This window comes from Helicobacter cetorum, assembly GCF_900198405.1.
In the GTDB taxonomy this organism is placed as follows: Bacteria; Campylobacterota; Campylobacteria; order Campylobacterales; family Helicobacteraceae; genus Helicobacter; species Helicobacter cetorum_C.
Genome location: NZ_FZMR01000003.1, coordinates 1 through 52,505 on the forward strand (window position 1 = coordinate 1; position 52,505 = coordinate 52,505).

Annotated in this window: 54 protein-coding genes and 1 pseudogene; 38 read left to right on the top strand and 17 right to left on the bottom strand. The window is 34.1% G+C overall.

Annotation, left to right across the window (positions count from 1 at the left end; genetic code table 11):
* Nucleotides 1–142: 142 nt before the first annotated feature.
* Together icd and C6H25_RS01365 are read left to right on the top strand one after the other, a co-directional pair.
* Nucleotides 143–1,420: an isocitrate dehydrogenase (NADP(+)) gene (gene icd / locus C6H25_RS01360; protein ID WP_104747701.1), complete on the top strand. Its 1,278-nt coding sequence runs from the start codon at nucleotides 143–145 to the stop codon at nucleotides 1,418–1,420.
* 311 nt (nucleotides 1,421–1,731) lie between these two features.
* Nucleotides 1,732–2,256 (top strand): DUF1523 family protein, encoded by a 525-nt coding sequence (locus C6H25_RS01365; protein WP_104747702.1) that lies wholly within the window; start codon nucleotides 1,732–1,734, stop codon nucleotides 2,254–2,256.
* Here the strand turns inward: C6H25_RS01365 and bioD are convergent.
* The gene (bioD, locus tag C6H25_RS01370) at nucleotides 2,221–2,889 is read right to left on the bottom strand and encodes a dethiobiotin synthase (protein WP_104747703.1); all 669 of its coding nucleotides are present in this window, start codon (nucleotides 2,887–2,889) and stop codon (nucleotides 2,221–2,223) included. The genes C6H25_RS01365 and bioD overlap by 36 nt on opposite strands.
* A gap of 105 nt (nucleotides 2,890–2,994) precedes the next feature.
* On the opposite strand from bioD, the gene C6H25_RS01375 reads away from it, so the two are divergent.
* From C6H25_RS01375 to C6H25_RS01440, 16 genes are all read left to right on the top strand, one after another.
* Nucleotides 2,995–3,408: a universal stress protein gene (locus C6H25_RS01375; protein ID WP_104747704.1), complete on the top strand. Its 414-nt coding sequence runs from the start codon at nucleotides 2,995–2,997 to the stop codon at nucleotides 3,406–3,408.
* Between the two features lie 116 nt (nucleotides 3,409–3,524).
* Entirely contained in the window at nucleotides 3,525–3,770 is a 246-nt protein-coding gene (locus C6H25_RS01380; protein WP_233707298.1) for an ATP-dependent Clp protease adaptor ClpS, read from the top strand.
* Nucleotides 3,770–5,977 carry an AAA family ATPase gene (locus C6H25_RS01385; RefSeq protein ID WP_104747706.1) on the top strand — a complete coding sequence of 736 codons (2,208 nt, stop codon included), beginning with the start codon at nucleotides 3,770–3,772 and terminating at the stop codon, nucleotides 5,975–5,977. Before C6H25_RS01380 ends, C6H25_RS01385 begins: the two co-directional genes overlap by 1 nt.
* Nucleotides 5,967–6,317 carry an aspartate 1-decarboxylase gene (panD, locus tag C6H25_RS01390; protein ID WP_104747707.1) on the top strand — a complete coding sequence of 117 codons (351 nt, stop codon included), beginning with the start codon at nucleotides 5,967–5,969 and terminating at the stop codon, nucleotides 6,315–6,317. Before C6H25_RS01385 ends, panD begins: the two co-directional genes overlap by 11 nt.
* Nucleotides 6,318–6,326: 9 nt before the next feature.
* Nucleotides 6,327–6,620 (top strand): YbaB/EbfC family nucleoid-associated protein, encoded by a 294-nt coding sequence (locus C6H25_RS01395; protein WP_104747708.1) that lies wholly within the window; start codon nucleotides 6,327–6,329, stop codon nucleotides 6,618–6,620.
* On the top strand, nucleotides 6,620–7,615 hold the full coding sequence (locus tag C6H25_RS01400) for a PDZ domain-containing protein (protein ID WP_104747750.1): 996 nt from the start codon (nucleotides 6,620–6,622) through the stop codon (nucleotides 7,613–7,615). The genes C6H25_RS01395 and C6H25_RS01400 overlap by 1 nt, the downstream gene beginning before the upstream one ends.
* A complete protein-coding gene (locus C6H25_RS01405) occupies nucleotides 7,615–8,661 on the top strand; it encodes a P-type conjugative transfer protein TrbL (RefSeq protein WP_104747709.1) in 1,047 nt (348 codons plus the stop codon). The genes C6H25_RS01400 and C6H25_RS01405 overlap by 1 nt, the downstream gene beginning before the upstream one ends.
* Before the next feature lie 15 nt (nucleotides 8,662–8,676).
* Entirely contained in the window at nucleotides 8,677–8,790 is a 114-nt protein-coding gene (locus tag C6H25_RS08700) for a comB7 lipoprotein (RefSeq protein WP_199768907.1), read from the top strand.
* Entirely contained in the window at nucleotides 8,787–9,530 is a 744-nt protein-coding gene (locus tag C6H25_RS01410) for a type IV secretion system protein (RefSeq protein ID WP_104747710.1), read from the top strand. The genes C6H25_RS08700 and C6H25_RS01410 overlap by 4 nt, the downstream gene beginning before the upstream one ends.
* The gene (locus C6H25_RS01415; RefSeq protein ID WP_104747711.1) at nucleotides 9,530–10,465 is read left to right on the top strand and encodes a TrbG/VirB9 family P-type conjugative transfer protein; all 936 of its coding nucleotides are present in this window, start codon (nucleotides 9,530–9,532) and stop codon (nucleotides 10,463–10,465) included. The genes C6H25_RS01410 and C6H25_RS01415 overlap by 1 nt, the downstream gene beginning before the upstream one ends.
* On the top strand, nucleotides 10,462–11,589 hold the full coding sequence (locus tag C6H25_RS01420) for a DNA type IV secretion system protein ComB10 (protein ID WP_104747712.1): 1,128 nt from the start codon (nucleotides 10,462–10,464) through the stop codon (nucleotides 11,587–11,589). Before C6H25_RS01415 ends, C6H25_RS01420 begins: the two co-directional genes overlap by 4 nt.
* 41 nt (nucleotides 11,590–11,630) lie before the next feature.
* A complete protein-coding gene (locus C6H25_RS01425) occupies nucleotides 11,631–13,040 on the top strand; it encodes a mannose-1-phosphate guanylyltransferase/mannose-6-phosphate isomerase (RefSeq protein ID WP_104747713.1) in 1,410 nt (469 codons plus the stop codon).
* Nucleotides 13,037–14,182, top strand: a complete 1,146-nt coding sequence (gmd, locus tag C6H25_RS01430) for a GDP-mannose 4,6-dehydratase (RefSeq protein WP_104747714.1) — start codon at nucleotides 13,037–13,039, stop codon at nucleotides 14,180–14,182. The genes C6H25_RS01425 and gmd overlap by 4 nt, the downstream gene beginning before the upstream one ends.
* Nucleotides 14,175–15,110, top strand: coding sequence for a GDP-L-fucose synthase family protein (locus C6H25_RS01435; protein WP_104747715.1), 936 nt, complete (start codon nucleotides 14,175–14,177; stop codon nucleotides 15,108–15,110). The genes gmd and C6H25_RS01435 overlap by 8 nt, the downstream gene beginning before the upstream one ends.
* Entirely contained in the window at nucleotides 15,107–15,241 is a 135-nt protein-coding gene (locus C6H25_RS08930; protein WP_267891805.1) for a hypothetical protein, read from the top strand. The genes C6H25_RS01435 and C6H25_RS08930 overlap by 4 nt, the downstream gene beginning before the upstream one ends.
* Nucleotides 15,234–15,971: an HNH endonuclease gene (locus C6H25_RS01440; protein ID WP_104747716.1), complete on the top strand. Its 738-nt coding sequence runs from the start codon at nucleotides 15,234–15,236 to the stop codon at nucleotides 15,969–15,971. The genes C6H25_RS08930 and C6H25_RS01440 overlap by 8 nt, the downstream gene beginning before the upstream one ends.
* Here C6H25_RS01440 and dcm read toward each other — a convergent pair.
* Nucleotides 15,955–16,974, bottom strand: coding sequence for a DNA (cytosine-5-)-methyltransferase (gene dcm, locus C6H25_RS01445; RefSeq protein ID WP_199768908.1), 1,020 nt, complete (start codon nucleotides 16,972–16,974; stop codon nucleotides 15,955–15,957). The genes C6H25_RS01440 and dcm overlap by 17 nt on opposite strands.
* 87 nt (nucleotides 16,975–17,061) lie before the next feature.
* On the opposite strand from dcm, the pseudogene C6H25_RS09055 reads away from it, so the two are divergent.
* A pseudogene (locus C6H25_RS09055) lies at nucleotides 17,062–18,677 on the top strand (hypothetical protein); the annotation flags it as partial.
* Nucleotides 18,678–18,823: 146 nt separating this feature from the next.
* On the opposite strand, the gene C6H25_RS01460 reads toward C6H25_RS09055, so the two are convergent.
* Complete coding sequence (locus C6H25_RS01460) at nucleotides 18,824–19,054, bottom strand: YdcH family protein (protein ID WP_104747719.1); 231 nt, start codon at nucleotides 19,052–19,054, stop codon at nucleotides 18,824–18,826.
* A gap of 127 nt (nucleotides 19,055–19,181) precedes the next feature.
* On the opposite strand from C6H25_RS01460, the gene alaS reads away from it, so the two are divergent.
* From alaS to C6H25_RS01490, 6 genes are all read left to right on the top strand, one after another.
* Entirely contained in the window at nucleotides 19,182–21,725 is a 2,544-nt protein-coding gene (gene alaS, locus C6H25_RS01465; RefSeq protein ID WP_104747720.1) for an alanine--tRNA ligase, read from the top strand.
* A gap of 1 nt (nucleotide 21,726) precedes the next feature.
* Nucleotides 21,727–22,287, top strand: a complete 561-nt coding sequence (gene maf, locus C6H25_RS01470; RefSeq protein ID WP_104747721.1) for a septum formation inhibitor Maf — start codon at nucleotides 21,727–21,729, stop codon at nucleotides 22,285–22,287.
* A 206-nt stretch (nucleotides 22,288–22,493) separates the two neighbouring features.
* Nucleotides 22,494–23,792 carry a hypothetical protein gene (locus C6H25_RS01475; RefSeq protein WP_104747722.1) on the top strand — a complete coding sequence of 433 codons (1,299 nt, stop codon included), beginning with the start codon at nucleotides 22,494–22,496 and terminating at the stop codon, nucleotides 23,790–23,792.
* 1 nt (nucleotide 23,793) lies between these two features.
* Nucleotides 23,794–24,012, top strand: a complete 219-nt coding sequence (locus tag C6H25_RS01480; protein WP_104747723.1) for a hypothetical protein — start codon at nucleotides 23,794–23,796, stop codon at nucleotides 24,010–24,012.
* Entirely contained in the window at nucleotides 23,999–24,580 is a 582-nt protein-coding gene (locus C6H25_RS01485; protein WP_158653846.1) for an SEL1-like repeat protein, read from the top strand. Before C6H25_RS01480 ends, C6H25_RS01485 begins: the two co-directional genes overlap by 14 nt.
* Nucleotides 24,540–25,151, top strand: coding sequence for a hypothetical protein (locus tag C6H25_RS01490; protein WP_158653847.1), 612 nt, complete (start codon nucleotides 24,540–24,542; stop codon nucleotides 25,149–25,151). Before C6H25_RS01485 ends, C6H25_RS01490 begins: the two co-directional genes overlap by 41 nt.
* 16 nt (nucleotides 25,152–25,167) lie before the next feature.
* Here the strand turns inward: C6H25_RS01490 and C6H25_RS01495 are convergent, their stop codons facing one another.
* Nucleotides 25,168–25,392, bottom strand: coding sequence for a hypothetical protein (locus tag C6H25_RS01495; RefSeq protein ID WP_104747752.1), 225 nt, complete (start codon nucleotides 25,390–25,392; stop codon nucleotides 25,168–25,170).
* Nucleotides 25,393–25,453: 61 nt separating this feature from the next.
* Nucleotides 25,454–25,822, bottom strand: a complete 369-nt coding sequence (locus C6H25_RS01500) for a hypothetical protein (protein WP_104747726.1) — start codon at nucleotides 25,820–25,822, stop codon at nucleotides 25,454–25,456.
* Nucleotides 25,823–26,061: 239 nt separating this feature from the next.
* Here C6H25_RS01500 and C6H25_RS08545 point away from each other — a divergent pair, with 239 nt between their 5' ends.
* A complete protein-coding gene (locus C6H25_RS08545; protein WP_158653848.1) occupies nucleotides 26,062–26,241 on the top strand; it encodes a hypothetical protein in 180 nt (59 codons plus the stop codon).
* 43 nt (nucleotides 26,242–26,284) lie between these two features.
* On the opposite strand, the gene C6H25_RS01510 is transcribed toward C6H25_RS08545, so the two are convergent.
* The 6 genes from C6H25_RS01510 to C6H25_RS01535 all read right to left on the bottom strand — a co-directional run bounded on the left by C6H25_RS01510 (nucleotide 26,285) and on the right by C6H25_RS01535 (nucleotide 32,641).
* Entirely contained in the window at nucleotides 26,285–27,580 is a 1,296-nt protein-coding gene (locus tag C6H25_RS01510; protein ID WP_104747728.1) for a hypothetical protein, read from the bottom strand.
* Nucleotides 27,581–27,595: 15 nt separating this feature from the next.
* Nucleotides 27,596–28,723: a glutamine-hydrolyzing carbamoyl-phosphate synthase small subunit gene (gene carA / locus C6H25_RS01515; protein ID WP_104747729.1), complete on the bottom strand. Its 1,128-nt coding sequence runs from the start codon at nucleotides 28,721–28,723 to the stop codon at nucleotides 27,596–27,598.
* Nucleotides 28,723–29,274, bottom strand: a complete 552-nt coding sequence (locus tag C6H25_RS01520) for a DUF507 family protein (protein ID WP_104747730.1) — start codon at nucleotides 29,272–29,274, stop codon at nucleotides 28,723–28,725. The genes carA and C6H25_RS01520 overlap by 1 nt, the downstream gene beginning before the upstream one ends.
* 67 nt (nucleotides 29,275–29,341) lie before the next feature.
* A complete protein-coding gene (locus tag C6H25_RS01525) occupies nucleotides 29,342–30,496 on the bottom strand; it encodes a capsular biosynthesis protein (RefSeq protein WP_104747731.1) in 1,155 nt (384 codons plus the stop codon).
* Entirely contained in the window at nucleotides 30,497–31,732 is a 1,236-nt protein-coding gene (locus C6H25_RS01530) for a glycosyltransferase family 39 protein (RefSeq protein WP_104747732.1), read from the bottom strand.
* Nucleotides 31,733–32,641: a DMT family transporter gene (locus C6H25_RS01535; protein ID WP_104747733.1), complete on the bottom strand. Its 909-nt coding sequence runs from the start codon at nucleotides 32,639–32,641 to the stop codon at nucleotides 31,733–31,735. It lies immediately after the preceding gene.
* Nucleotides 32,642–33,071: 430 nt separating this feature from the next.
* On the opposite strand from C6H25_RS01535, the gene C6H25_RS01540 reads away from it, so the two are divergent.
* The 3 genes from C6H25_RS01540 (at nucleotide 33,072) to C6H25_RS08550 (ending at nucleotide 36,245) form a co-directional block, all read left to right on the top strand.
* Nucleotides 33,072–34,424 (top strand): ATP-dependent nuclease, encoded by a 1,353-nt coding sequence (locus tag C6H25_RS01540; protein ID WP_104747734.1) that lies wholly within the window; start codon nucleotides 33,072–33,074, stop codon nucleotides 34,422–34,424.
* Nucleotides 34,425–34,499: 75 nt separating this feature from the next.
* Nucleotides 34,500–35,489 (top strand): hypothetical protein, encoded by a 990-nt coding sequence (locus C6H25_RS01545; RefSeq protein WP_104747735.1) that lies wholly within the window; start codon nucleotides 34,500–34,502, stop codon nucleotides 35,487–35,489.
* A 9-nt stretch (nucleotides 35,490–35,498) separates the two neighbouring features.
* Nucleotides 35,499–36,245, top strand: coding sequence for a hypothetical protein (locus C6H25_RS08550; RefSeq protein WP_158653849.1), 747 nt, complete (start codon nucleotides 35,499–35,501; stop codon nucleotides 36,243–36,245).
* Nucleotides 36,246–36,742: 497 nt separating this feature from the next.
* Here C6H25_RS08550 and C6H25_RS01550 read toward each other — a convergent pair whose 3' ends face one another.
* The 4 genes from C6H25_RS01550 to C6H25_RS01565 are packed head-to-tail and all read right to left on the bottom strand — an operon-like array spanning nucleotide 36,743 to nucleotide 40,030.
* On the bottom strand, nucleotides 36,743–37,201 hold the full coding sequence (locus C6H25_RS01550) for a peroxiredoxin (RefSeq protein WP_104747736.1): 459 nt from the start codon (nucleotides 37,199–37,201) through the stop codon (nucleotides 36,743–36,745).
* Nucleotides 37,202–37,212: 11 nt separating this feature from the next.
* On the bottom strand, nucleotides 37,213–37,848 hold the full coding sequence (locus C6H25_RS01555; protein WP_104747737.1) for a LutC/YkgG family protein: 636 nt from the start codon (nucleotides 37,846–37,848) through the stop codon (nucleotides 37,213–37,215).
* Entirely contained in the window at nucleotides 37,841–39,286 is a 1,446-nt protein-coding gene (locus tag C6H25_RS01560) for a LutB/LldF family L-lactate oxidation iron-sulfur protein (protein WP_104747738.1), read from the bottom strand. Before C6H25_RS01560 ends, C6H25_RS01555 begins: the two co-directional genes overlap by 8 nt.
* Nucleotides 39,287–39,298: 12 nt before the next feature.
* Nucleotides 39,299–40,030, bottom strand: coding sequence for a (Fe-S)-binding protein (locus C6H25_RS01565; protein ID WP_104747739.1), 732 nt, complete (start codon nucleotides 40,028–40,030; stop codon nucleotides 39,299–39,301).
* 468 nt (nucleotides 40,031–40,498) lie between these two features.
* On the opposite strand from C6H25_RS01565, the gene C6H25_RS01575 reads away from it, so the two are divergent.
* Entirely contained in the window at nucleotides 40,499–42,160 is a 1,662-nt protein-coding gene (locus C6H25_RS01575; RefSeq protein ID WP_104747753.1) for an L-lactate permease, read from the top strand.
* A 96-nt stretch (nucleotides 42,161–42,256) separates the two neighbouring features.
* Here C6H25_RS01575 and C6H25_RS01580 read toward each other — a convergent pair whose 3' ends face one another.
* Together C6H25_RS01580 and C6H25_RS01585 are read right to left on the bottom strand one after the other, a co-directional pair.
* A complete protein-coding gene (locus C6H25_RS01580; RefSeq protein WP_104747741.1) occupies nucleotides 42,257–43,243 on the bottom strand; it encodes an adenine-specific DNA glycosylase in 987 nt (328 codons plus the stop codon).
* Complete coding sequence (locus C6H25_RS01585) at nucleotides 43,244–44,689, bottom strand: DASS family sodium-coupled anion symporter (RefSeq protein WP_104747742.1); 1,446 nt, start codon at nucleotides 44,687–44,689, stop codon at nucleotides 43,244–43,246. It abuts the gene before it with no gap.
* 161 nt (nucleotides 44,690–44,850) lie between these two features.
* On the opposite strand from C6H25_RS01585, the gene ccoN reads away from it, so the two are divergent.
* From ccoN to C6H25_RS01625, 8 genes are all read left to right on the top strand, one after another.
* Nucleotides 44,851–46,317: a cytochrome-c oxidase, cbb3-type subunit I gene (gene ccoN, locus C6H25_RS01590; protein WP_104747743.1), complete on the top strand. Its 1,467-nt coding sequence runs from the start codon at nucleotides 44,851–44,853 to the stop codon at nucleotides 46,315–46,317.
* Between the two features lie 14 nt (nucleotides 46,318–46,331).
* Nucleotides 46,332–47,021 carry a cytochrome-c oxidase, cbb3-type subunit II gene (gene ccoO, locus C6H25_RS01595; protein WP_104747744.1) on the top strand — a complete coding sequence of 230 codons (690 nt, stop codon included), beginning with the start codon at nucleotides 46,332–46,334 and terminating at the stop codon, nucleotides 47,019–47,021.
* Between the two features lie 12 nt (nucleotides 47,022–47,033).
* Entirely contained in the window at nucleotides 47,034–47,252 is a 219-nt protein-coding gene (locus C6H25_RS01600) for a cytochrome c oxidase, cbb3-type, CcoQ subunit (RefSeq protein WP_104747745.1), read from the top strand.
* 1 nt (nucleotide 47,253) lies between these two features.
* Nucleotides 47,254–48,132 carry a cytochrome-c oxidase, cbb3-type subunit III gene (ccoP, locus tag C6H25_RS01605; RefSeq protein ID WP_104747746.1) on the top strand — a complete coding sequence of 293 codons (879 nt, stop codon included), beginning with the start codon at nucleotides 47,254–47,256 and terminating at the stop codon, nucleotides 48,130–48,132.
* A 15-nt stretch (nucleotides 48,133–48,147) separates the two neighbouring features.
* A complete protein-coding gene (locus C6H25_RS01610) occupies nucleotides 48,148–48,339 on the top strand; it encodes a DUF4006 family protein (RefSeq protein WP_104747747.1) in 192 nt (63 codons plus the stop codon).
* Nucleotides 48,340–48,497: 158 nt separating this feature from the next.
* Nucleotides 48,498–49,079: a hypothetical protein gene (locus C6H25_RS01615; protein ID WP_104747754.1), complete on the top strand. Its 582-nt coding sequence runs from the start codon at nucleotides 48,498–48,500 to the stop codon at nucleotides 49,077–49,079.
* Nucleotides 49,080–49,093: 14 nt separating this feature from the next.
* A complete protein-coding gene (locus C6H25_RS01620; RefSeq protein WP_104747748.1) occupies nucleotides 49,094–49,687 on the top strand; it encodes a hypothetical protein in 594 nt (197 codons plus the stop codon).
* 12 nt (nucleotides 49,688–49,699) lie between these two features.
* Nucleotides 49,700–52,505: DUF7149 domain-containing protein (locus C6H25_RS01625; RefSeq protein ID WP_104747749.1), on the top strand; the 2,806-nt coding region annotated here is incomplete at its 3' end.

Below are 52,505 nucleotides of genomic sequence, written 5' to 3' on the forward strand. Positions count from 1 at the left end.
ACTATGTGGTGAATTTTTAGGTGAGGGCTTAAAAGAATGGGGTATTTTGTAAAAATTTAGTTTGAATGGACTAAATTATTAAATATTGGGTTGAAATTTTGTGATACTATCATGGGGTTACTACACTTTTAAAGGATTTCTAATGGCTTATAACCCTAGATTTTTATCTAAACCCACAGAGGGCGAAGAAATTACGATTGAAAATGGCAAGTTGCATGTGCCAAACCATCCTATTATCCCTTTTATTGAGGGCGATGGCATTGGTTCTGATATTACCCCAGCGATGATTAAGGTGGTTGATAAGGCGGTAGAGAAAGCTTATAAGGGCGAGAAAAAAATCGCATGGTATGAAGTGTTTGTAGGCGAGAAATGTTATAACAAATTCAAAGACCATAAAGAATTAAGCCCCGAAGAGCAATGGCTACTCCCTGATACTATTGATGCGATTAATCATTACAAAGTGTCTATTAAAGGGCCTTTGACTACGCCTATTGGTGAAGGGTTTAGGTCACTAAATGTGGCGTTGCGTCAAAAAATGGATTTGTATGTGTGCTTACGCCCTGTGAGATGGTATGGAAGTCCAAGCCCCGTAAAAGAGCCACAAAAAGTGGATATGGTGATTTTTAGAGAAAATGCTGAAGATATTTATGCGGGTATTGAATGGGCGCAAGGTAGTGCTGAAGCTAAAAAACTCATTCATTTCTTACAAGATGAATTGAAGGTTAAAAAAATTCGTTTTCCAGAGAGTAGTGGTGTAGGTATTAAACCTATTAGTAAAGAAGGCACAGAAAGATTGGTAAGAAAAGCGATTGAATATGCCATTGATAATGACAAGCCAAGCGTAACTTTCGTGCATAAGGGTAATATTATGAAGTTTACTGAGGGGGCGTTTAGAAATTGGGGTTATGCTCTAGCTCAAAAAGAATTTGGTGCTAAAGAAATTGATGGCGGTCCATGGTGTTCATTGAAAAACCCAAAAACCGGTAAAGAAATCGTCATAAAAGATATGATTGCTGATGCGTTCTTGCAACAAATCTTATTACGCCCGGCTGAATATAGCGTGATTGCTACCATGAATTTGAATGGGGATTATATTTCTGATGCCTTAGCAGCAATGGTTGGGGGTATTGGTATTGCTCCGGGAGCTAATCTCAATGATACAGTGGGCATGTTTGAAGCAACGCATGGCACTGCTCTTAAATACACCGGACTTGATAAGGTTAATCCGGGGTCTATTATTTTAAGTGCAGAAATGATGTTAAGGCATATGGGTTGGGTAGAAGCGGCTGATTTAATCGTATCTTCTATGGAAAAAGCGATTAAGAGTAAGAAAGTAACTTATGATTTTGCTCGCTTAATGGATGGAGCTACTGAAGTTAAATGCTCTGAATTTGCTGATGTGATGATTGAATGCATGTAATTTTCTAAAAAGACACTTGCTCTTTAAGTGTCTTTTTGCATTCTATCTTTTCTTTTTATACCTTTTTAATCTTTTTGTTTCGTATTAAAATTTTATAAAACATATAAAAAATGAAAAGATTAACAATAAGTGTTGTTTGGCTCTTTTTATTTATTCTGCAGATAGGGTAGTTAATCAAAAGGTTATAACCTAGCATTCTTATAAAGACTTGAGTTGTATATTATTTTTTGATTTTTATAATTGTCATGATTTTGGCATTAGATTTAAGAGTTTTGCTACAATATCTAACACTTCAAAAATAAGGAATAGTAATGAAAATTGTGCGTAATTTAGTCTTATCAATCCTAGCAACCATTTTTTTAGTGCTTATAGTATGCGTGAGTTATTTTATGCCTCATTATAAGGCGGTTGTAATAAGTGGGGTGGAAGTAAAAAGAATGGATAAAAATGGCTTGGTTAATAAGTCTCATGTGCCTAAAGGCCCTACTAGAGATGTGTATTTTGTGCAGACTTACGCCTCTAATGATAAAAAACATGTGAGGGTTTTTCGCAACGAGGACACTCGCTTTGGCTTTCCTTTTTATTTCAAATTTAATTCCGCTGATATTTCAGCCCTAGCTCAAAGTTTAGTTAATCAGCGTGTGGAAGTGAAATATTATGGGTGGCGAATCAATTTGCTTGATGAATTTCCTAATGTGGTTAGTATCAAGCCATTGAGTGATGAAAATGAGATTTCTAAACCTATTTTTAGCTGGATTTTATATGTGTTGTTATTGGGAGGGTTATTCATTGGCGTGCGTTCAGTGCGTAAGTGGTTTGATAGCAAAATCCATTAATTCTTTTAGGCTTTTTTGAAAAATCATGATGGGGTTATTAGAATGCTTGTTAAAAAGCTTAATGTAGGGCAAACTCACGCTTTCAAAAATAGGGGTATTACTCTCTCTTAGATTGATAGCGATTCTATAATCTAATTTTTGAGATTTTAAAAGATAGTCATTCAATAAGCAATCATTGATTAAGCCTAAATTATCATGGCTAATTAAAAGTATTTTAGCCTTTAATTTTAGGGCTAAATCTAGCATGCTTTCTTTTAAGGTAGTAGGCACACATAATCCCCCAGCCCCTTCAACTACCACTAAATCATAATCTTTTTTGAAACTTTGAATGCGTTTAATAAGACTATCTGTATCAATGGGGGTGTTTTTATCCTCTTCTTGTTGGGCGATGAGTGGAGCACAAGCTTTAGTGTAACGATAAAAGGAAATATCTTGCAATTTCAAAGAGTTATCTAAAAGGCGGTTGTCTTGTAAGAATAAATGAGCATCACTTGATTTATCAAATGGTTTTATGCCTGTTTCAATAGGCTTTAATAAAATCGTTTTAATACCTATTGAATTGCCATATTTAGCGAGTAATCTCGCACAAGCGGTTTTACCCACATTCGTATTGGTCGCACTTATAAATAGCATTGTTGGAACTTCCTTTAATTGAATTTAGCTTGAATGTTAGCGTAAATTTTAGTTTGAGGATATTTTGCTATAATGGCAATCATTTAATATTTTGAGGGTGGTCTTATGAACATTTTGTTTGGTATTAGCGACACTCAAGAATGCCGTAACGCTGTGAAGTCTGCAATCAAGTTGGCTCATTCGCTCAAAAGCGTGCGTTTTACTCTATTGCATGTAAGCATGGAAGTGTTTATTTATGCGGATAATGGAATGATGGATTATGGCACAACCGAGGCCTTAGAGGAAGAAAAGGCAAGCACTCTATTGCAAGAGTTTAGCACTCTTTTTGAAAAAGAGGGCATTGCTTGTGAAAGCGTGCTAAAGAGTGGCGAGCCTATTGATGTGGTTTTAGGCATGGCTAAGGACTATGATTTATTGCTAATTGGGGCGAGCGAATCTAATTTATTGTATCGTCTGTTTGGATCGCATCAAAACCGCTTTATTGAGCAGTCTCCTATTCCTATTATGGTTGCCAAATAAAAATAAGAGAGTATTTTATGCGTTTGAAACAAGTTCATGAGTTTTTTGAATCCTTAATCCCAGAGCTTAAAACTCCTACAGATACTTCTGTGCTTTATAAAATTCCTACCCCTAAGATGTCTCAAGTGTTAATGCTTAATGACCATTATACAACCATGGATTTTGTGGTTTCTGTTTTAAGAGAGTTTTTTGATAAGCCCCTAGAAGAGGCTCAAAATATTATGCTAAGCATTCATCATGATGGCGAAGGGGTTTGTGGCATCTATCCTTATGATATTGCAGAATACAAGGCACAATGCGTGAGAGAAAAAGCTAAGGCTTTAAATTTTCCTTTGCAACTCATCGTAGAGGAGATAAAATAATGCCTTATAATTTAAGCCAAACTCTCAATGAAATCATTACTCATGCCTTAAACATAGCCCTAGATTTTAACCATGCCCTTTGCACTACGGAGCATTTATTGTTAGCGATTTTAGAGCATGAGAGTGGGGAAAAGATTTTCAATGCTTTAGAAGAAAATGATTATTATAAAATGGGGCAGATCCTTAAAGATTACTTGTTGCAATATGTGCCTTTAAAGAATGATTTGGCAAAAGTGCCAGATAGAAGTTTTGTTTTAATGGAAGTGTTCCATAAAATGCATGCAAAAGTGAGCCGCACAGAAGAGGTTTTAATAGAGGATTTACTCATCTTTATTTTAGAAGAAGAAGATTGCTATGCCTCAAAAGTTATGGCTAGTTTTGGAATCACTCGTTTGTATTTAAGCAAAAATGCTATACCCTTTATTTTTAAAGAAGAGCAAAGTAAGAAAGAGGCTTTGGAAAAATACACCAAGAATTTAAGTGCTCTAGCTAAGAATAATGCCCTAGACCCAGTGATTGGGCGTGAAAATGAGATTTTAAGGGTTATAGAGATTTTAGGGCGTAGAAAAAAGAATAATCCGCTTTTAATTGGCGAAGCAGGTGTAGGAAAAACCGCTATTGCTGAGGGTCTAGCCTTAGCTATTTTTAACAAGCAAGCACCTAGTTTTTTGCATGATTGTGAGATTTTTTCTTTAGATTTAGCTTTAATGGTGGCTGGGGCAAAATACAGGGGGGATTTTGAAAAACGCTTGAAAAAAGTGCTTAAAGAAATTAAAAAAAGCCCTAATGCTATTTTATTTATTGATGAAATCCATACGATTTTAGGAGCAGGTTCTAGCACTTCTGGGAGCTTAGATGCGGCTAATATTTTAAAGCCGGTTTTAACTGATGGGAGTTTGAAATGCATGGGGGCGACCACTTTTGAAGAATACCGCAACACTTTTGAGAAAGACAAAGCCTTTAGCAGGCGTTTTTCTATCGTGAATATTGAAGAGCCTTCCAAAGAAGTGTGCTACTCTATTTTAAAACAACTTGCCCCCCTTTATGAAGAGCATCATCAAGTGCGTTATGATGAAAATGCTATTAAAGCATGCGTAGATTTGACTAGCTACTATATGCATGATAAATTTTTGCCTGATAAGGCGATTGATTTACTAGATGAAGTGGGTGCAAAGAAAAAAATGGCACTCAAAAATAGCAAGAAAGTGAATGCTAATGATATTCAAGAAGTTTTAGCTAGTAAGCTTAAAATTCCTAAAGCTCGTTTAAGTAGCGACAAAAAAGCTCTTCTAAGAAATTTAGAAAAATCGCTTAAAAATAAGATTTTTTCTCAAAATAAAGCTGTTGAAGTGGTTAGCAATGCGATTAAAATTCAATATTGTGGTTTGTCTCAAGCTAATAAACCTATGGGAAGTTTTTTGTTTGTAGGGCCTAGTGGGGTAGGAAAAACAGAATTGGCTAAAGAACTAGCCCTAAATTTGAATTTGCATTTTGAACGCTTTGATATGAGCGAATATAAAGAGCCTCATAGCGTTTCTAAACTTATTGGCAGTCCTAGTGGTTATGTGGGTTTTGAACAAGGGGGGCTTTTAGTGAACGCCCTTAAGAAACACCCCCATTGTGTGTTGCTTTTAGATGAAATAGAAAAAGCCCACGCTGATGTGTATGATTTGTTGTTGCAAGTTATGGATAATGCCACTTTGAGCGATAATTTAGGCAATAAGGCGAGTTTTAAGCATGTTATTTTAATTATGACTTCAAATATTGGGAGTCAAGATAAGGACACGCTAGGATTTTTTGGCACTAAAAACACCAAGTATGATAGAGCTATAAAAGAGTTTCTAACCCCAGAATTACGCTCTAGAATTGATGCGATTGTGCCATTTAATCCGCTTAGTTTACAGGATTTTGAACAAATTGTTTTGGTGGAATTAGACAAATTAAAAGCCCTAGTGTTAGAGCAAAACATAGTCTTAAAGTTTCATAAAGAAGTTTTGAAATTTATCGCACAAAAGAGCTATCAAACGACTTTAGGAGCTAGAGAAATTAAAAAAATCATTCATGATGAAATCAAAACGAAGCTAAGCGATATATTACTCTTACAATCATTTAAAAAACCTTGTAAAATCACTTGCTTACTAGAAAAAAATCAATTGATTTTAAAAGAAATCAAACACACACAAAAGGTGAAAGAAAATGACTTTTGAAATGCTTTATAGCAAAATTCATAGGGCTAGAATTACAGATGCAAATCTCAATTATGTAGGCTCAATTACCATAGATGAGAGTTTGGCTAAGCTTGCAAAACTCAAAGAAGGTATGAAAGTAGAAATTGTGAATGTCAATAATGGCGAACGCTTTAGCACCTATGTGATTTTAGGAAAAAAAAGGGGAGAAATTTGTGTGAATGGTGCAGCGGCTAGAAAGGTCGCTATAGGCGATGTTATCATTATTATCGCTTATGCGAGCATGAGTGAAGATGAAATTAGAACGCACAAGCCACACATTGTGCTAGTGAATGAAAATAATGAAATTTTAGAAAAATAAGGAATAAGCATGGATTTTAGTCAATTGAGTGGGTTACTAGATGGAGTTAAAAAAGAGTTTTCTCAATTAGAAGAAAAAACTAAGGACACCATTTACACTTCAAAAAGCGGTGGGGGAATGGTGAGCGTGAGTTTTAATGGTGTGGGGGAATTAGTGGATTTGCAAATTGATGATAGCTTATTAGAAGATAAGGAAGCTATGCAAATTTATTTGATGAGTGCCTTAAATGAGGGGTATAAAAACATAGAAGAAAACAGAAAAAACTTAGCCTTTAACATGCTAGGCAATCTTGGAAAATTTTGATAATCAATAAGATTTTAATCGCTTTTATTGTTTTTTTTAATGGCTTATGGGCTTATGATTTTAAGCATTGTCAAGCCTTTTTTAAAGAATCTAGCCTTAAAAATGGGGGCGTGGCTTTAAAAGAATTGCCTAAGGGCGTGTATTTATACTATTCTACAACTTATCCTACGCATGCTAAAGTGATTAAAACCGACCCTTTTATAGGGTTATATTTATTACAAAGCACGCCAAGTAAGTATGCTTATGAATTAAGGGATTTAGATAAAAACGCCCTAATAAGACCTATGGCTAGTGTGGGGGCTACTCAAGTTTCGCAAGCACAATTACTTTTCAAACAAAAAGGCTATAGCCACTACGCTCACATCTCACAAAAAACACAAAAAAATGGTGTGATTAGCAATATTTGCTATCAAATGTTAGGTTTAGGTGTGGGGGGGAATGGCTTTATTGAAACGAAGTTTATCAAGCGGTTTTTGAATCAAAAAGAGCCGTATTATGGCGATATAGGGGTGCGTTTAGATGAAAAAAGCAAGCGTTTAATCGTGGAGCAATTTGACCCCTTTTTTCCTAAAAACCCTTTTTTAAAAAATGATGAGATTATAGCCATTAATGATAGAAAAATCCATTCGCATGCAGAGTTTGAATGGGTGGTGAGTAATCTTAAATACCAAAGCCTTGCGAAAGTAAAAATCAAGCGAAACCATAAAGTGAAAGAAGTCGTAGTCAAAGTCAATAAGCGTTATGGGGGCTTTTTACTCAAGGATACTTTTTTGGAGCGTTATGACATTGTTTTAGACAAGCACTTCACTATCACTCAAATCGGCAAGCATTTACCCAAAGGCTTGAATGTCTTAAGGCTTGGCGATAGGATTTTATGGGTGAATCGTAAGGACGTGGCGTTTAATCAAAAGGCTTTAAGAAGAGCGTTTAGCTCACCTAAAATTGAATTATTGATTATGCGTAAAGGCTTTGAGTTCTATATCAAAATTCGTTGATGAAAAACGACGCTTATGAGATTATCCTTTCTTGGTTTATCGCACCGCTTACGGCGATTTTAGGGCGTTTTGCTGAGTTTTTTCTCTACACTTTACATGCACAATTTGTCTTTAACAGCGTGGTGGCTTTGGCGTTCATGCTCTTTGCTTATAAAAGTTTAAAAGAACAGAATTTATTCAGCTCTAGCACACTTTTAGAAGCGTTGTTGTTTGTGGGATTTTTTGCACTCTTTAATTATGCTTTAAAAAATCCCATGCATTTTTATGAATTTTTTCAAAACGCTATTTTTATCTTACCTAATATGCTTACACAAGCCCTAACTCAAAGCTTGGCAACTTTTTCAGATTACACGCTTTCAATAGATTTTATTTTCAATCATGGTTTTTATGCTCTTAGTTTTATCAGTGATTTGAGCCACAAAGAAATGGGCGTTTGGCTCATTTTAAGCGTTTTGCAAGCTCTTTTTTTAAGCGTGCTGTTTGCAATCATTATCTTGGTTTATTTAGAAGTGCATGTGTGGTGTTCTTTAGGGGTATTACTTTTAGCTTTTGGGTTTTTCAAATCATGGCGAAGCGTTTTGAGTATGTGTCTTAAAAAATGCTTAGCCCTTGGATTTTACAAGCCTTTTATGTTAGTGGTAGGGTTTTTGAATGTGTCAGTTACTCAGGCTTTAATGAAAGCCCATATGCAAGAACAACAAGACTTAAGCCTTTTATTAGTGGTGGCGTTATTTTTGTGCTGTGCATTAATTATAGGCGTGCCTTTTTTCATCAACACTCTTTTTAGAGTGCAAAACAGCCTTAAAGAGACTTACAAGCTCGCCACCAATTTAGGCATAAATCTCAATCAAAACGCCCTTAATTCGTTGCGATACATAAGCACTCCATCAAATATTTCTCACTCAACAACCGGAAGTGTTTCCAAAGAAAAAGAAACGCATTCCCCCATTTTTAAGGTAGAAACCACTCCATTAGATGTAAAAATCCCCAATTTCAAGCAAAAAAAGGTTAAAAAGGATACAATAAAGCCACAAGATGAAATTTAAACAAACGAGAAGTTAATGAAAATTTTTTTTGTTATTCTTGGGCTTATTTTGTTAGGTTGCTCCAGCAAGGTGCATGAAATGAAAAAAAGCCCTTGTGCGTTCTATGAAAAACCACTGAGTCTTGCATGAAAGAAAAGCCTTTTAATAGCGAGCAATTAGCCTGTTTAGAAGAGCTTTTAAATTCTCAAGAAAAGCATTTAGAAAGCAAACTCTCTAGTTTTTGTGTGAATGATTTAGATATACAAAGCGTGTTTAGACTAGAGAGAAACCGCCTAAAAATTGCTTACAAACTCTTAGGTCTAATGAGTTTTATCGCTCTTATCTTAGCTATTGTTTTAATTAGCCTTTTACCCTTACAAAAAACCGAACATCATTTTGTAGATTTTTTAAATCAAGATAAGCATTATGCCATTATTCAAAGAGCGGATAAAAGCATTTCTAATAACGAAGCTTTAGTGCGTTCGCTCATTGGGGCGTATGTGCTAAATAGAGAGAGTATTAATCGCATTGATGATAAGTCTCGCTATGAATTAGTGCGATTACAAAGTGGTGCTAAAGTGTGGCAACGCTTTGAAGATTTGATTAAAACAAAAAACAGCATTTACGCACAGAGCCATTTAGAAAGAGAAGTCCATATTATAAACATTGCGATTTATCAGCAAGATAATAACCCTATCGCAAGCGTGTCTATTGTAGCAAAACTTATGAATGAAAATAAGCTCGTATATGAAAAGCGTTATAAAATCGTGCTAAGCTATATGTTTGACACCCCTGAGTTTGATTACACTTCTATGCCTAAAAACCCTACCGGTTTTAAAATCACTCGTTATAGCATTACAGAAATCACGCCTACAAATAGGAATGATTAATGCGGAATTTCTTATTAAGCTTAATGCTAGTTTTTAGCCTAATAAAAGCTGATGAGTTTATAGAAGAATCTAATATAAAAGCCCCAAATTTAAACCACCCCATGCAAGATTTAAACGCCATTCAAAACAGCTTTTTTGATAAAAACCGCTCAAAAATGTCTAACACTTTGAATATTGATTATCTTCAAGGGCAAACCTATAAAATCCGTTTGCGTTACGCAATGGCAACTTTATTGTTTTTCAAAAAGCCTATTAAAGATTTTGTATTAGGAGATAAGGTAGGCTTTAATGCCAAAATCTTAGAAAGTAATGAGCGAATTTTATTGATTAAGCCTTTACAAATCGGTGTGGATTCTAATATTAGTGTGATTGATAATGAAGGCAAGATTTTTTCTTTCTATGTGTTTTCTACCACCTTTACCAGTTCTAAACACCCTAATTTACAAGTCTATATAGAAGATAAGAACTACTACGCTAACGCTTTTTTAAAGAAAGAAAATATCCTTGAAAATGTTCCTAAAAATACCCCTAAAGAAAACCCCCTTAAAGAAACAAAAGCATTAGAAGAAGACACGCTGACTATCGGCGATAGCACTAATTCTATGAGAATCATTAAACAAGACATTAAAAAAGGCTATGTAGCCTTAAAAAGCTCTCAAAGAAAATGGTATTGCTTGTGGCTATGCTCTAAAAAATCTCATCTCTCATTAATGCCTAAAGAAATTTTTAATGACAAACACTTCACTTATTTTAAATTTGACAAAAAATTAGCGTCTTCTAAATTTCCGGTTCTTTATAAAGTCGTTGATGGCTATGATAACCCTGTGAATACTAGAATTGTAGGCGATTACATTATCGCTGAAGATGTTTCAAGTAAATGGACTTTAAGACAAGGCAAAGATTATCTGTGTATCCGTTTTAAGGCTCAACAATGAATAAATGGCTTAAAGGGGTGCTTATTTTTGTAGGGGGTTTTGTAGTGATTATGGCTACTTCTTTAATTTATCATCAAAAACCAAAAGCCCCATTAAAGCCAAATCTTTTAAGCGATGATGAAGTGAAATACCCCTTAGGCGACTATATTTTCACTCAAAATTCAAACCAAGCTAACAAAGATGGCTCCAAAGACGCTACTATAAAAGCCTTACAACAACAATTAGAAGTTGCTCTAAAAACTCTAAACTCTCAAAAAATCAGCCCCCCTAACAAAGAAATTCCAAAAGATTTCACAAAACCCCCTACAAAAACAAACCACTCTAAAAGAGACCTTTCTTTAGAGCAATTAGATTTATTAGCCTCTCGCATAACCCCCTTTGAAGAAAGCCCTAAAAACTATGAAGAAAACCTTATTTTTCCTATAGATACTTCTCAAGGCATAGATAGTTTTACTAATTTGAAAGAAAAAGACATCGCCACGAATGAAAACAAGCTTTTACGCACAATTACCGCAGATAAAATGATACCAGCCTTTTTAATCACGCCCATTTCTAGTCAAATCGCTGGTAAGGTCATCGCGCAAACGGAGAGCGATGTTTTTGCGAACATGGGAAGAGCGGTGCTTATTCCTAAAGGCTCTAAAGTCATAGGTTATTACAATAACAATAATAAAATGGGGGAATACCGCCTAGATATTGTATGGACTAGGATTATCACACCCCATGGCATAAATATCATGCTCGCTAACGCTAAGGGAGCGGATATTAAAGGCTATAATGGCTTAGTGGGGGAACTTATTGAAAGGAATTTCCAACGCTATGGCATGCCCTTACTTCTCTCTACGCTTACTAATGGCTTATTGATAGGCTTAACTTCTGCTTTAAACAACAAGGGCAATAAAGAAGACACAACGAATTTCTTTGGGGATTATCTCTTAATGCAAATGATGAGACAAAGTGGCACAGGGATTAATCAAGTTATCAATCAAATTTTAAGAGACAAGAGCAAAATCGCCCCCATTGTAGTCATTAGAGAAGGGAGTAGAGTATTCATCTCGCCTAATACGGACATCTTTTTTCCTATGCCTAGAAGTAATGAAATCCTAGCGGAGTTTTTGAAGTAGAAACGCTATAATTAAGTTTTTAAAAATCAAAAAGAGAATGCATGATTAAAAATATTTTATTGAGTGGGGGGAGTGGCAAACGCCTATGGCCCTTAAGCCGTAGCCTATACCCTAAGCAATTTTTAAAGCTATTTAATGACAAAAGCTTGTTTGAATTAAGTTTCAAAAGAAACACCCCCTTAGTTGATGAAACGCTTATCGTATGTAACGAGCAACATTATTTTTTAGCCCTAGAAGAAGTGGGGAGTGAGACAAAAGATAAAAAGGTGGGTTTTTTACTAGAGAGTTTGAGTAAAAACACCGCTAATGCCATTACTCTAAGTGCTTTAATGAGTGATAAAGAAGATTTGCTCATTGTTACGCCAAGCGACCACTTGATTAAGGATGCTCAAGCGTATGAAGACGCTATCAAAAAAGCCCTTGATTTAGCTAAACAAGGTTTTTTAGTTACCTTTGGTATTAGAATTGAAAAGCCAAATACGGAGTTTGGGTATATTGAAAGCTCTAATGCCCTAGATGTCAAGCGTTTTATTGAAAAGCCGAGTTTAGAAAAAGCGATAGAGTTTCAAAAGAGTGGGGATTTTTATTTCAATAGTGGCATGTTTATTTTTCAAGCAGGCACTTTCTTAGAAGAATTAAAAAAACATGCCCCTAGCATTTTAAAGGGGTGTGAGAAAGCGTTTGAAAATCTAACTAATTCGCATTTTTTTGAGAATAAAGTTGCACGCCTAAGCACTGAAAGCATGCAAAATTTAGAAGATGTGAGTATTGATATTGCTTTAATGCAACAAAGTCAAAAAATCAAAATGGTGGAATTAAACGCTAAATGGAGTGATTTAGGGAGTTTCAACGCTCTTTCTAAAGAAGTGGCTAATGACAAAGAAATTAACGCTAATTTAAGCCAAACGCCTATTTTTGCTAAAGAGAGTGCGAATAATTTAGTGTTTTCTAATAAAACGACGGCTCTTTTAGGCGTTGAGAATTTAGCCATAATTGACACTAAAGACGCTCTTTTAATCGCTCATAAAGACAAATCTAAGGATTTAAAAGCTTTGGTAGGCGAAATAGAACAACATAATAAAGAATTACTACAAGCCCACACTAAAGTCTATCGCCCTTGGGGGAGTTATGAAGTCTTAAATGATAGCCCTAATTATAAGGTTAAGATTTTAGAAGTTAAATCTAATGCTAGGCTTTCTTTACAAAAGCATTTTCACAGGAGCGAACACTGGGTAGTCATTAGCGGGATGGCAAGTGTGGAGTTAGATAATAAAACTTTTGAATTACAAGCTAATGAATCCACTTATATACCCAAAAATACTCTACACCGCCTAGCTAATTATGGCAAAATTCCTTTAGTTATTATAGAAGTTCAAGTGGGCGAGTATGTCGGCGAAGATGATATTATAAGGATTGATGATGATTTTAACAGACAAAAGGAGAATAAATGAAAGAAAAAATCGCCTTAATCACCGGAATTACCGGGCAAGATGGGAGCTATCTAGCCGAATATTTGCTAAATCTTGGCTATGAAGTGCATGGACTAAAAAGACGCTCTTCTAGCATTAATACTTCTAGGATTGACCACTTATATGAAGATTTGCATAGCGAACAAAAAAGGCGCTTTTTCTTACACTATGGAGATATGACTGATTCTTCTAATCTCATTCATTTAATCGCTACCACAAAGCCTACAGAAATTTACAATCTAGCCGCTCAAAGTCATGTCAAAGTTTCTTTTGAAACCCCCGAATACACCGCAAACGCTGATGGAATCGGAACGCTTAGGATTTTAGAAGCCATGCGGATTTTAGGCTTAGAGAAAAAGACTAGATTTTATCAAGCAAGCACGAGTGAATTATATGGCGAAGTCTTAGAAACCCCACAAAATGAAAACACCCCCTTTAACCCACGAAGCCCCTATGCGGTCGCTAAAATGTATGCCTTTTACATCACTAAAAATTACAGAGAGGCCTATAACTTATTCGCCGTTAATGGCATACTCTTTAACCATGAGAGTAAGGTAAGGGGCGAAACTTTTGTAACCCGTAAAATCACGCGAGCTGTAAGTGCTATGGCGTATAACTTAAATGATTGCTTGTATTTAGGGAATTTAGACGCCAAAAGAGACTGGGGGCATGCCAAAGATTATGTGAAAATGATGCATTTAATGCTCCAAGCAAAAGCCCCACAAGATTATGTGATTGCTACAGGGAAGACTACAAGCGTGCGTGATTTTGTGAAAATGAGTTTTGAATTTATCGGTATAGAACTAGAATTTCAAAATACAGGCATTAAAGAAATCGCTTTAATTAAAAGCATTGATGAAAAAAGAGCAAACGCTTTAAATTTAGATTTAAGCCATTTAAAAATAAATCAAATTGTGGTGCGTATAGATGAACGCTATTTTAGACCCACAGAAGTGGATTTACTCTTAGGCGACCCAACTAAGGCTGAGAGAGAGCTAGGCTGGGTGAGAGAATACGATTTAAAAGAATTAGTCAAGGACATGCTAGAGCATGATTTAAAAGAATGTCAAAAAAGCCTTTACTTACAAGAAGGGGGCTATACCTTAAGGAATTTTTATGAATGAAATCATTTTAATCACCGGTGCTTATGGGATGGTGGGGCAAAACACCGCTTTGTATTTTAAAAAAAATAAGCCTAATATTACTTTACTAACCCCTAAAAAAAGCGAATTAGATTTATTAGATAAAGACAATATCCAAGCCTATTTAGAAAAACACAAGCCCACAGGGATAATCCATTGTGCTGGAAGAGTGGGGGGCATTGTAGCAAACATGAACGCCCTTTCAACTTATATGCTAGAGAACATGTTTATGGGTTTAAATCTCTTTTCTAGTGCTATCAATTGTGGGGTTAAAAAGGCAATCAATTTAGCAAGCTCTTGTGCCTATCCAAAATACGCTCCTAACCCTTTAAAAGAGAGCGATTTACTCAATGGCTCTTTAGAGCCCACGAATGAAGGCTACGCTTTAGCTAAACTCTCTGTGATGAAGTATTGCGAATATGTGAGCCATGAATTAAGCGTGTTTTATAAAACCTTAGTGCCTTGCAATCTCTATGGCGAGTTTGACAAGTTTGAAGAAGGCGTAGCTCATATGATACCAGGTCTTATTGCTAGAATGCATAGAGCCAAACTAAAGGGCGAAAAAGAATTTACTATGTGGGGGGATGGCAGTGCTAGAAGAGAGTATCTAAACGCTAAAGATTTAGCCAAATTCATCGCCCTAGCTTATGAAAATATCGCTGAAATTCCTAGCGTAATGAATGTAGGCTCTGGCATAGATTACACTATTGAAGAGTATTACAAAATGGTCGCTCTTGTGTTAGATTATAAAGGCGAATTTGTTAAAGACTTATCCAAACCAGTGGGCATGCAACAAAAGCTTATGGATATCTCCAAACAAAAGGCTTTAAAATGGGAATTAGAAATCACTTTAGAACAGGGCATTAAAGAAGCTTATGAGTATTATTTGAAAACCCTTAAAAGCAAATGATTGAAAAACTGATAACCCTTAATGAAGAAACTCTAAAAGACCGAATAAAAACCGAGTTTTTTAAGGATAAGAAGTTTCTCTATAGTGGGGATAAGATAGATTTTATTTTAAGGATATTAAGGGTTGCTTGAGCTTGAAAATATTGCATCAATTCATAAAACCAAATTATACGATAAAGGTTATGATATTTTATTTAATGATGGCAGAATAATTTGGGTTATAAAAAGAAGAGCTATTGTTGGACTTTTGCTTTTAATAAAATATGAGATTTGTTCCGAAGAGGATTTGACAGGAACAAATGATCGTTTGCAAACTATCAAGCAGATATTAAAAAATAAAATTCCTAGTGATTGGATACAAGAAAGATATGGAGATGCTAATAAGCCATTTAGCGAATTATGGACTGAAGAGGGGTTTTCTTGCGTTAGAGCTGAAGGTCTTAGTGGGAATAGAAAATATGTGCTTTCAAAAAATGATCATGAATTACTATTTAATGTCAATGTCAAAAATACTCGTATATCCATTGGAAAGTTAGATAAAGAAATTATTTTAAAGCAACAAGGTTATCTTTGTAATATTTGTGGTGCTTTGTTGCGTGAGATTATTCTTCCCACAACATTTGCTAAAGATAGAGTTAAAATTGAAATTGACCATCGTATTCCTATTGATAGAGGTGGTCAAAATTCTATATCTAATTATCAAGCATTATGTCATTATTGCAATAAGTGTAAAAGACAAATATGTTTTATTTGCTTTGAAAAATGCGATGACACTTGTGCGTTAGTTTGTCCAGAGAAACAAAAAATAATCAAACCAACTAAAGAGAACATTTCAGACAGAATAACTAAGAATAATAAATAGAATCATATATATCATTTGCGATTGATTCAATTACTGGTGGGCATACAGCGTTGGATAGTTGTTTGATTTGATTTGTTCTAGAAACATTGATAGGAAAATCATAATCCTTTGGAAAACCCATAAGCAGTTTAATTTCGTTAACAGATAAATGGCGTCTTTGCTTTGACAAAACAGGTATCATTGCTCCACCACCACTTACACTTACCGCAAATGTTGGGTATTGTTCATCAAGCGAATATGCCCTTATACCACTTGAGCGTATTTGAAAAATACAATCCTTAAGATTTGCGTTTTTTGATTTTCGCTCAAGTTTTATTCTTGTTTTAGGTAATTCAAAATCAATATCATTTATATCTATCTTTCCAGTGTATAAATCTATGTATGTCTGCCATTTGTCCGATACATTTATGTCCATGTCGACATGATTATCTCTGATTAAAATATCTTTTAAAACAGCTCTTTTGCCGTTATCTTTTGTGAAATAAAAATGATTTACAGCGATATCTTTTCTTAAGGCAACAATAAATAATCTCGGTCTTTTTTGTGGTATGCCAAAATATGCACTATTTAAAATATCATAAAAAAAATTATATCCTATATTTTCAAGTGATTGTTTGATAATGGAAAAAGTTTTTCCTCTGTCATGTGTTTTTAAATTGGGGACATTTTCTAAGAATACAATTTTGGGCATTTTTTCTTTAATAATTGATTCTAATTTAAAAAAAACTGTTCCTCTACTATCATTAAACCCTTTTTGTTTTCCAGCTATACTAAAAGATTGACAAGGAAAACCAGCACATAGCATATCTATAGCTGGAATATTTTTTTCTGAAACATCAAAAATATCATGGCTATCAAAACTCTCTCTAAAATTATATTGGTATGTTTTTTCGCATTCTAGGTTCTTTTCATTTTTATAAACACATACAGCATTTAATTTAGATTTTTCTATACCTTTTCTAAAACCACCAATACCTGTACAAAATTCTGCATATCTTAACAAGTAGATTCTCCAATTTTAAATCTTTTGATCTATTCTAGCAAAAATCACTTTTTATTGCTGTGTGATTAGGATTTAATTTTTTGAGACTTTATAGTGCCAGCAGACTCGTTTGATAATGTTAAAGGGCAATTTCCCGGCTTTTTAGTGTGGGATACCTTAGAAAAATCAAATTTATCCTTTAGAAACCCTAAGCCTAAGCTTAGGGAAACTCATAAAGAGAGCTGTCGTTTCAGTGAAACAACCACTTTAAGCCCAAAAAAAAGCAAACTCAAAGTATAATTCTATCCAAGAGTTTTTACCATGTTTAGACATGATAAACTCCTATAAGGATAATATTTCTGCCCCTAAGCTGACTAATTCAAAGGGGCAGAGTGAAATTCTAACTCAAAACTTCTTAAAAGAGAATTTAAGATATACTACTAGCCAAGAGTTCTTGTCATGTTTAGACATAAACACTCCTTTGTGGCAAAATGTGTCTCCCAAGCCTAGCGAAAACTAAGGGGACACAAAGAAAATCTGCTAAAAATCTCCTTAAAGATTTTAAAATCATTCAATGGTATAGCTTAGAAAATTTGTTAAAAGAATTAGAAAAATCAACAACCGCCCCAAAAGTTACAGGCAAATCTACTTCAAGGAAACCCCTAAGCACAAGGCTTAGGGACGCTCTTAGAAATCAGCGTTTAATGCAAAACACCATTTTAAACCAAGAAAAAGAAATTTCAAGGTATAATTCTAAAGAAGAGCGTTTGTTATGTGAGTTAGACATAACTTGCTCCTTTACAATGGATTTGCCCCATAATGCAACTATGGGGCGTAGTGTAATTCTACAACAAAACCCCTTAAAACTTCAAAACTCCGTTAGCTTAGAAGTGTTTGATAGTTTCGGCGGATTTTTAGGGCTAAAGATTTTTAAGCCGATTTTAGATAAGGCGTTAAGCTTAAATCAGTGGTTGAGTTTATTTAGGGATAAAAAAAGCGAATGTTTAGCTTATTTTTCTATATACCCAACAGATTTTCAAAATAATAGTAAGTTTTCGCTTTTGTCAAAACCACAAGAGCGTTATTGTTATGAATTAACCTTGAATAATTTTTTGCTTTTCTCAGTTTATTTTTCAGTTAGGCGTGTGTTCGAACACACATGGATTAACCACAACGACCAATTTTACGCCCCTTATGATGACGCATTCCAAAGTGATAGCGAGTTTAAACATAACTCCCTAACTTTTATGCTTTTTCATGGAAAAAACCGCATTACTACCACTCAAGGAACAAACCACTTCATACCCTTTAGCGAACAAGAAGTCAATGCCAAAGAAAGATACACTAGCCATGTGTTATTAGATTTTTTAAAGGGCAAATTACAAGAACAAACACAGAATAACAATCTCTTTGAAACGCTAAACAAAGAAATTAAACCCCTAGAATTTAGCGAAACTGCCCTAAATGTGTTTAACGCAGGAAAAGAGATTTATAAATATTACCATTCACAAGATTTCACTAACCACGCCTATAACGCTAATGTAAGCTTGTATGATATTAAAGAATTTTTTCAAGGCAGAAACGCACAAGGCAAGTTAAACCCACCCCTAAAAGCTAAAGATGAATACTACAAACAGCTTTATTTTAATTTACAAGACGCTTTAAAAGACTTAGCCAAAGAATTACAGCCCAAAGTCTATGAATACGGATTTTTAAGAGAGTAAAACCTAGTTGTATAAAAAGTTAAAATATTAAAAAAAGAACCCACTGCATTTAATAAGCAAGTGGGTTTAGTTTAAGGCTATAAGCAAAAACGCTTTTAAAAAAGCGTTTGAATGTATTTCTAAAACCTTTAGAAGATTGCTTAGCCTCAAACATGTTTAGGTTTTTGCTTTTCTTTATGCTCCATAATCATACTATGGATTTCGTCTTTTAACTTTAATTTTTGTTTTTTCATTTGATTGATTTCTGCACTATCAGCATTTTGCTGTTCAGCGGTTTTGATGTCATCATCTAGCTGGTTGTGTTGTTCAAAAATCTTATCAAAATGCGGATTACTCGCTTTTAACACATTGATTTCTTCTCTAAATTCATGAAACATGGTTTTCTCCTTTAATTTGGATTGTGGTGTATAATAAACTATCTTTTTAAAAAAGTAACTTAAAAGGGCAAAAAGCAGTTAAAAACCCTTAAAAGGCGTTTTAAAAACACACACAAAAAGGAATTTTATGGATATTCGTAATGAATTTTTACAATTTTTTAAAAGTAAGGGGCATGAGATTTATCCTAGCATGCCCCTAGTGCCTAATGACGCCACCTTACTTTTCACTAATGCAGGAATGGTGCAATTTAAGGATATTTTTACAGGTATTGTGCCTCGCCCCTCAGTGCCTAGAGCGACTTCTTCACAATTATGCATGCGAGCAGGGGGTAAGCATAACGACTTAGAAAATGTGGGTTATACCGCAAGACACCACACCCTTTTTGAAATGTTAGGGAATTTCTCTTTTGGAGATTATTTCAAAGAAGAGGCAATTTGCAATGCATGGGAATTTGTAACCAAAAATTTAGGTTTTAAGCCTAAGGATTTATATATTAGCGTGCATGAAAAAGATGATGAGGCATTTAAATTATGGGAAAAATTTGTCTCTGTGGATAGAATCAAAAAAATGGGCGATAAAGACAATTTTTGGCAAATGGGCGATACAGGGCCTTGTGGGCCTTGTAGTGAAATCTATATAGACCAAGGCGAAAAACACTTTAAAAGTAGTGAAGATTATTTTGGGGGCGAAGGTGATAGGTTTTTAGAAATTTGGAACTTAGTGTTTATGCAGTACGAACGCTCTAGTGATGGCATTTTATCGCCCTTGCCAAAACCTAGCATTGATACAGGCATGGGTTTAGAAAGAGTGCAAGCTCTTTTAGAAAACAAGCTCAATAATTTTGATTCTTCATTATTTGCGCCTTTAATGAAAGAAATTAGCGAGCTTACAAGCTTAGAATATACTAGCGAGTTTCAACCAAGCTTTAGAGTGGTGGCTGATCATGCAAGAGCGGTGGCGTTTTTGCTCGCTCAAGGGGTGCATTTTAATAAAGAAGGTCGTGGTTATGTGCTAAGACGCATTCTAAGAAGAGCCTTAAGGCATGGGTATTTAATGGGCTTAAAAGAAGCGTTTTTATACAAAATCGTGGGCGTGGTGTGCGAGCAATTTGCTAGTATTCATGCGTATTTAAAAGAGTCTAAAGAAAATGTGATGAAAGAGTGCTTTGAAGAAGAAGAGCGTTTTTTAGAGACTTTAGAATCTGGCATGGAATTATTTAATTTGTCTTTAAAGCATTTAGATGAAAATAAAATCTTTGATGGAAAAATCGCTTTCAAACTCTATGATACCTTTGGATTTCCTTTAGATTTAACCAATGATATGCTAAGAAGTTGTGGGGCAAGCGTAGATATGAAGGGCTTTGAATGTTGCATGCAAGAGCAAGTGGAACGCTCTAAAGCATCATGGAAAGGCAAGCAAAACAACGCTGATTTTAGCACCATTTTAAGCACTTATAAGCCTAATGAATTTGTGGGGTATGAAGTAATGGAGTATTCTACTCAAGCACTAGGTTTTTTTGATAGCGAATTTAAAGAAATCACAGAGATTAGCCCTAAAGAAGAAGTCTGGGCATTGTTAGAAAAAACGCCTTTTTATGCAGAAGGTGGGGGAGCTATAGGAGATAAGGGCGTGCTTTTAAAAGAGAATGAAGAAGTGGCTCTTATATTAGATACGAAGAACTTTTTTGGGCTTAATTTTTCACTTCTCAAAGTTCAAAAACCCCTTAAAAAAGGCATAGATTTAATCGCAAAAGTGAGTGATGAACGCTTTGAAGTTGCCAAACACCATAGTGCGACGCATTTATTACAAAGCGCATTAAGAGAAGTTTTAGGCTCACATGTCAATCAAGCAGGGAGTTTGGTAGAATCCAAGCGGTTACGATTTGACTTTTCGCATTCCAAAGCATTAAGTGAAGAAGAGTTAGAAAAAGTAGAGAATTTAGTCAATGCTCAAATTTTTAAGCACTTAAAAAGCCAAGTGGAGCATATGCCTTTAAATCAGGCTAAAGATAAGGGGGCGTTGGCTCTATTTAGTGAAAAATACGCTGAGAATGTGCGGGTGGTGAGCTTTGAAAAAGCGTCCATTGAATTGTGTGGGGGTATTCATGTGGAAAATACCGCACTCATTGGTGGGTTTAGAATTATAAAAGAAAGTGGCGTGAGTAGTGGGGTAAGACGCATTGAAGCGGTGTGTGGGAAAGCCCTTTTTGAGTTAGCTAAGAGCGAAAATAAAGAGCTTAAAAACGCTAAGATTTTACTCAAAAACAATGATTTAATCGCTGGCATTAACAAGCTTAAAGAGAGTGTGAAGAATATTCAAAAAGCCCCCACTCATATTGACTTGCCCATTGAAAACATCAATGACACAAGTGTGGTTGTGGGTGCAATTGAAAATGGCGATGTGAAAGAAGTTATTGATAGATTAAAAAATCAGCATGAGAATTTGCTCGCTATGGTGTTTAAAAAAGATAATGAACGCATAAGCCTAGCATGCGGAGTGAAAAACGCCCCGCTAAAGGCGAATGTGTGGGCTATGGAAGTGGCACAAATTCTAGGGGGTAAAGGGGGCGGGAGAGATGATTTTGCTAGTGCTGGGGGTAAAGATACAGAGAAATTGCCAAAAGCGGTTGATTTAGCTAAAGATATCGCTTTAAAAGCCTTAGAGAAATAGCATGGAACTTATTTTAGGCTCTCAATCTAATTCTAGGGCTAATCTTTTAAAAGAGTGTAAGATTAAGTTCAAACAAAAAGCCTTAGACTTTGATGAAGAAAGCCTGAATGTAACAGACCCTAGAGAGTTTGTCTATCTAGCATGTAAGGGTAAATTAGAAAAAGCAAGAGAGCTAGTTAAAAATAATTGTGCTGTGGTTGTGGCTGATAGCGTGGTGAGCGTGAATAACAACATGCAAAGAAAAGCTAAAAACAAGCAAGAAGCCCTTGAATTTCTAAAACTTCAAAGTAATCATGAAATAGAGATTCTAACTTGCTCAGCTTTAATTACTCCCACACTAGAATGGCTAGACTTTTCTAGCTTTAGGGTGCGTTTAAAGGCGTTTAATCCTAGCGAGATAGAAAAATATTTAGAAAGTAACTTATGGCAAAATAGTGCTGGTTGTGTGCGATTAGAAGATTTTCATAAGCCCTATATTAAAAGTTCAAGCGGTAATTTAAGCGTAGGGCTAGGGTTGAATGTGGAGGGATTATTAGGGGTGTTAAAATTAGAGCGTTTTTAAAAAAGAAATAAATCGCTTTTATTATTATCTTTACAATATCGTTTGATGAAAAATCAAGCGGTGTTTGAGTGGCTAAATCTTTTAAGTTTGTAAAATCAGTAAAAAATATTCAATAAGTGGTTTTCTAGTTTGATTTTTAGATTAAAATATTGATAGTGTTATAATCTGAAACAAATGATAGTAAAAATAATTTAAGGAATGCCATAATGAATAATAATATAGCCGAAGTTTCTAGCAAGATTAGTGGTATGCAGAATTTTGAAATCTATAAGAAATTAGAGTCTGAAAGCTCTAAGATGGAAGAAAAAGCTAAGCGTTTGGTAATTTTGTTTTATGTGTCTATAATTGGTTATATATGGTTTGCTGTAAAATCTATTTATGTAGTGCTTGATAAAACAAAATTACTAAAACAATATGAAATCATTTTTGTAATGATTTTTGTAGTTGGTTTGGCTTTTTTAATTTTAAGCATTGCTTTTGAAATATTCAATAGGATTGGTTGTGATTATAGAGATGAGTATTTGGTAAAAAAGACACTTGCTAAGAATTTAAAAAGTATTGTTTTTCGCATATCATTTGAAAAACTTTCTTTATTTTATATTTGTAATAAAGAAAGCAAAATGTCAACTTACTTGAAAGACAAAAGAAATGAGGAATATAAAGATAGAAAATGCAAACAATATAGCCCAGAATTTAGAACTCTTTTATCTTTTTTATCGTTTAGATTTTTAGGGTATTTGATTTTAGGATTAATTATATTTGCGTATCTCTTTTATTCTTTTGTGATAATTACATATCTTTTAGAGCAAACAATAGATAATGGTGAGCATATAAACTATTTGACTGATTTTTTAAAACCAACTCCTATAGAACAAATAGCCAAAGATAAACCTTTGCTTATATATATGACTATTTTTTTACCTCCTATACTATTTTTTATAACTTTTATTTTTCCTAAAAAATTACAAAAATTAGACAATTGGATAAAAAACATATTAACACAAGCATTCAAACCCATTAAATCTTTATTGTTAAGAGCTTCTAATAATATTCTTTGGTTTCTATGTATCCTATGCTACGGATTTATTTCTTGTATATCTATCAATTACAAACACTTTTACTATCTGTATTGTTTAATACCCTATATTGGATTGTTTTTAGCTCTGACTCTAAGGTTAAGATACTCTTTTAATAATATCTTTGCAAAGATATTATTTCCTTTTTTACTCTTTTTTAGAGAGAAAAAATATTTTTTGGGGATTCTTAGTGCTTGTTTGTGGTGGGTTTGGTTGTATAGTGCGATTATTTTATCGCTCTTTCAAATTTCAATAGTAGATTTTATCCCATTGATTGAATTGTTTGGAGATGTTCTATATGCCAAAAATGACCCCATAAAAACGGTCAAATGGGTGTCTTTAGGTGTATTTATTCTTTGGACTTTTGCTGTTCTATATGGATTAAAAGAATTAGTGGCTGACAAACAACAAACAAATAGGAGAGATTGAAATGGTTTTAAGGTTTGTGTTATTTGTATTGGTAATTGTTGGTGTTGTGATTGTTTTGCCTAAAGCAGACAAGAAATGTCGTAAATATTATATTAGTGAGGTTACGCCCCAAACACCTATTGATGCTGATATTATTTTTAAAAATGCTGAACACAAAATAGCTGAAAATGACCCTGAAAAAAGAGCTGAAGGCTATCTTTACATGGGTGGTTTTTTATGAGTTTAATGAAGGTATTCCGAAACAAAAGATACTCACACTAGAATATAAAAAGAGAAATGGTAGAGATGTGGCGGTTTTACATGAACAAAAAGAGCTTATTAAATATAAAGGAATGTCTGAGTATTGTCAAGATGCACTTAATTGCTATGAAAGGGCAAAGGATTTAGGGGACATTAGAGCGTATAGGAGATTGGCGTATAAATATTATTATGGAGAAGGCGTTAAAAAGAGTGTAGAAAAAGCTAACTCTTATTTTAAAGAAATGTGTGCCCTTGATGATATCCTTTATAAAAACAATAATTTAGTCAATAGCTGTTCTGAGTGGGGTGATGTTACGGATTTTCATAACCCTGCTTCTTTTTTAAAAGAGAGATGCATGAGAAGTAATTCACATTTTAAGGGGGATTGTTATAGGCTTGGAGAATTACAAGAATATTATTTTTCAAAATACAATCTATATATTGGTTTAAAGCCACTCTCTAACGAGCATGCTTTATTTTATTTCAAAAAAGCATGCAATTTGGGGCATGTCCAAAGTTGCGAAAAAGCTTACAAAAATGAAAGATAATGATTCTTGTGAGGAAGAAAAGCTTTTGAGAGAATGGAATAAAGAAAGATATAAAACATATCAATTGGGCAATAAGATTTTGATTGATTTATCTAAACAAGCATGCGATTTGGGGAGCGTGGATGGTTGTTCTTATGTTTGTTCGTTGGGCGATAAGGGTTCCTGTGAAAAATATCAATCATTAAATGAGCAAGAAGAGAATAGTAGTAGACTATACAAGCTAGGTGAAGAAAATCATTCTTCTTATGAGTTTGCTTTGAATAGTTTTAAAGAATCCTGTAAATTAGGGAATCTCCAAGGTTGCGAAAAAGTGTGTGTTTTAGGAGAAAAAGATTTTTGTATAAAGGAAAAGGAATTAAAGGATAGGGGTAATGAAATCAAAAGATTATTCAGTCAGGAAAACACTTTCTATGGGCTTGCTCTTAGTTATTTTAAAGAGTCTTGTAAAGGAGGGTATTTGAAAAGTTGCAATGAATTATGCTCTTTTCTAAACGATAAAAAAGCTTGTGGAAGAAAAGAAAAATTGTTTAACAAAGAAAAAGAAAAAAGACTTAATTTTTTAAGGAATTAGCTCATTTTGTGTTTGTTTACTTTGATGAAGTGCCTTTAATACAAAATTGCAAATCCTTTTCTAAAGTCTCTGTATAGACAAGTAAGGCTTTCATGTTTTCGCTGATTTCTGTGCTAGAGAGTGCTGGGCGTGTAGGCATTTCAATTTCGCATTTGGTAGGGATATATACTGGCTTATACACTCTATAGCACCCCGAGAGAGCAAAAAGAGTTAAGAGAGAAAGAAAGGCGGTTTTAGACATGGTAGTTCCTTGATACTTGATATTGAAAAAAGTTTTAAAAAGGCTCTCATTTGAAAAAATGTTACTTTTTGTCTTCTTTTTTAAAAGTCTCAATGAGATTTTCAACTTTTTTGAGTTCCTTATCTGTAGGAGTAGCGTCTTTAGTCTCTTTTTCAATTTGCTTATCTTGTTGGGCTTTAGAATACTTTTTCTCAATTTGTTTTTTGGTTTTAGAATACTCTTTGTTGTAGGTTTTAACATCTAATTCTTGCTTTTTTAAGGCTTCATTTTGTAAATTCACGCCTATTTTACAAGTTTCTCTTTCTATGAGTGCGTTTTTGTAAAAGATAAAAAAGCAAACGCCTAAAACAATTAAAGCCACAAACAAAATGACTATGACTATATTTTTAAAACTCAGTTTGGGGATTAAGAATTTCCATACTTGCTGCAAATTAAATTCCTATGCTAAATTTGATTTAACCTACTAAAAAGACTTTGTTATAAATATTTGATTGCAGTATGAGTTTAAATATTAAAAAACTTTTTTGATTATGTGTATTATAGTCAATTTTCAGGGATTTTAGGGTGGAATTTTTAGATTTAGGTTAGAAATCCTAGTTTTTAGGATTTGCTAAGCATTCTGATAATTGAGTGCATTTACTGCAAGAATTTTGGTTGGTAGGAGATTTTTTGGGAAAGAAGTTAAGAATAGTTTTAAATTCTTCAAATGGTTTTTCGTGCTTTGAGATTGCAAACATAAAAAAACAAGAAGCAATGATCAAAGAAACAAAAGCAAATGTCAAGCACATTGATATGGTTATTTCCTTTAATTTCTCTTTGTCTTTAATTCTAAAGGATAAAACGGTATAAAATATACAAAATGCAAAAGTTAATAACAAGAGAGCTTCAATATTTATTTTTTTCCATGCATAAATAACATTAGTAATTCTCCAAAAAAGAATAGTCTTTCAAGCTCTTGTTGATATGGAAAACATACATAAAGTAAGCCTAAAAGGAGTATGGAAAAAAACAATAATATTCTAAGCACATACTTTTGCATTTTTATATTTTTTAATATTCTATTAGTAAAAAAATATACCATTATAAAGAGTAAGAGAATTATGAAAACAAGAATCCAAGATAGAATTTGATAATTTTCCCATTGATAATGCTCAAATAGAAAAAAGACAATGAACAACATAAAACTTACAAGCATAATAAATACAATATTCCAAATTAATTTTATAAAAAATTTTCTTGTTCGCATACAAAAATGAAAGACTGATTTTGTTAGCAAATTCTTTCTCTTGATTTTTTTATTTTGTTCAAATTTTTTACTAATTTTTCTAGTTTTATCCAAAAAATTAGCCAACATCTCTTTTGTGGTTCTTTCTTCGCTTAAGATGATACCAATACAAAGTAAAAATGAAACAAGATAAAGAGAAAACCACAACCATTCAGACCAATCATTACTGTGATGTGTTATGACAAGGACTTCTATTCTAACAAAGAATGCAATTGGAAATACAGCCAAACTGCAAAAAAGAGATACATAAAAACTGGTTTTCTCAATCTTTGGCTCATTTGAAATTCCATTGGCCATAAAAGCAAGTATAAAACTTGTTGCACTTGCTAATAATAGTATTGGTATCATTTCAATATTAGTGCTATTAAGCCATGCGATGAGTGGCAAAAAGAACAAGGCTATAAAATATATTGGAAAAATAATAAAATCAGCAATCCAATTTTTATAGAGCATTACGCTTGTTTGGTCTATTGCTAGTGGTTCTTGGGGTAGGAGTCTGTTTTTGTTCTTTTCTCTTTCCTCACTAGTAAGCAAATCTCTCAAACTTAATTTAGGGTGTGTAAGGCATGTTTGTAAGGTTTTAGAACGCCAATAAGATTTGATGTATAAATTTCTTTGAGCTTTTCCTGTGGCAAGCCATCCAAACCCAGCAATAAAAATAAGCACCATCTCTATGACAAAATAGATTGTTTCTAAACTCAATTTATCAGCGTTTGTCCATAAAGTCCATAATATCCCTAAGGGAGCAACAATAAGAACGCTTAAAGCTTGGAGATAGAGTCTTTGAAAGTTTGCTATCCAGCCAGACTGTTCATCTTTAAGAAGTTTGTAAATGTTTAATTGGTGCTTTTGGTATTCAAATGACTCCTGCTTTGTCTCTTTACAATATTTACAGCCACTCAAAATTCTCTATTCCTCCTAAAACTTCTCTAATAACTTCACAAATTCCTTAAAAATATAATGGCTCTCTTTAGGACCAGGGCTACTCTCTGGGTGGTGCTGGACAGAAATGATGGGAGCATTAATATAACGCACGCCTTCAATGGTATTGTCAAAAAGATTGCGGTGTGTGATAGTAGCGATTTGTTTAATCTCTTCAGGCACGCAATAGTTGTGGTTTTGTGCGGTGATTTCAATGGCATTTGTTTCTAGGTTTTTAACGGGGTGATTACTCCCATGATGACCAAATTTTAGCTTATAAGTAGGATAGCCTTGTGCGATAGAGAGTAATTGATGCCCTAAGCAAATGCCAAACATAGGGATTTTTGCTTGAATTAGTTGCTTGATTTCTTCAATTTCTTGTTTTAGGCTTAAGGGATCACCTGGTCCATTAGAGAGAAAAATACCATTAATAACTTTTTTTTCATAGGCTTTGATGAGTTCTGTTGCTTGAGTGTTATGCGGATAAATGAGAGCTTTTAGTCCTACGCTCTGAAGCTCGTTTAAAATATTGCCTTTAGCCCCAAAGTCTAGCACAGCGATAGTTTTATGCGGCATTTTTTCATCAAAAGGCTTGTAATCTAAGGTTTTGAAATCAAAAGTAGTGTGCTTGTGTGTTTTGACTTCTTGCGTAGAAACCTTAGAAACTAATGGGGTGTGAGAAATTTTAGGAGCGTTTTCTAAAATCTCTTTAAGCTTGTTTTTATCATGTTCTATGGTGGAAGCTACCATCATCAAGCATCCATTGTTGCGTAAGGTTTTTATCAAATTTCTTGTATCAATGCCACTAATGCCTAAAACATTTCGCTCTTTTAAATAAGTGCCTAAGCTGAGATTCGCCCTTGCGTTAGAAAAAAATTCGTTGTAATGACGCACCAAAATGCCCGCACAAAAAAAGGGGGATTCATTATCTTTAAGATTAGTGCCTACAACGCCAATTTCTGGCATGCTAAAAACCACAAATTGCCCTTTATAGCTAGGGTCGCTGATAACTTCTTGATAACCACTCATAGAAGTGTTAAAAACAAGCTCGCCTATTTGAGTGCCACTAGCTCCAAAACTTTGAGCTTGTAAAAAAAGCCCGTTTTCTAAGTAGAGAGAGACCATTATAAAAAGCCTTTACGCCTTAATTCTTCTTCATACAACCTTTCAAACACTAGCTCGTATTCATCACTTCCCACGGGCAGTTTGCGTTTGTAATGTTTAATTTTTTCATGCACTTCACTTTCAATGCTCTCATACATCTTAGAATAGGTGTCAATGGATTTGTAAATCAAATTTCTAATCAAATTTTCACTCACGCTAAACATAATCAAATCTTCATCTAAGATTTTATTTAAAATTTGGTGCGATAAATCACTGCACTTATCTTCCCAAGACAAATGAAAGCCAACTTTCTGAGCGATTTGTCTTTTAATCATCCAAAAGAGTTGCCTTTCGTCCATCCGCATAAATTCTATTTCATCAGTGTTTTCTTCTAAAAGTTCTCGTGCTTGCTCGTCTATGGCATTTTCTGTTTTAACGCTTTTTTCCAAAATTTCTTCTATCAATTCACACAATAATTCTCTGGGGGCTTTTAATTCTAATAATTCTGAACGCACAAAGTCGTTAGCGATTTTATTACTCACATGCATTACATGGGTTAGTTTAAGTCTCATGATTTTTCTCGCATATTTTATATTTTTACTTAGGGTGTATTTTATCGCTTTTTAGATAAAATGCTTTTTAAAACAAGTTTTTAAATAAAAATAAAAGTTTTCTTTGATTAGTTTTTAGGCTAAATTCTAAAGCTTTTTTATGGGCATTATGTTTAAAAGCAGTTATTTCTGTGAATGTGAGAGCGTTACAAGCTAGAGCTAAACTATAGGGGTTAAAATCAGTGCTAGTAAGCCCTATTTTATGCGTGTTTAAAAAAGTTTGAATATCCATTAAGGGAGTAGATAGGATAGCCAATCGGCTTTGTAAGTATTCAAAAAATTTGTTAGGCATAGCATGCAAATGATTAGTATTATTATTAGGTAGAGTGATGATGCCTATATCAAAATCATTAGAAAAGGGGATTAATTCTTGCATAGTGATAGGCTCTAAAACTTCAATGTTAACACAATCTTTAGCTAAAGTTTTAAAAGTTTTTAAAAATTTAGGCGAATGGCTTTTAGCTAGAATACTTAAAGAAAAGCGCTTATCTAAAAGCTTGGCAAATTCTAAAAGATTGAGCGAATGTCTGTCTTCACTCACTAAGCCATGATAAAGGATTTTAATTTTTTTAGGGTTAGTTTCTTTAGGGGCTAAGTCATAATAGGGGGGCAAGGATAATAAAATATCGCATTTTAAATTAAAATGTTGTTGATAAAGTTTAGCAATGCCTCCACTCACACAAAACGCATAATCCACTAAAGGCAAGTATTTTTGGCATAAAAAGTTAAAGAATTTTCCTAAGCCATTATTCCATGATAAATTTTGTGCGTATTCTAAAGGGTAAAATTCTCTTAAGTCAATTAAAATTTTAGTGTGTTTATGCTTAAGCTTATAGTCTAAAGCAAAGGGTAAGAGCGTGATATTTTCTACAATAATGGCATCTAAATGCTTGGCGTTATTTAAATGCGTGGGAATAATCTCTCTTTCTTTGGTATAAATCAGTTTTTCAAACTCTTCTTTTTCGCACCAAAGTTTTAGATTTTCTTGTTCTTTTAAGGAGCGTTCACTTGAATTTTTAAGCCTTTTAAAAGGCAAATAATTGATATTTAAAACACTATTATTGAAACTTTCTTGAGCGATAATATATAAATGATAATATTCTTTTAAAGCTTTGATTAAGCGATAAGGTCTTGGGCTAGAGTTTGGGTTGCTATCTATTAAAACAGCGAGGCACTTATCCATTTAGTTTCGCACCAAACTATAGGATTGCAGGATTTTATCTGCATAGATGATTTCAATATCAGGGCGTTTTTTAGAAATTTTGGTGTTAATAAGTCTTAGTTTCCCCCCTTCCTTAATACCATAGAATTTGAGCCTTAGAGCGAGCTGTTTATCATCAGTATGAATTTGATGGATACCCCTTACTTGAAGGGCTGTTGCGATTTCTTTAGCTAAGAAATGCCGATTTAGCAACCTTTCATTAGCGTTAGAAACCTTGCTTCCCCATAAAAACAGCGTTTCAGTAAGCATTAAAAGATACAGGCTAAAAATGCGTAAATAATACCGCCCCCTAAATTCCTTTAAACGCACTCTAAGACTGCTTAAAACGCTTTGAATAAATAAGGGTAAGCCTATCAAAGCTAGGGGGGCGAAAGTCTTTAAATCTATCTCTTGACGCATGCTTAAAAGCAAAGGAAAAAGCCAGCCACTCGCACTAATAAAGGCTAATAACGATGGCTTTTTAAGAAAAAGGGCTTTATAAAGCGTGTAGGGGTAGTAGAGAAAGAATAGGGGTGAATATAAAAGCATAAGCTCCAAACAAGTGTCTATAAAATACCCACTAGGCAAGCCCTTAAAACTCCCATTAAAAAGAGCAATATTCACGCCCAAACAAATAAAAGCAAAGAGCAAGCTTTTAAAATAACGCATCCTTAAAGTATAAGCTAAAACCCCTATAAAAAGGGGGAGAAACGCGCTATCTAAAAACGCACAAGCACTAAGGATTAAATAAGGGATTTTTTGAGTTTTAATATACAAATAGCTGATTAAAAGCCCAAGATTAAGCACAAACACGCTTTTAGACAATAAAATCGCAAAGAGATTAGCTCCGGGTAATAAGGCGTAAGTTAAGGTAGTATAAAGAGCGTCTTTAGGCTTTTTTAAAATCTTTCGCCCTATAAGATAAATTAAAAGCATGTTTAAAAGATGAGAAATCAAAAAGGGCAGTCTTAAGGCTAAATCATTTTGACCTAAAATTTCGGTGCTTTTTTGAGCGATTTTAATAAACCAAGCGTTACCATAAAAAAAATCCTTAGCTTCGTTATAGCTAATAGAAATTCCATTACTCATCAATAACCCTAAAGCCAAGACTAAAAAAGCTACAATAATAAATCCCAAATCGCTTAAATCAAACCTTTTTTTGGAGGGCAAGAAATAGCTTAAATGTAAAAGTGTGCTTTGTAAAGGGCTTAGTTGCATTTAAGATTTCTTTTTAAAACTTCTTAATTCTTTTAAAAGAGCGGGCAAGGCAATGAGTAAGCCTGAAAATAAAATCAAAACCACTCCTAAAGAGCTTTTAAAATCTAAAAATTTATCGCCTAAATACAGCCCTAATAATAGCCCCCAGATGATGCGGGTGTATTCAATAGGGGCGATGATGCCAGCAGGAGCATTCATATACGCATAAGTCAAAAAGTATTGCCCTAAAGTCCCACTAAGTCCCATTAAAAAAATCCATAAAACATCTTCTAATCTAGGCGCATGAATGCCTGTAGATAAAAAAGGAATATTAATAAACATGCCCACTAATCCTAACAAACTCATGCCAAAGGCGAACGCTAAAATCACGGCTTGCTTGTCATAATACTCTCTTAAATCTCTCAAAGTTACATACGCTAAGGATACAAATACCCCACTTAAAATCCCCATAAGAATTTCAAAAGCCCCTAAATTTTCTACGCTTGGATTTGAGATTAAGACAACGCCTACTAACCCTATACAAGCTGAGATTAACGCACTCATTCTTAGCTTTTCTTTCAAAATAAAATAAGAGAGTAGCACCGTATAAATAGGCGCACTTTGCGAAAATGCTGTCGCTGTGCCAAGTGAAATTTTTTCAATATTATAAAAAAAGGCAAGCATTGCTAACCCCCCCACAATGACCCTAAAAGCAAGTTTTCTAAAACCGCCTTTTTTGTAACTCTTCAAACGATAGGGCTTGAAAGGATAAATAAGTAGTAATAATAACAGCATAGAAACAGAGCGATAAAACACATTTTCCATAGGGGAAAAATAATCGGCTGTGATTTTAACAAACGCACTCATTATGCCAAAGCATAAATTAGCCAAGAACATCATTAAAATGCCAAATAAAATCGTGTTACGCATAATGTGTTTTCATCTCTATTCAATCAAGGAATTTCAGTCGCTAGTTTAACCTAAAATTTTAAAGTTTAGTTGAGGTAGATGGGTATTTTGAGATTTTAAGCTAAGCTAGAAATTTTATGGATTGTTCTAGCTGGCTAAAACTCTTTAAAAAGCTATCTTTTAATATGTTTTTAAGGAAAGAATTTTTACAATACTAGACAACACATTTAATGGAATTGATGAAAGGGTAGTCATATAAAGGAAATGCAAACTATTATCAAAAATTTGTCTCTCTCTCTCTCTCTCTCTCTTAGTTAGCCTAAGAAAAAGTCTCTTTTTTAGCAATCAGTCTTTATTTTTTATACAACAAGCTCCACTTGGCACTTTGACACGCCTTTATTTCAATTTTATTGTGCATTTTTTACCAAATAAAACTAAATAAGGAAGTTTAATGAATATAGCTAGTCTAAGCCTTAAAAACTTTAGAAGCTTTAAAGAAGTTAGTGTCAATTTTGATGATTTAACAACTTTTGTAGGTAAAAATGATAGAGGAAAATCTAGCATTTTAGAAGCTTTAGATATTTTCTTTGACTCAAAAAAATTTAGTTCTAACGATGCCAATATAGAAAATAAAAACACAGAAGTAGAGATTGGTATAACTTTTGAAATTAGCGATAAGTTGTTAGGTAAATTAAAAGAATTTTTAGATGAAGATTCATTTGAAAATAAAGAGAATAAAACCTTTTTAAACATTAAAAAGGTTTTTGGGACTAAAGATAATAATAATAAAAAAACTCTTAGAAAAATTCTTATTAACAATACAGAAATAAAAGGAAAATACAAATTGCTTGAAAAGTATTTTCCTTTGTATTGTTTATTTGTGAGTGATAGAAAGAGTGATGATAATAATAATGAAGTCCAAAATCCTATTAACTTAGCCCTTAAAGATTTTTTGGCTAAAAATCAAGAAGTGCGTAAAAAACTCAAGGAAGTTAATAACTCTATAAAAAATGCCTTAAAAAAGCCTATTTATAATGCTTTAGAGATTTTGAAAAAAATCCACCAAAGTGCTTTAAATGATTTAGAGCCTATGCTTTTAGATGTGCCAGAATTAAAATACAGTAATGTGTTTAAAAATATTGCCTTATGTGATGACAAACAAATCGCTTTAAATAAAAAAGGCTCTGGCATTAAGCGTTTGGTATTATTAAGCTTTTTTATCACACAAGCACAAAATATAGCCAAAGATAAGAAAATTATTTTTGCCATAGAAGAGATAGAAAACGCCCAATCTTTAGAACACCAAAAAAAGCTTGTGGATTTTCTCAAATCTCTTATAGAAAGCAACTCTCAAATAATTCTAACCACGCATTCGCCCTTTATTGTGCGTTTATTAGATTTAAAATCTTTACGGATTGTGAGCAACAAAAACCCTTATATTAAAACACTAGAAGAACAGGTATTGCCTTTTAGTTCTAATGGTGCTTTTTTAAGTGAAGTAAATTTCTTAGCGTTTAATATAGGAGATGAGACTTATCATAATGAGCTTTATGGTCATATAGAAATGTGCCAAAAAATGGATGAATATAAGAAACTCTCTATAGAAAAACATAGCACAAAAATCTATACTAGACTTAAAAAAAATAAAGAAGAAAAAGAAGCTATAGACTTATCCACCTTTATCCGCCATCAAATCCACCATCCAGAAAATAACAAAAACACTAAATATACCTATGAAGAATTGCAAGCTTCCATAAAAGACATGCGAGAGTTTTTAATCAAATCAAATAAGGAACAAGAATGAATTAAATCATTAGAGCAAGAAAGGGTTGTAGGTAATTTTTAAGGTTTTAAATTTTTAATTTTTTAAGGAGATAAGATGAAATATAGACATGTAATAATAGGTTTAGCAGTGGCATTTTCACTAGCAGGGTGTGATACGGCATTAAGTTTAGCTGGAATGGCCGTTAATAAGGCGGGTGAAAAGAAACGCTTAGAACAAGAAAAGATTGCTAAAGAACAACAAGCACAAGAAGAGGCTAGGCTTGTAGAAGAATATAAACAATACTTTAAGCCTATGAGTGAAGCCGAATTTAAAGCTAATATGCAAAGCAAAAATGCAGTCATGTGGGATTTAAGGTGTGCGATTAGGTATGCTGATGAAGGTAGTGGCGATGGGCATTGGTATCTTCTCTATAAAAGTTTTGACAAGTTTAAAAAAACTTTTCAACCAAATGGTAGCAGTGGATTAAGAATTAAAGAAAAAGAGGGTTATCGCAATTTTAAAATCGTGTATGAAAAAGGATACAACAAAGAAACAAGCGATGCCATCTTAGATGCTATCAATGAGCAATTACAAAAGGATGCACAAAATGAACCTAGCATAAGACCCACATGCCAAAATTATTACGCTGCTGATGGTAATTTAAGCAAATTTAAAGCTTGGTTAAAAGACAGACTTAAAGAGCAAAAAGAAGTGGATAAAGAAAATAAGCTTAATACTCAAATTGCTGAAGTAGAGCAAAAAATAGCATATTTTAGAGAGCATAGTGATGCGTATGAGAAAACTTCTAAAGAGTTAGACAATTATTTAAACGACCCAAGCTTTAAACCTTTAAGCAAGGATAAATTAGTGGAGTTTAGGGCAGCATATTATCTTGAAGAGAATGCCAATCATGAAGTATATTATACTAGTCCTCCTTATGATAACAGTGGGTTCGGTTTTGATATACAAATTAAATGGTTAAAAGAAAAATACAAACAAAAACAAGCTAATAAAGCCAAAGCTATAAAGGCCAAAAAAGCTGCAGAAGAAAAGGCTAAGAAAAACAAGCAAGAAGAAGATGAAATTAGAAAGATGTTGCAATAAGGAGAAATAATGAAAAAATTTAAGTTTTTAGCTATAAGCATGTTATTAGGTTTGAGCCATTTAGGGGCATCAGAATTTGTGTATCCACAAGTAGAAAACAAAGAGCTTTTAAACAAATGTGCTAAACAAGAAATTCTAGTGCAAGTAGGTGCAATTAAAGCTATGCCAGCTAATTTAAAAGAGCCTTGTGCTAAGGCCTACAATGATTTTATACCGGCGTTTAAAAAGAATTATGCAAAATTTTATGCTAATTTCAACGAAAAAGATTTTAAAGATTTTGTAAATTCTATAGCTATCTCTTCGCCAATATTTTATGGAGCATTAAAAGCAAGCACATATATGAATAATGATGCAATTAAAGAATTACACAAACTTTCTTCGGTTAGCTTTCAAGAATTTCAAAAACAGGTCAATCAATACGGAGGTTATGAAGGCTTTTGTAGCATGGCGGCAATAAGCTCTTTAAGAGATGAACACCTAGCATCTGTTAGAAAAAAATGCGTAGAATTGTCTAAAAAAATAACCGCTATGGCTGATGGTAAAGAAACCTTAAAAAAATATGCACAAGATGCTCTTAAAGTTTCTGATGTGGGTTTAAAGTTTTATAGTGCGCAATATATATCATCAAAGCAGGGAGAAAAATTCATAGCCCAGCTTGAAAAAATTATAAAAGAAGATAAGGCTAAAAAAGAAGCCAAACAAAAACAACAGCAACAAGACGCTGAAAATGAACGCTTAAAGAAATTAGCCGAATAATCTATGGCTCATAAGAGCCTTTTAATTCATTGCATTTTATTTTGATAATAGCCCCTATTTTAATACAAGATAGGGGTAAGCTCTTTAAAAATTTGTATTCAAGTTCAAGCTAAAAATTTATTTTTTTAAACAATAAAAATTGAAATCCCTTAATTAGCGTAACAAAACTATGCTTGGCATTATGTGATAACAATAATACAAAAGAGCTTAATGCTGAAAACATCAAAATAAAGAGAGACGCCTTAACACCAACTTAATCCAAAAAAGAGACAATTCAGTGTATAATGAAGAGCTTTTTCTATGTTTGTTAAACACGATAATTCATAGTGTTAAATTTTACCCCCTAAAGCCTACTAAAACTTAGGGGCATAGTTCTATCTAAACCCCCTTAAGAAATAAAAAATTTTAATCAAATGAAAAATAAAAAAGCGAGATTCTAAATAAAGAGCCAACGCACAATGCGAGAGCATTTAAAAACCCTTTAAAAAAGAGCCAAACTACAAACTCTCCAAGACTTTTTGTGCATGGCCTTTAGCTTTGACATTGTAGAAACATTTTTCTAAAACACCTTGCGTATTAATAATGAAAGTGGAGCGGATAATCCCTAAATGCTCTTTTCCATAAAGCATGCGTTTGCCATACGCTTTGTAAAGATTAGCCACTTCTTTGTTTTCATCACAGAGTAAAATCACATTTAAAGAGCATTTTTTAATAAAATTTTGATGGGATTTAGCACTATCAGGGCTTACGCCTACCACGATAGCATTTTTCTTTTCAAATTCGCTAAATAAAGCGCTAAAATCTTGTGCCTCTAAAGTGCAACCGGGTGTGTTATCTTTAGGATAGAAATATAACACCACTTTTTTATGGAGTAAATCTTTTAAAGAAATTTCTATGCCATCGCTATTTTTCAATCTAAAATCTGGGGCGAGTTGTCCCATTTCTAATTTTTGCATTTTTATCCTTTTTAATAAAGAATGATAGCGACCTTTTGTGGTCCATGCACTCCAAAAACGGTTTTCAGCTCAATATCAGCTGTCCTACTAGGCCCACCGATAAAGAGCATGTTTGTAGGTAACACGCCATCTTTACTTTGATTTTTTAAAGCTTGTATGCCTTCGCTTAAGTTCCGCACAATAGATTCTTTTTTTAACAAAATAATGCAATTAGTCGTAATCAATGAGAGCAATCTTGGGCTTGCAAAAGAAGAAGTTGTCCCACTAATCCCTAAACTTGAAATCCCACAAACCCCATGCAACAAAGCGGTATCAATGTTGAATAAGGCTTCTCGCATTTCTTCAATTTTTTTATCATAGGGTTGTAAAGAAAAATCCTTAAAAACTTCAAAATTCAAATCTAAATCCGTAGAGTGTAAGATTTTTTCGCTTTTAAAGCTTTCTAAAACCTTTAAAATGTCTTGTTCTAAATTTTCTTTGGTGCTTTCAATGACTTCGGCTTTATTCAAGGTTTGAAAATGCTTGTATTCTTCTACTAAATCTTCAAACTCTACTTTAATAATATTCTTGTAAGCAGGGTTTGCCCCCTTAATAGTGTGCTTAGCTCTAGCTTCTTTAATGCGGTTTAAAATCAGTTCTTTACTCATAAATAACCCCTTCTAAATGTTGAACTTTTGCATGCAAGCTTGTATCCATATTAGGTAAGGTTCTAAATCTAGCCCACTCTTTTACTAAGGGTAGTATGGGGGCAAAAAGCTTGCCTAAAGGCGAGAAAAATTGAGCCATTTTTAATTGAAAACGCCATTTAGCCCCATTGCTCGCCATTTTAGCAAACATTTCCATAGAGAATTTTTCCATACCGCTATGTTGCATGTCTTTCACACCCTTGACTACGCCCCTACCTTCGCCCACTTTATCAGAGCGTAAATCTCTAATGAGTTCAGCTAGTGGAATTTCTACAGGACACACTTCAGAACAACGCCCACAAAGACTGCAAAGATTAGGGATATGCCCATAATTATTCAAACCAAAGAGCTGGGGTGATACCACTACGCCTATTGGCCCCGGATAGGTAGAAAGGTAGGCATGCCCACCGATTTTATCATATACAGGGCAGTGGTTTAAGCAAGTGCCACAGCGAATGCATGACAAAGCACGATAATATTTTTCATCAGCTAGAATATTAGAGCGGTTATTGTCTAGTAAAATAATGTGTGCCTCTTTAGGACCATCTAAATCATCGTTTTTCCTAGGGCCTGTAATGATGTTTTGATAGCAAGTGATAGGCACGCCTACCGCACTTGGAGCAAGCAAATTATTTAAAATTGCCACATCATCAAAGCTTTCTACTAATTTTTCAATCCCACAAATGGCGACATGCACATCACAAGCAGTAGTGCTCATTCTGCCATTGCCTTCATTTTCAACTAGCCAAATCGCCCCTTCATTGGCAATGGCAAAATTAACCCCACTAATCCCCATTTTAAAGCTTTCAAATTCCTTACGCATATGCTTTCTAGCAATAGCATTAAGCTTTTCAGGCTCTTCTTCATAAGCAGCATTTAATTTTTCAGCAAAGATTTTTCCTACTTGCTTGCGGTTTTTATGAATGGCAGGCACCACAATATGCACAGGGTGTTCATCAATGAGCTGGATAATCAATTCGCCTAAATCAGTCTCTTGGGCTTGAATGCCCTTTTCTTTTAGATAATGATTTAAGCCGATTTCTTCACTCGCCATAGATTTTTGCTTTAAAATGCGATTAATGTTTTTTTCTTTAGCAAGGTTATAAATGATTTCATTGGCTTCATTACCATCTTTTGCGTAATGGATTTTAAAGCCGTTTTTAGTCGCATTCTTTTCAAATAATTCTAAATACTCATCAAGCCTAGAAAGAATTTTAAGCTTGACTTCCTTACCCAAATCTCTTAGATTTTCCCATTCGCTGTAGCGATTTTTGATGAGATTTTTACGATTAGTGCGTAAAGTATCCATAGCAGAGCGTAAATTTTCTCTTAATTGCTTATCGCCTAGCTGGTCAGTAATAATTTCTTCGTATTCTTGGTCGCTATGATGTTTTTCCATAAAAATCCTTTTTTAAAGTCCAAGTCTTAAAGCTAAAAAGTCATAAAAATGCATGGGTTTTGTTTTAGAGCTCATTTTTTTCATAGCAGTGCTAATATTCATCAAACACCCTGCATCCGCTGAAACAATTATATCTACTTGACGGCTTTCTATATCTTTAATTTTTTCTTTTACCATAGCCGCTGAAATTTCAGGCTCTTTGACTGAAAATGTCCCCCCAAACCCACAGCATTCTTCTTCTCTCTCTAACTCAATTAATTCTACATTTTTAAGTTGTCTAATAAGATTTTTAGCGTTATTGATAACCTTAGCTACCCTTAGAGCATGGCAATTTGAATGCCATGTGATTTTAATGGGTTCGCCATTGTCTTCATACTTGACTTGCAATTTGTTATCCAAAAATTCGCTTAACTCATACACCCTAGCACAAAAATCTTTAACCATATTAAATTCAGCATGCCCTTCAAACAATTCCAAATAATCATGTCTCATCATACCCGTGCATGAGCCACTAGGCAAGACAATAGGATAATCATTGCTAGAAAAGAGTTTGATGTTGTGTAAGGCAACTTTTTTGGTTTCTTCATAATATCCTGAGTTGTAGCTTGGCTGACCACAACATGTTTGGTCTTTTTTAAAAATCACTTCCAAATTTTCCTTACGAAGTAATTTGATAGCATTAAGCGATGCGTTGCTATAAATGGCTGTTCCTAGACATGTAGCAAAAAAATTGACTTTAGACAAAATAATGCTCCTTAAAAATTCAATTATCAGTATCTGTATGCAATGATACTCAAAATTAATAAGTTTTTGATAAAGAATTAATGATTTGTTTTTAGTGATTATTTTGAGTATTTTTGTTACTTGTGATATTTAGTAACACTTTTAATTGGAAAATCTAGTCTTTTTGTAGGTTATAGCCCCCTTAAATTGGAACTTTCTTTGGTATTCATCTTATATTTACTTTTATAAGAGAATAAATAGATTGATAAGCAAAATAAAAGTGTTGTTAATGCTAGTGTAATGGGGTCTCTATGGGTAAAGTGGAGCGAATTATTTAGATTTAATGTAAAATATATCGTTGCTTTAGCAATTTTTATTATTGGGATTCTCTTTACCCTTGTGGTCTATACTCTCTTTTGTAAAGTTAGGGAGAGTTTTTGTGCTTTAGGGCGTGAAGAGTGTGATATAAGGAGACTTTAAGTGCAATCCATTGTTGAATTTCATCAGGTTTATGACCCTTTGGGTAATATTTGGTTAAGTGCTTTAGTAGCAGTATTGCCTATTGTGTTGTTTTTCTTGTCATTGATTGTGTTTAAACTAAAAGGTTATAGTGCAGCTTTTTTAAGCGTATTGCTTTCAGCTATCATTGCTATTTTAGTGTATAAAATGCCTATAAGTATGGTAGGTTCAAGCTTTGTTTATGGATTTTTATATGGGTTATGGCCAATTGCTTGGATTATCATTGCAGCGATTTTTTTATATAAACTCAGTGTTAAATCAGGCTATTTTGAAATCTTAAAAGAAAGTGTTCAGTCCATCACTTTAGACCATAGAATTTTAGTGATTTTAATTGGCTTTTGTTTTGGCTCATTCTTAGAAGGGGCTATTGGTTTTGGAGGGCCTATTGCTATTACTGCTGCTATTTTAGTTGGTTTAGGCTTAAGCCCTTTATATGCTGCTGGATTATGTTTAATTGCTAATACTGCTCCTGTAGCCTTTGGTGCGGTGGGTATTCCTATTACGGCTATGGCAGGAGCAGTGGGCGTGCCAGCACTTATGATTTCAGCTATGACAGGTAAAATCCTCTTTTTTGTAAGTTTGATTGTGCCGTTTTTCATTGTGTTTTTAATGGATGGTTTTAGAGGGATTAGAGAGACTTTTCCGGCTGTTTTTATTGCCGCTGGCACTTTTGCTATCACGCAGTTTCTAAGCTCTAATTACTTAGGGCCAGAATTACCCGGAATCATTTCAGCGATTACATCGTTAGTATGCACGGCAGTATTTTTAAGGTTTTGGCAACCTAAGCATATTTTTAGAAGTGATGGCAAGGAAGTAGAGCCAACTAAGCACAACCACCATGTGTGCAAGATTTTTGTTGCTTGGGCACCTTTTGTAATTTTGATTGTAACGATTGTGTTATGGACTCAGCCTTGGTTTAAAGCCTTGTTTAAAGAGGGTGGAGCGTTAGCGTTTTCTAACTTTTATTTTGAGTTTGAGAATATCAGCCATAAAATTTTTAAGAGTGCACCATTCTTAGTGGAGGGTAAAGACCCAAGCGATGCAGTTATTTTCAAATTCCCTTTAATTAACACCGTGGGAACTTCAATTTTCTTAGCAGCTCTTATTAGCATGATGGTTTTAAGGGTAAAGGCTAGTGAGGCAGTAGGGGTATTTGGAGAGACCTTAAAAGAAATGCGCTTTCCTATTCTTACGATTGGGTTAGTTTTAAGCTTTGCGTTTGTGTCAAACTATAGCGGTATTTCTGCTACTTTAGCTCTGGCGCTCACGCATACCGGTCAAGCGTTCACTTTCTTTTCGCCCATTATTGGTTGGGTAGGCGTATTTTTAACCGGAAGTGATACTAGCTCAAACCTTTTATTTGGTGCTTTACAGCAACTCACCGCTCAAAGATTGAATATTCCTGAAGTTCTAACTTTAACAGCAAATACGGTTGGTGGCACTTTAGGCAAGATGATTAGCCCTCAAAGTATTGCCATTGCATGCGCGGCGGTAGGCTTAGCGGGTAAAGAGAGTGATTTGTTTAAATTCACGGTGAAATACTCTATTATCTTTGTAGTAATTATGGGCGTAGTGATTAGTGCGATTGCGTATCTAATCCCAGATGTAGTGCCTATTGCACCGCATGCTTAAATGGAAGTTTTAGGGCTATTTAAAATAGCTCTAAAAATATCTATACATTTAGGGTTTCGCATTGTTGCGAATAGCCCTAAAAGTTTTTATCAACATTTAAGTTATAAATAAATTCTTTTCCTTTAGAAATTTCAAAATTTTAAGTGTCATTGAGCTTATAGGTAAGGTTTCTAAGTCTTTAGAACTATAGAAATTGATAGGATTTTCTAAATCTTTAATGCTTGCTAAATAAAGGTTTAAATTGAGCTTGAATTTGGTATGGCTGTGTTTGATGGTTCCTAAAAAGGGGAGTTTAAATTCTAAATTTTCTTTTAAACTAGGAAAATGATGCATGCCAAAATAGAGTTTTTGCTCTATTTTTTCTAAAGCGATTTTTTTATCTTCTATTACAATGCCTAAGTAACGCTCTTCTTGAATGATTTCTTGCTTTTTCTTAAGCGTGTGTTTTTCTAGGCTGTTTTTACCTAGGCAATAATCATTCAAACAGCAAATCTCACACTTAGGCTTGGGGGTGCAAACTAAAGCCCCTAAATCAATAAGGGCTTGGTTATGATTAAAACTCTCATTAAGATTAAGAAACTCATTAGCTTTAATTTGCAAGTCTTTTGTGCTAGTATTTAAATCCAGTGAAAAAAGCCTTAAAAGCACTCGTTTAACATTGGCATCTACGCATGCAACTTTTTCTCTAAAACCAAAACATAAAATCGCATTAGCGGTGTATGCACCCACTCCGGGGAGTTTTAATAAGCTTTGATAGTCATTAGGTAATTGCGAATGGTATTCTTTAACACAAATTTCAGCGCTTCTTTTTAAATTTTTCGCTCTTGAATAATACCCTAAGCCACGCCAGAGTAATAAAACTTTATCTAGTGGGGCATTAGCCAAGTCTTTTAAAGTAGGAAAAGCTTTTAAAAAAGGAAAATAGTAGCGTTCAACTACCGTGTTGATTTGGGTTTGTTGACTCATCACTTCACTGATATAGATTTCATAAGGGGCGTTAATTCCTTTTAAATTTCTAAAGGGTAAATCCTTTCGCCCATACTCTTCATACCATTTTAAAAGGGCGTTGTGTAAGGCTTTCAATTATAACCACCTAAATACCACATATTTTACCCAGGGCACACAAACGCCTAAAAATACGACTAAATACACTAAGCCAAAAATAAGCCCTAATTTCCAAAAATCCTTGCTTTTTATATATCCGCTTCCATAATAGATGGTTGATGGGCCTGTGCCATAAGGGGTTAAAATACCCATAATTCCCAAAGTCAGCATTAAAAACAAGCCCAATTCTTGTAAATTCATCCCTTCAACATTTGAACCTATCCCTACAAAAAGCGCAAATAAAGCACTCACATGAGCGGTAATGCTTGCAAAGAAATAATGCGATACATAAAAGAGAGTTACAATGACTAATACCGCTACTAAAGGCTCTAAATTAGCATGCTCTAAAAAATTCTTAGCTACATTGCCTATAAAATCTAAAAAGCCTACATTTTTAAGCCCACCAGCCATAGTGAGTAAGGCTCCAAGCAATAAAAAAATGTTGAAAGCACTTTTATTTTTAATAATGTCTTCATAGCTTACAATCTTGCAAAAAGCCATTAAGACCATGATAATTAAGGCAGTTGTACTAGCATGCAAGCCTAAGGTTTTAGAAAAAATCCAGCCTAATAAAGCTAATAGGGTAAGACTTAGCATTAAAATTTCTTTCAAAGAGAACGCATCCATTGCTTTTAATTCTTGTTTAGCCCATAAACTCACTTCTTTTGAGCCTTTTAAGGTGGGGGTGCAGGTTTTATAAGTTAATAGTGGCACAAGTAAGATTAAAATCACACCACTTGGTAAGAAAGCTAGAAACCACGAAAACCATGAAATTTCATTCATGCCAATTTTGGTTGCAATCTCCATAGCCAAGGGGTTAAAAGCCCCTGCGGTTAAAAACATAGAAGAAGTGATACAAGTTGAAGCTAGAGCTACCCACATTAAGTAAGCACCGATTTTTGTAGGATTATCACTAGGAGTTGAGTCCATTAAGGGTGGAATAGAAGAGATTATAGGATAGAGTATGCCCCCACTTCTAGCAGAGTTGCTAGGAATAAAAGGGGCTAAACACAATTCGCTCAAACTAATCGCATAGCCTAAGCCCAAAGGGGTTTTGCCTAAAAACCTAATGAGTAAAAGTGCGATTCGTTTTCCTAACAAGCTTTTTTCATACCCTAAACCTAAAATAAAAGCGACAAATACAAGCCACACCGTTTTATTCGCATACCCACTTAAACCCCACGAGATGGCTTTATTAGCATTTACTATTTCACTACTAGCTCCGATTTTTAACGCTACACATAGACTTAACGCACTCAAAGCTATTAAGCCTGATGGCACAGGCTCTAAAATCAGCCCTATAATCATACCTATGAAAATACAAAAATAAAGCCATGCATGAGGTTCTATTTCGCTAGGTTTGCCGAGCAAATAGAGAAACAGCACGCTTGCTATAGGAACAAGTATCAGTAGAATTTGTTTCATAGTAGTTAGCCTTAGATTAACTTCAATGGGTTTATCTCACTCAAATAATTACAATAAACTGAGCAATATTACAAAAAAATCTCAAAAATTAATCATTTTAGAAACAATAAAGTTATATAATATATCTCGTTTTATCAATTTTACTAAAAATAGGAGAATGCATGCAGGTAGCTACGCCTCAAGAATATGATTATTCCATATGCAAATTGTTCCTTTATGCGATGATGATTTTTGGAGCAGTAGGAATGTTAATAGGGATTGTATTAGCCTTTGAGCTATCTTTACCCGGATTAAATTACATTGCTGGGGAATACGGCATGTTTGGTCGTTTGCGTCCTTTACACACTAATGCAGTGATTTATGGGTTCACTCTTGGAGGGATTTGGGCGAGTTGGTATTATATCGGTCAAAGAGTGCTTAAAATCACTTATCATCAACACCCTTTTTTAAAATTTGTAGGTTTATTGCATTTTTGGTTATGGATTGTACTATTGGTTTTGGCTGTCATTAGCTTGTTTGCTGGAGTTAATCAGACCAAAGAATATGCAGAACTTATGTGGCCCTTAGATATTTTAGTGGTGATTGTTTGGGTGCTATGGGGAATTAGCATGTTTGGGAGCATGGGTGTGAGAAGAGAGAACACCATTTATGTATCCTTGTGGTATTATATCGCTACTTATGTAGGGATTGCCGTGATGTATATTTTCAATAATCTCTCTATTCCTACTTATCTTGTGGCAAATGTAGGGAGTATTTGGCATTCTATCTCTATGTATGCGGGCAGTAATGATGCACTTGTGCAATGGTGGTGGGGGCATAATGCGGTGGCTTTTGTTTTCACTAGCGGACTTATTGGCACGATTTATTATTTCTTACCTAAAGAGAGTGGTCAGCCTATCTTTTCTTATAAACTCACTTTATTTTCCTTTTGGAGTTTGATGTTTGTTTATATTTGGGCAGGCGGACACCATTTGATTTACTCTACCGTGCCTGATTGGGTGCAAACTCTCTCTAGCGTGTTTTCAGTGGTATTAATTTTGCCTTCTTGGGGAACAGCTATTAACATGCTTTTAACTATGCGTGGTCAATGGCATCAATTAAAAGAAAGTCCTTTGATTAAGTTTTTGGTTTTAGCATCAACATTCTATATGCTTTCTACTCTAGAGGGAGCGATTCAAGCCATTAAGAGCGTGAATGCCCTAGCTCACTTCACTGATTGGATTGTAGGGCATGTGCATGATGGCGTGCTTGGTTGGGTAGGCTTTACTTTAATTGCGAGCATGTATCACATGGTGCCTAGAATTTTCAAAAGAGAGATTTATTCGGCAAAACTTATGGATTTTCAATTTTGGATTATGACTTTAGGAATCGTGCTTTACTTCTCATCTATGTGGATTGCAGGAATTACTCAAGGCATGATGTGGAGAGATGTAGATCAGTATGGAAATCTCACTTACCAGTTCATTGATACGGTTAAAGTGCTAATTCCATACTATAATATTAGGGGCATTGGAGGCGTTATGTATCTTATTGGTTTCATTATCTTTATCTATAATGTGTTTATGACCATTAGTGCCGGCAAAAAATTAGAGCGTGAGCCAAATTATGCTACACCTATGGCTAGGTAAGGGAGGAAGTAGAGATGTTTAGTTTTTTAGAAAAAAATCCGTTCTTTTTTACTTTAGCGTTTTTGTTTGTGTTTTCTATCGCTGGGTTGGTAGAGATTTTGCCTAACTTCTTTAAGTCCGCTCGCCCTATTGAGGGCTTGCGTCCCTACACGGTTTTAGAAACTGCTGGGAGACAAATCTATATGAAAGAGGGTTGCTATAATTGTCATTCCCAACTTATTCGCCCTTTTCAAGCTGAAGTGGATAGATATGGTGCGTATAGCTTGAGTGGGGAATATGCTTATGATAGACCTTTTTTATGGGGTTCAAAAAGAATTGGACCTGATTTGCATAGGGTAGGGGATTATCGCACCACTGATTGGCATGAAAAACATATGCTTGACCCACAAAGTGTGGTGCCACACAGCATTATGCCAGCTTATGCGCATTTATTTAAGAAAAAGAGTGATTTTGAGACCGCTTACGCAGAGGCTTTTACGCAAAAGAAAGTTTTTGGTGTGCCTTATGACACAGAAGATGGTGTGAAATTAGGGAGCTTAGAAGAGGCTAAAAAAGCTTATTTAGAAGAGGCCAAGAAAATCACAGCTGATATAAAAGACAAGCGAGTGTTAGAGGCTATAGAGCGTGGTGAAGTGCCAGAGATTGTAGCTTTGATTGCTTATCTTAATAGTTTAGGCAACGCTAGAATCACTACTAAGAAATAAGAGGGGGTTACAATGGATTTAGAAAGTGTGAGAGGCTTTGCGTATGTGTTTTTTACCATTCTTTTTACGCTTTTTCTTTATGCCTATATCGTTAGCATGTATAGAAAGCAAAAAAAGGGCATAGTGGATTATGAACGCTATGGATACTTGGTATTAAATGATACTTTAGAAGATGAGTTGATTGAACCACGCCATAAGAGAATTTATGGCAACAGCACAAAGGAAAGTTGAAATGGATTTTTTAAACGACCATATAAATGTTTTTGGCTTAATTGCAGCACTTGTAATCTTAGTGCTAACCATCTATGAATCTAGCTCGCTCATTAAAGAAATGCGTGATAGCAAATCTCAAGGCGAATTGCTAAATGATGGGCATTTAATTGATGGGATTGGAGAGTTTACTAACAACATTCCTGTAGGTTGGGTAGTAAGCTTTATGTGTTTGATTGTATGGGCTTTTTGGTATTTCTTTTTTGGGTATCCGCTCAATAGCTTTTCTCAAATTGGGCAATACAATGAAGAAGTCAAAGCATACAATCAAAAGTTTGAAAAAAAATGGAAGCACTTGGGGCAAAAGGAATTAGTGGATATGGGTCAAGGAATCTTCTTAGTTCATTGCTCACAATGCCATGGTGTAACGGCTGAGGGCTTGCATAATAGCGCTCAAAATTTAGTGCGATGGGGTAAAGAAGAGGGCATCATAGATACCATTAAGCATGGCTCTAAAGGTATGGATTATATGGCCGGTGAAATGCCTGCAATGGATATGGACGAAAAAGATGCTAAAGCCGTTGCAAGCTATGTTATGGCAGAGCTATCTGGTGCTAAAAAGACTAAAAATCCTCAACTCATTGATAAAGGCAAGGAATTATTTGAGAGCATGGGTTGTGCGGGCTGTCATGGAAGTGATGGTAAGGGCTTGCAAAATAACCAAGCGTTTGCAGCTAATTTAACGACTTATGGCACGGAGGGCTTTTTAAGAGATGTTCTAACCCATGGTAAGAGAGGTAATATCGGTCATATGCCTTCATTTAAGTATAAGAATTTCAATGATTTACAAATTAAGGCATTAGCTGAATTTATCAAATCATTGCAACCTTTAGAAGACTAAGAAAGGGGTTTAAAAATGAGAATTTTAAACGGATTAGTGGGGAATTTAATCGTAGTAGCCGTGCTTTTATGCGTGGTGGTGTTTTTTGCTTGCAAGGCGATTGAGATTCAAAAAGAGCAAGCCACAAACTACTATCGCTATAAAGACATCAACTCTTTAGAAACCAAGAGTTCTAAAAATCGTGAGAATTATGAGCTAGTCAAGTAAGGAGATACAATGAAATTCACTACTTTAGAAAAATTATTAGCTTTAATGATAGTTGCAACGATTGCAATGACAATAGTCATTTCTTTTGTGCCTAATCTATTCTTATTCAGCCTTTGATAACACAGCCATTTAAAAGGCTATTAAGCATGCTTGTTGGCATGCTTTTGTTAGCTAATTGTGCTAGTGCAAGCCAAATTATAGAAAAATCTTATGTGTTTAACAACTCTAAGGGGCGTTTGGTAGAAAAAAGCGTTTCGCTTATAGAGAGCGTTTCTAAAGAGCTTTATACTAAAACGGGGGTTTCTTTTATTATAGATATGACCGATTTTAAAGAAAATCCTATTCATCTTAGCACCAAAAGCGAGCGCCAAGCTTACCAAGAGAGCTTTTTGAAACAACTTAAACCCCCCTATGTAGCATTCTTTTTTTACCACGATGCTAAAAAAATAGAGCTAGTCTCTAACCCAAGAGATTTAATCAATGCTGATAAAATCTTTTTTGAAAATATTGCCCCCTTATTACCCACAAATGATGAAGAATACACTAATTCTAGGATTTCAGCCATGCTTATTAATGGTTATTCAGTGGCACTAGATAGCCTAGCTGAGAAATTTCATGTTAAAATAGCACAGAATTTTAGTGCCGACAGAGGGGCAACTTTGTCAAAAGTGATAATGTATATATTGTTGCTTACTCTTTTAGGTGTATTTTTTGGCATTTATTTCTTTAGAAAATCTTAAGCTGGGGTTAGGCAATGGATAGACCGAACAGAAACTTTTGGCCTTTGGGGATTTTAAGTGTGTTGCTTTTTGGCATGGGGATAGTGGTCGCTCTTGTAGTGTTTGCCCTAAAAAATTCGCCCAAGAACGATATGGTGTATTTTGCTAATCATAACGATGTGGATTTAGGGTTTAACCACATGTTAAAAGCTTATGAGCAATTCCAAAAAGATTATGATTTTGTGGTGGATATAAAGCCGATTGATTCATCGGCTAAAAAACCTATTTTTCCTTATTATTCCTTAGGCACGCATGGCAATAAAAAAACCCAACAAAAGCTTTTGCAAGATTCCTTAGAACTTAGAGCTAACAACACGCTTTATATAGAAATGCAAAAGAAAAACCCCAATGTCCCCTTAATCAAAACAGAAGTTTATTTAATGCCTTATCCAAGTAAAGAATCCCCTAGATTTTTAGGGGAAGTGTATTGTGATAATGCGTGCGAACCTTTAGACTTTTCATTAGAAGATGATGAGAAAAAGGGGCGCTATAAACTCCTATTCAAATTCTGTTGGCAAACCCAAAAAGAAAATTCCTTAGTTTTGGAGCAATGGGCTTATTATCGGTAGGTTAGAATATAAATGGAATATAGGCAATTAGAGTTTTCAACATCAAATCCCCCAAGCAAGGAAGAGCTAAAAACCTTTGAAGAGCATTTTAATACCTTTTTAGAAACAGATAGAAAAGAGAGCGAAGAACACCAAAAGAATGCTTTTAATGATTTTCTAAAAAATGCCTTTCATTACAGAGTAAACACCAAAAATAATATAGATAGTGTTATTTATAATGACGATAATAGAGTAGAAGTCATTATTGAGTTTAAAAAACCTAGAAATAAAAATCAATTTGTTAAAAATGGCGACTTGAATTGCAAGGCCTTACACCAAAGCCTTTTATACTATCTCAAAGAAAGAAAAGAAAATAATAACAATATTAAGCATATCATTTTAGCCACTATCAATGAGCTTTATATTATTGATGCGAACGAATTTGAGATTTTTAATAAAGATAAAGAAATTCAAAAAGCCTTTAAAAATTGTGATGATAAAAAAGGCAATGATACTAGCACTGAAGGGTTTTACAAATCTTGCAAAAAGCACATAAAAGATTTAGATAAGACTTTAAAATACTACCATATCAATCTAACAACAAATAATTCAGCTAAAATCTATCAAGCCCTAGAGCCTACTTTTTTACTCAAAGAGAGAAAGCAAATAGATAGCAATATTCTAAACAAGAGCTTTTATGCTGAATTGCTCTATATTTTAGGGTTGAAAGAAGTGAGCGAACAAGGAAAAATTTTAATCAGAACAAGCGATACTCCTAACTCTCTAAGCCATGCTTTAAAAGAGCGATACAATCATTTAGATGATGAAAAAGTCATGCAACTACTCATTTGCTGGAATAACCGCATTTTATTTTTACGCCTTTTAGAAAGCCTTTTAATTTCTTTCAAGCATTTTGAAAAACCTTTTTTAAGCATAGAGAATTTTAAAGATTTTAACGCCCTAAACACACTCTTTTTTGAAGTGTTAGCTAAGAGAGAAAATGAAAGAAACCTAGAATTTGAAAACAAAAGAAGTGTTTTAGAAAAAATCCCTTATTTAAACTCTAGCTTATTTGATAAAACTCCCCTAGAATTAGAAAATTATGAAATCAAATTGCTTAACAACAAGCCTTTAGAACTTCATTCTAAATCCATTCTTAAAAAAGAAAAAGATTTTAAAGATACTACAGCATTAAATTTACTAGAATATTTATTCAACTTCCTTAATGCCTATGATTTTACCACCACCCCTAAAGATATAAGAGATAACACTAAAATCAATTATGATTTACTCATTAACCCCAGCGTCTTAGGGCTAGTGTTTGAAAAACTTAATGGTTATAAAGAGGGGAGTTTTTATACGCCAAGCTTGATTACAAATTTTATGTGCAAAGAGAGTATCACACCAATTGTCTTGGATAAATTCAATAACAAGTATCATTTAGAATATAAAAATTTAAGTGATTTAAAAGAGCTTTTTATAGATAGAAATTATAATGAAACTAAACGCCAAGAATACCTAAACACCCTTTTAGAGCTTAAGATTTGCGACCCTTCTGTAGGGAGTGGACATTTTCTTGTTTCAGCACTCAATGAACTCATCAAAATAGCGTTTGAATTAGGGCTTATCAAGTCGTTATACAGACACAAACTAAAATTAATTAATGATGAAATTGTGATTTTAGTTGATGATAAAGTCTTTTTTTACAACAAACCAAGCGATAAAGACGACCCTTACCATGAAATCCAAAAAGAACTTTTTGAGCTTAAAAAGTCTTTGATAGAAAACACACTCTTTGGCGTGGATATTAACCCTAATTCTTGTGAAATCACTAAATTACGCTTATGGATTGAACTCTTAAAATACAGCTACTATATTTTTGAAAATGACACTAACACTAACACCCTACAAACCTTACCTAACATTGATATTAACATTAAATGTGGTAATTCGCTTATTTCTAGGTTTAGATTTGATAGAGAAATTACCAATCAAAATATTAAGCATAAAATCAATGAGTATAAAAAGCTAGTAAATGATTATAAAACCGCTCATTTTTTAAACAAAACCAAGAAAGATTTGGATAATGAAATAAAAGAAATCAAGAACTTTTTTAAACACGACCTAATGAAATCCTTAGAGAGCTATAAGGTATTTAAAAAGGTTTTAAAAGAGCATTTAAAATCCTATGGTAAGAGCATTATCACAGAAACCAATCATGTAGCCATAGAATTAGAAGCCGAAAGTTTAGAAAAAAGCATGGCTAAAGAAGACCTTTTTAACAGCGATTATGTTTCTTACCCCAAACTTGATAAAGTTGATAAAAGTGTAGGTTTAGAGCATTTTAATAACAATGTTTTAAGAGTGTATGAAAGATTAGAGCAAGAAAAAGAGCAATATTTTAACGCCTTTGAATGGCGCTTTGAATTTAGCGAAGTTTTAGATAATCTAGGCAACTTTAAGGGCTTTGATTTGATTATAGGAAATCCGCCTTATATTAGGCAAGAGCAAATCAAAGATTTAAAACCCCTTTTAAAAACGCAATACGAAAAAATGGAAATTAAAAAAAGGGATAAATCCTTAGATAAAATCAAATTTTACAACGCCATCGCTGATATTTACACCTACTTTTTTGCCCTTGCTTTTAACATTCTAAAACCTAATGGGCTTTGTTCTTTCATCACTTCTAACAAATACACTAGAGCTAAATACGGCACTCAATTAAGAGAGTTTTTACTAAAAACAACTACAATGAAAAGCTACACTGAATTGAACGCTTTAAAAGTTTTTGAAAACGCCATTGTAGATACAAGTATTATGAACTTCAGCAAGTTACCCC

Excerpts from the sequence above, each read along its gene's own strand:
- icd (WP_104747701.1), top strand. The coding sequence starts at position 143 with ATGGCTTATAACCCTAGATTTTTATCTAAACCCACAGAGGGCGAAGAA.
- C6H25_RS01365 (WP_104747702.1), top strand. The coding sequence starts at position 1,732 with ATGAAAATTGTGCGTAATTTAGTCTTATCAATCCTAGCAACCATTTTT.
- bioD (WP_104747703.1), bottom strand. The coding sequence starts at position 2,889 with ATGCTATTTATAAGTGCGACCAATACGAATGTGGGTAAAACCGCTTGT.
- C6H25_RS01375 (WP_104747704.1), top strand. The coding sequence starts at position 2,995 with ATGAACATTTTGTTTGGTATTAGCGACACTCAAGAATGCCGTAACGCT.
- C6H25_RS01380 (WP_233707298.1), top strand. The coding sequence starts at position 3,525 with ATGTCTCAAGTGTTAATGCTTAATGACCATTATACAACCATGGATTTT.
- C6H25_RS01385 (WP_104747706.1), top strand. The coding sequence starts at position 3,770 with ATGCCTTATAATTTAAGCCAAACTCTCAATGAAATCATTACTCATGCC.
- panD (WP_104747707.1), top strand. The coding sequence starts at position 5,967 with ATGACTTTTGAAATGCTTTATAGCAAAATTCATAGGGCTAGAATTACA.
- C6H25_RS01395 (WP_104747708.1), top strand. The coding sequence starts at position 6,327 with ATGGATTTTAGTCAATTGAGTGGGTTACTAGATGGAGTTAAAAAAGAG.
- C6H25_RS01405 (WP_104747709.1), top strand. The coding sequence starts at position 7,615 with ATGAAAAACGACGCTTATGAGATTATCCTTTCTTGGTTTATCGCACCG.
- C6H25_RS08700 (WP_199768907.1), top strand. The coding sequence starts at position 8,677 with ATGAAAATTTTTTTTGTTATTCTTGGGCTTATTTTGTTAGGTTGCTCC.
- C6H25_RS01410 (WP_104747710.1), top strand. The coding sequence starts at position 8,787 with ATGAAAGAAAAGCCTTTTAATAGCGAGCAATTAGCCTGTTTAGAAGAG.
- C6H25_RS01415 (WP_104747711.1), top strand. The coding sequence starts at position 9,530 with ATGCGGAATTTCTTATTAAGCTTAATGCTAGTTTTTAGCCTAATAAAA.
- C6H25_RS01420 (WP_104747712.1), top strand. The coding sequence starts at position 10,462 with ATGAATAAATGGCTTAAAGGGGTGCTTATTTTTGTAGGGGGTTTTGTA.
- C6H25_RS01425 (WP_104747713.1), top strand. The coding sequence starts at position 11,631 with ATGATTAAAAATATTTTATTGAGTGGGGGGAGTGGCAAACGCCTATGG.
- gmd (WP_104747714.1), top strand. The coding sequence starts at position 13,037 with ATGAAAGAAAAAATCGCCTTAATCACCGGAATTACCGGGCAAGATGGG.
- C6H25_RS01435 (WP_104747715.1), top strand. The coding sequence starts at position 14,175 with ATGAATGAAATCATTTTAATCACCGGTGCTTATGGGATGGTGGGGCAA.
- C6H25_RS08930 (WP_267891805.1), top strand. The coding sequence starts at position 15,107 with ATGATTGAAAAACTGATAACCCTTAATGAAGAAACTCTAAAAGACCGA.
- C6H25_RS01460 (WP_104747719.1), bottom strand. The coding sequence starts at position 19,054 with ATGTTTCATGAATTTAGAGAAGAAATCAATGTGTTAAAAGCGAGTAAT.
- alaS (WP_104747720.1), top strand. The coding sequence starts at position 19,182 with ATGGATATTCGTAATGAATTTTTACAATTTTTTAAAAGTAAGGGGCAT.
- maf (WP_104747721.1), top strand. The coding sequence starts at position 21,727 with ATGGAACTTATTTTAGGCTCTCAATCTAATTCTAGGGCTAATCTTTTA.
- C6H25_RS01475 (WP_104747722.1), top strand. The coding sequence starts at position 22,494 with ATGAATAATAATATAGCCGAAGTTTCTAGCAAGATTAGTGGTATGCAG.
- C6H25_RS01480 (WP_104747723.1), top strand. The coding sequence starts at position 23,794 with ATGGTTTTAAGGTTTGTGTTATTTGTATTGGTAATTGTTGGTGTTGTG.
- C6H25_RS01490 (WP_158653847.1), top strand. The coding sequence starts at position 24,540 with ATGTCCAAAGTTGCGAAAAAGCTTACAAAAATGAAAGATAATGATTCT.
- C6H25_RS01495 (WP_104747752.1), bottom strand. The coding sequence starts at position 25,392 with ATGTCTAAAACCGCCTTTCTTTCTCTCTTAACTCTTTTTGCTCTCTCG.
- carA (WP_104747729.1), bottom strand. The coding sequence starts at position 28,723 with ATGGTCTCTCTCTACTTAGAAAACGGGCTTTTTTTACAAGCTCAAAGT.
- C6H25_RS01520 (WP_104747730.1), bottom strand. The coding sequence starts at position 29,274 with ATGAGACTTAAACTAACCCATGTAATGCATGTGAGTAATAAAATCGCT.
- C6H25_RS01525 (WP_104747731.1), bottom strand. The coding sequence starts at position 30,496 with ATGGATAAGTGCCTCGCTGTTTTAATAGATAGCAACCCAAACTCTAGC.
- C6H25_RS01530 (WP_104747732.1), bottom strand. The coding sequence starts at position 31,732 with ATGCAACTAAGCCCTTTACAAAGCACACTTTTACATTTAAGCTATTTC.
- C6H25_RS01535 (WP_104747733.1), bottom strand. The coding sequence starts at position 32,641 with ATGCGTAACACGATTTTATTTGGCATTTTAATGATGTTCTTGGCTAAT.
- C6H25_RS01540 (WP_104747734.1), top strand. The coding sequence starts at position 33,072 with ATGAATATAGCTAGTCTAAGCCTTAAAAACTTTAGAAGCTTTAAAGAA.
- C6H25_RS01545 (WP_104747735.1), top strand. The coding sequence starts at position 34,500 with ATGAAATATAGACATGTAATAATAGGTTTAGCAGTGGCATTTTCACTA.
- C6H25_RS08550 (WP_158653849.1), top strand. The coding sequence starts at position 35,499 with ATGAAAAAATTTAAGTTTTTAGCTATAAGCATGTTATTAGGTTTGAGC.
- C6H25_RS01550 (WP_104747736.1), bottom strand. The coding sequence starts at position 37,201 with ATGCAAAAATTAGAAATGGGACAACTCGCCCCAGATTTTAGATTGAAA.
- C6H25_RS01555 (WP_104747737.1), bottom strand. The coding sequence starts at position 37,848 with ATGAGTAAAGAACTGATTTTAAACCGCATTAAAGAAGCTAGAGCTAAG.
- C6H25_RS01560 (WP_104747738.1), bottom strand. The coding sequence starts at position 39,286 with ATGGAAAAACATCATAGCGACCAAGAATACGAAGAAATTATTACTGAC.
- C6H25_RS01585 (WP_104747742.1), bottom strand. The coding sequence starts at position 44,689 with ATGAAACAAATTCTACTGATACTTGTTCCTATAGCAAGCGTGCTGTTT.
- ccoN (WP_104747743.1), top strand. The coding sequence starts at position 44,851 with ATGCAGGTAGCTACGCCTCAAGAATATGATTATTCCATATGCAAATTG.
- ccoO (WP_104747744.1), top strand. The coding sequence starts at position 46,332 with ATGTTTAGTTTTTTAGAAAAAAATCCGTTCTTTTTTACTTTAGCGTTT.
- C6H25_RS01600 (WP_104747745.1), top strand. The coding sequence starts at position 47,034 with ATGGATTTAGAAAGTGTGAGAGGCTTTGCGTATGTGTTTTTTACCATT.
- ccoP (WP_104747746.1), top strand. The coding sequence starts at position 47,254 with ATGGATTTTTTAAACGACCATATAAATGTTTTTGGCTTAATTGCAGCA.
- C6H25_RS01610 (WP_104747747.1), top strand. The coding sequence starts at position 48,148 with ATGAGAATTTTAAACGGATTAGTGGGGAATTTAATCGTAGTAGCCGTG.
- C6H25_RS01615 (WP_104747754.1), top strand. The coding sequence starts at position 48,498 with ATGCTTTTGTTAGCTAATTGTGCTAGTGCAAGCCAAATTATAGAAAAA.
- C6H25_RS01620 (WP_104747748.1), top strand. The coding sequence starts at position 49,094 with ATGGATAGACCGAACAGAAACTTTTGGCCTTTGGGGATTTTAAGTGTG.